50 protein-coding genes and 1 pseudogene (2 of these 51 running past the window's edge) are annotated in these 57,671 nt (G+C 43.9%); 38 read left to right on the forward strand and 13 right to left on the reverse strand.

Features of this window, described 5'->3' with window-relative positions:
* Positions 1-530: the 5' end (the start) of a flagellar assembly protein T N-terminal domain-containing protein gene (locus tag NEJAP_RS02885; protein WP_201349213.1), read on the reverse strand. 688 nt of this gene lie to the left of the window's left edge; the window shows 530 of its 1,218 coding nt (coding positions 1-530); the start codon lies at positions 528-530; the stop codon falls past the left edge of the window.
* Positions 531-661: 131 nt separating this feature from the next.
* Between NEJAP_RS02885 and NEJAP_RS02890 the strand changes: the two genes are divergently transcribed.
* Both NEJAP_RS02890 and NEJAP_RS02895 read left to right on the forward strand, forming a co-directional pair.
* A complete protein-coding gene (locus NEJAP_RS02890; protein ID WP_201349214.1) occupies positions 662-1,354 on the forward strand; it encodes a FlgO family outer membrane protein in 693 nt (230 codons plus the stop codon).
* Positions 1,351-1,800 (forward strand): LPP20 family lipoprotein, encoded by a 450-nt coding sequence (locus tag NEJAP_RS02895; RefSeq protein ID WP_201349215.1) that lies wholly within the window; start codon positions 1,351-1,353, stop codon positions 1,798-1,800. The genes NEJAP_RS02890 and NEJAP_RS02895 overlap by 4 nt, the downstream gene beginning before the upstream one ends.
* A gap of 22 nt (positions 1,801-1,822) precedes the next feature.
* On the opposite strand, the gene NEJAP_RS02900 is transcribed toward NEJAP_RS02895, so the two are convergent.
* From NEJAP_RS02900 to map, 3 genes are read right to left on the reverse strand one after another with little or no spacing between them, the layout of a single operon-like run.
* Positions 1,823-2,119 carry a DUF1244 domain-containing protein gene (locus tag NEJAP_RS02900; protein ID WP_201349216.1) on the reverse strand — a complete coding sequence of 99 codons (297 nt, stop codon included), beginning with the start codon at positions 2,117-2,119 and terminating at the stop codon, positions 1,823-1,825.
* 20 nt (positions 2,120-2,139) lie between these two features.
* Positions 2,140-4,836, reverse strand: coding sequence for a [protein-PII] uridylyltransferase (locus NEJAP_RS02905; protein WP_201349217.1), 2,697 nt, complete (start codon positions 4,834-4,836; stop codon positions 2,140-2,142).
* A gap of 18 nt (positions 4,837-4,854) precedes the next feature.
* On the reverse strand, positions 4,855-5,625 hold the full coding sequence (gene map / locus NEJAP_RS02910; protein WP_201349218.1) for a type I methionyl aminopeptidase: 771 nt from the start codon (positions 5,623-5,625) through the stop codon (positions 4,855-4,857).
* A gap of 270 nt (positions 5,626-5,895) precedes the next feature.
* On the opposite strand from map, the gene rpsB reads away from it, so the two are divergent.
* The 26 genes and pseudogenes from rpsB to rpoS all read left to right on the forward strand — a co-directional run bounded on the left by rpsB (position 5,896) and on the right by rpoS (position 33,483).
* The gene (rpsB, locus tag NEJAP_RS02915; RefSeq protein ID WP_201349219.1) at positions 5,896-6,627 is read left to right on the forward strand and encodes a 30S ribosomal protein S2; all 732 of its coding nucleotides are present in this window, start codon (positions 5,896-5,898) and stop codon (positions 6,625-6,627) included.
* Positions 6,628-6,733: 106 nt separating this feature from the next.
* The gene (gene tsf, locus NEJAP_RS02920) at positions 6,734-7,597 is read left to right on the forward strand and encodes a translation elongation factor Ts (protein WP_201349220.1); all 864 of its coding nucleotides are present in this window, start codon (positions 6,734-6,736) and stop codon (positions 7,595-7,597) included.
* Positions 7,598-7,693: 96 nt separating this feature from the next.
* A complete protein-coding gene (gene pyrH / locus NEJAP_RS02925; RefSeq protein WP_201349221.1) occupies positions 7,694-8,452 on the forward strand; it encodes a UMP kinase in 759 nt (252 codons plus the stop codon).
* Complete coding sequence (frr, locus tag NEJAP_RS02930; protein WP_201349222.1) at positions 8,442-8,999, forward strand: ribosome recycling factor; 558 nt, start codon at positions 8,442-8,444, stop codon at positions 8,997-8,999. Before pyrH ends, frr begins: the two co-directional genes overlap by 11 nt.
* A gap of 45 nt (positions 9,000-9,044) precedes the next feature.
* The gene (gene uppS / locus NEJAP_RS02935; RefSeq protein WP_201349223.1) at positions 9,045-9,809 is read left to right on the forward strand and encodes a polyprenyl diphosphate synthase; all 765 of its coding nucleotides are present in this window, start codon (positions 9,045-9,047) and stop codon (positions 9,807-9,809) included.
* Complete coding sequence (locus tag NEJAP_RS02940; protein ID WP_201349224.1) at positions 9,802-10,614, forward strand: phosphatidate cytidylyltransferase; 813 nt, start codon at positions 9,802-9,804, stop codon at positions 10,612-10,614. The genes uppS and NEJAP_RS02940 overlap by 8 nt, the downstream gene beginning before the upstream one ends.
* A 6-nt stretch (positions 10,615-10,620) precedes the next feature.
* Positions 10,621-11,976 carry an RIP metalloprotease RseP gene (rseP, locus tag NEJAP_RS02945; protein WP_201349225.1) on the forward strand — a complete coding sequence of 452 codons (1,356 nt, stop codon included), beginning with the start codon at positions 10,621-10,623 and terminating at the stop codon, positions 11,974-11,976.
* A 31-nt stretch (positions 11,977-12,007) separates the two neighbouring features.
* Positions 12,008-14,332 (forward strand): outer membrane protein assembly factor BamA, encoded by a 2,325-nt coding sequence (gene bamA, locus NEJAP_RS02950; protein WP_201349226.1) that lies wholly within the window; start codon positions 12,008-12,010, stop codon positions 14,330-14,332.
* Positions 14,333-14,362: 30 nt separating this feature from the next.
* The gene (locus NEJAP_RS02955; protein ID WP_201349227.1) at positions 14,363-14,857 is read left to right on the forward strand and encodes an OmpH family outer membrane protein; all 495 of its coding nucleotides are present in this window, start codon (positions 14,363-14,365) and stop codon (positions 14,855-14,857) included.
* Complete coding sequence (lpxD, locus tag NEJAP_RS02960; protein WP_201349228.1) at positions 14,858-15,907, forward strand: UDP-3-O-(3-hydroxymyristoyl)glucosamine N-acyltransferase; 1,050 nt, start codon at positions 14,858-14,860, stop codon at positions 15,905-15,907.
* Between the two features lie 8 nt (positions 15,908-15,915).
* Positions 15,916-16,350, forward strand: coding sequence for a 3-hydroxyacyl-ACP dehydratase FabZ (gene fabZ, locus NEJAP_RS02965; protein WP_028468107.1), 435 nt, complete (start codon positions 15,916-15,918; stop codon positions 16,348-16,350).
* Positions 16,351-16,354: 4 nt separating this feature from the next.
* The gene (gene lpxA, locus NEJAP_RS02970) at positions 16,355-17,125 is read left to right on the forward strand and encodes an acyl-ACP--UDP-N-acetylglucosamine O-acyltransferase (RefSeq protein WP_201349229.1); all 771 of its coding nucleotides are present in this window, start codon (positions 16,355-16,357) and stop codon (positions 17,123-17,125) included.
* Between the two features lie 29 nt (positions 17,126-17,154).
* Positions 17,155-18,299, forward strand: a pseudogene (lpxB, locus tag NEJAP_RS02975) (lipid-A-disaccharide synthase).
* On the forward strand, positions 18,287-18,892 hold the full coding sequence (rnhB, locus tag NEJAP_RS02980) for a ribonuclease HII (protein ID WP_201349230.1): 606 nt from the start codon (positions 18,287-18,289) through the stop codon (positions 18,890-18,892). Before lpxB ends, rnhB begins: the two are co-directional and overlap by 13 nt.
* A 10-nt stretch (positions 18,893-18,902) precedes the next feature.
* On the forward strand, positions 18,903-22,397 hold the full coding sequence (gene dnaE / locus NEJAP_RS02985) for a DNA polymerase III subunit alpha (protein WP_201349231.1): 3,495 nt from the start codon (positions 18,903-18,905) through the stop codon (positions 22,395-22,397).
* A gap of 86 nt (positions 22,398-22,483) precedes the next feature.
* Positions 22,484-23,440 carry an acetyl-CoA carboxylase carboxyl transferase subunit alpha gene (gene accA, locus NEJAP_RS02990; protein ID WP_201349232.1) on the forward strand — a complete coding sequence of 319 codons (957 nt, stop codon included), beginning with the start codon at positions 22,484-22,486 and terminating at the stop codon, positions 23,438-23,440.
* 10 nt (positions 23,441-23,450) lie between these two features.
* The gene (gene tilS, locus NEJAP_RS02995; RefSeq protein WP_201349233.1) at positions 23,451-24,746 is read left to right on the forward strand and encodes a tRNA lysidine(34) synthetase TilS; all 1,296 of its coding nucleotides are present in this window, start codon (positions 23,451-23,453) and stop codon (positions 24,744-24,746) included.
* Between the two features lie 85 nt (positions 24,747-24,831).
* Positions 24,832-26,460, forward strand: a complete 1,629-nt coding sequence (locus NEJAP_RS03000; protein ID WP_201349234.1) for a CTP synthase — start codon at positions 24,832-24,834, stop codon at positions 26,458-26,460.
* A 52-nt stretch (positions 26,461-26,512) separates the two neighbouring features.
* The gene (gene eno, locus NEJAP_RS03005; RefSeq protein WP_201349235.1) at positions 26,513-27,808 is read left to right on the forward strand and encodes a phosphopyruvate hydratase; all 1,296 of its coding nucleotides are present in this window, start codon (positions 26,513-26,515) and stop codon (positions 27,806-27,808) included.
* Positions 27,809-27,865: 57 nt separating this feature from the next.
* The gene (ftsB, locus tag NEJAP_RS03010; RefSeq protein WP_201349236.1) at positions 27,866-28,162 is read left to right on the forward strand and encodes a cell division protein FtsB; all 297 of its coding nucleotides are present in this window, start codon (positions 27,866-27,868) and stop codon (positions 28,160-28,162) included.
* 2 nt (positions 28,163-28,164) lie between these two features.
* Positions 28,165-29,205, forward strand: coding sequence for a tRNA pseudouridine(13) synthase TruD (truD, locus tag NEJAP_RS03015; protein ID WP_201349237.1), 1,041 nt, complete (start codon positions 28,165-28,167; stop codon positions 29,203-29,205).
* 2 nt (positions 29,206-29,207) lie between these two features.
* Positions 29,208-29,960: a 5'/3'-nucleotidase SurE gene (gene surE / locus NEJAP_RS03020; RefSeq protein WP_201349238.1), complete on the forward strand. Its 753-nt coding sequence runs from the start codon at positions 29,208-29,210 to the stop codon at positions 29,958-29,960.
* Positions 29,939-30,622, forward strand: a complete 684-nt coding sequence (locus NEJAP_RS03025) for a protein-L-isoaspartate(D-aspartate) O-methyltransferase (protein WP_236591040.1) — start codon at positions 29,939-29,941, stop codon at positions 30,620-30,622. Before surE ends, NEJAP_RS03025 begins: the two co-directional genes overlap by 22 nt.
* A 13-nt stretch (positions 30,623-30,635) precedes the next feature.
* Complete coding sequence (locus NEJAP_RS03030) at positions 30,636-31,574, forward strand: DUF368 domain-containing protein (RefSeq protein WP_236591041.1); 939 nt, start codon at positions 30,636-30,638, stop codon at positions 31,572-31,574.
* Positions 31,575-31,676: 102 nt separating this feature from the next.
* Positions 31,677-32,459 carry a peptidoglycan DD-metalloendopeptidase family protein gene (locus NEJAP_RS03035; protein WP_201349239.1) on the forward strand — a complete coding sequence of 261 codons (783 nt, stop codon included), beginning with the start codon at positions 31,677-31,679 and terminating at the stop codon, positions 32,457-32,459.
* 40 nt (positions 32,460-32,499) lie between these two features.
* Positions 32,500-33,483: an RNA polymerase sigma factor RpoS gene (gene rpoS, locus NEJAP_RS03040; RefSeq protein WP_201350443.1), complete on the forward strand. Its 984-nt coding sequence runs from the start codon at positions 32,500-32,502 to the stop codon at positions 33,481-33,483.
* Between the two features lie 9 nt (positions 33,484-33,492).
* Here the strand turns inward: rpoS and fdxA are convergent, their stop codons facing one another.
* Both fdxA and mutS read right to left on the reverse strand, forming a co-directional pair.
* Entirely contained in the window at positions 33,493-33,816 is a 324-nt protein-coding gene (gene fdxA / locus NEJAP_RS03045) for a ferredoxin FdxA (RefSeq protein WP_201349240.1), read from the reverse strand.
* A gap of 25 nt (positions 33,817-33,841) precedes the next feature.
* Positions 33,842-36,427: a DNA mismatch repair protein MutS gene (gene mutS / locus NEJAP_RS03050; protein ID WP_201349241.1), complete on the reverse strand. Its 2,586-nt coding sequence runs from the start codon at positions 36,425-36,427 to the stop codon at positions 33,842-33,844.
* 461 nt (positions 36,428-36,888) lie between these two features.
* Here mutS and glyA point away from each other — a divergent pair, with 461 nt between their 5' ends.
* The 6 genes from glyA to purU all read left to right on the forward strand — a co-directional run bounded on the left by glyA (position 36,889) and on the right by purU (position 44,481).
* Positions 36,889-38,151, forward strand: coding sequence for a serine hydroxymethyltransferase (gene glyA / locus NEJAP_RS03055; RefSeq protein WP_201349242.1), 1,263 nt, complete (start codon positions 36,889-36,891; stop codon positions 38,149-38,151).
* 92 nt (positions 38,152-38,243) lie between these two features.
* Entirely contained in the window at positions 38,244-39,497 is a 1,254-nt protein-coding gene (locus tag NEJAP_RS03060; protein ID WP_201349243.1) for a sarcosine oxidase subunit beta family protein, read from the forward strand.
* A gap of 15 nt (positions 39,498-39,512) precedes the next feature.
* Positions 39,513-39,797 carry a sarcosine oxidase subunit delta gene (locus NEJAP_RS03065; RefSeq protein ID WP_201349244.1) on the forward strand — a complete coding sequence of 95 codons (285 nt, stop codon included), beginning with the start codon at positions 39,513-39,515 and terminating at the stop codon, positions 39,795-39,797.
* A gap of 13 nt (positions 39,798-39,810) precedes the next feature.
* Positions 39,811-42,828 carry a sarcosine oxidase subunit alpha gene (locus tag NEJAP_RS03070; RefSeq protein ID WP_201349245.1) on the forward strand — a complete coding sequence of 1,006 codons (3,018 nt, stop codon included), beginning with the start codon at positions 39,811-39,813 and terminating at the stop codon, positions 42,826-42,828.
* Positions 42,821-43,492 (forward strand): sarcosine oxidase subunit gamma, encoded by a 672-nt coding sequence (locus NEJAP_RS03075; RefSeq protein ID WP_201349246.1) that lies wholly within the window; start codon positions 42,821-42,823, stop codon positions 43,490-43,492. The genes NEJAP_RS03070 and NEJAP_RS03075 overlap by 8 nt, the downstream gene beginning before the upstream one ends.
* Before the next feature lie 146 nt (positions 43,493-43,638).
* The gene (purU, locus tag NEJAP_RS03080) at positions 43,639-44,481 is read left to right on the forward strand and encodes a formyltetrahydrofolate deformylase (RefSeq protein WP_201350444.1); all 843 of its coding nucleotides are present in this window, start codon (positions 43,639-43,641) and stop codon (positions 44,479-44,481) included.
* An 84-nt stretch (positions 44,482-44,565) separates the two neighbouring features.
* Here the strand turns inward: purU and NEJAP_RS03085 are convergent, their stop codons facing one another.
* Positions 44,566-45,606 carry a GlxA family transcriptional regulator gene (locus NEJAP_RS03085; protein ID WP_201349247.1) on the reverse strand — a complete coding sequence of 347 codons (1,041 nt, stop codon included), beginning with the start codon at positions 45,604-45,606 and terminating at the stop codon, positions 44,566-44,568.
* A 480-nt stretch (positions 45,607-46,086) separates the two neighbouring features.
* On the opposite strand from NEJAP_RS03085, the gene nhaC reads away from it, so the two are divergent.
* Entirely contained in the window at positions 46,087-47,571 is a 1,485-nt protein-coding gene (gene nhaC / locus NEJAP_RS03090) for a Na+/H+ antiporter NhaC (RefSeq protein WP_236591043.1), read from the forward strand.
* A 132-nt stretch (positions 47,572-47,703) separates the two neighbouring features.
* On the opposite strand, the gene NEJAP_RS03095 is transcribed toward nhaC, so the two are convergent.
* Genes NEJAP_RS03095 through NEJAP_RS03105 form a run of 3 tightly spaced genes read right to left on the reverse strand, consistent with a single transcriptional unit; the run spans position 47,704 to position 51,571 of the window.
* Positions 47,704-50,025, reverse strand: coding sequence for an ATP-binding protein (locus NEJAP_RS03095; RefSeq protein WP_236591044.1), 2,322 nt, complete (start codon positions 50,023-50,025; stop codon positions 47,704-47,706).
* The gene (locus NEJAP_RS03100) at positions 50,025-50,846 is read right to left on the reverse strand and encodes a substrate-binding periplasmic protein (protein ID WP_201349248.1); all 822 of its coding nucleotides are present in this window, start codon (positions 50,844-50,846) and stop codon (positions 50,025-50,027) included. Before NEJAP_RS03100 ends, NEJAP_RS03095 begins: the two co-directional genes overlap by 1 nt.
* Complete coding sequence (locus NEJAP_RS03105) at positions 50,843-51,571, reverse strand: response regulator (RefSeq protein WP_201349249.1); 729 nt, start codon at positions 51,569-51,571, stop codon at positions 50,843-50,845. Before NEJAP_RS03105 ends, NEJAP_RS03100 begins: the two co-directional genes overlap by 4 nt.
* Positions 51,572-52,514: 943 nt before the next feature.
* Here NEJAP_RS03105 and NEJAP_RS03110 point away from each other — a divergent pair.
* Both NEJAP_RS03110 and NEJAP_RS03115 read left to right on the forward strand, forming a co-directional pair.
* Positions 52,515-53,543, forward strand: coding sequence for an acyltransferase family protein (locus tag NEJAP_RS03110; protein WP_268927847.1), 1,029 nt, complete (start codon positions 52,515-52,517; stop codon positions 53,541-53,543).
* Between the two features lie 272 nt (positions 53,544-53,815).
* Positions 53,816-55,195 carry an L-serine ammonia-lyase gene (locus tag NEJAP_RS03115; protein ID WP_201349251.1) on the forward strand — a complete coding sequence of 460 codons (1,380 nt, stop codon included), beginning with the start codon at positions 53,816-53,818 and terminating at the stop codon, positions 55,193-55,195.
* Between the two features lie 69 nt (positions 55,196-55,264).
* On the opposite strand, the gene NEJAP_RS03120 is transcribed toward NEJAP_RS03115, so the two are convergent.
* Entirely contained in the window at positions 55,265-55,912 is a 648-nt protein-coding gene (locus NEJAP_RS03120) for a 3-oxoacid CoA-transferase subunit B (protein ID WP_201349252.1), read from the reverse strand.
* Complete coding sequence (locus NEJAP_RS03125) at positions 55,909-56,568, reverse strand: CoA transferase subunit A (RefSeq protein WP_236591045.1); 660 nt, start codon at positions 56,566-56,568, stop codon at positions 55,909-55,911. The genes NEJAP_RS03120 and NEJAP_RS03125 overlap by 4 nt, the downstream gene beginning before the upstream one ends.
* Positions 56,569-56,787: 219 nt before the next feature.
* Here NEJAP_RS03125 and trmH point away from each other — a divergent pair, with 219 nt between their 5' ends.
* A complete protein-coding gene (trmH, locus tag NEJAP_RS03130) occupies positions 56,788-57,486 on the forward strand; it encodes a tRNA (guanosine(18)-2'-O)-methyltransferase TrmH (protein WP_201349253.1) in 699 nt (232 codons plus the stop codon).
* 3 nt (positions 57,487-57,489) lie between these two features.
* Here trmH and NEJAP_RS03135 read toward each other — a convergent pair whose 3' ends face one another.
* Positions 57,490-57,671 carry the 3' end of a LysR family transcriptional regulator gene (locus tag NEJAP_RS03135; RefSeq protein WP_201349254.1) on the reverse strand. 742 nt of this gene lie beyond the right edge of the window, so the window shows 182 of its 924 coding nt (coding positions 743-924); its start codon lies off the right edge, out of view; it ends in the stop codon at positions 57,490-57,492.

The raw sequence follows: 57,671 nt of genomic DNA on the forward strand, positions 1-57,671 counted from the left end.
AGTAGTAAGTTTCCTGCATTAAGTGCTGAAATGCCTTGGGTTGTATTTAAGCGAGAAACAAGTTGCGTAGCGAGGTTAGACTCAGCACTTCTCAGGTAGCCTAGGCTTGCTTGTAAGGGGTGCTCGAGAGGGAATGCAGTAATGGCAACGGTTTTGCGAAAGCTGTTACCTGTATTTCCATTTTCACAAGTGGTTTTGGTATCAATATCAGCGCTAATACGCACATGAAGCTTCTTACCGAAAAGCTTTTCATCAATAATTTTAATGTTTGATAATTGACTCATAGTGGAGATGCGCATGTTGTCAATTTCAAGAATGCCATCCTCTACTTGTTGAGTGCTGCTAATGTAAGCGGCGGCCTGTAAAGATGCTTGTTGTTTGGCGTCAGCAATGGCTTGCTCTCGGGCTTGGCTTATATTGTTGTTATGTATTAGTGCTTGTCCTGTTGCTTCAACAGTAGTCGCTGAAGCGTAAGTACTGCATAGTAAAATAATGATAGAGAAGAAATAATCTTGAAAATGTCTCAACATGAGAGCAACCTGACCGATATATGATTAATAGAAGAAAAGGTATGCAATTTGCGCGCTACATGCAAACCATGTGTCTTTTAATTCTAAAAAATTATCTGCATTATGTAGCGAATGGATATAAACAGGCAGTTATGATTAGAAATATCGGTTCAATTCTTTTGTTTAGCATACTCTGTGGCGGATGCTCATATCAGCAACCAGTGCCTGTCACTATTGAAAAGCTGAGTCCTCAAGTTAGTCAGGCATTAGTGAGTTCTGCGCGTAATACGGTTACCTCTCAGCCTGCTACGACAGTTGCTGTATCGGGTGGTGATTTAGAGATAGACCCGGTGAGCGAGGCTGTTGAGCAGATGGCTGATCAGTTGGTGAGTGGGCTGAGCCAGAATAGAGTGAAACGTTTTCCTATTGCTGTTTTGCCGTTTGCCTCATTGCGCCATAGTGTGCCTGACTCATTGTTTGGGGATCGATTGTCAGAAAGCTTTATCTTTCCTTTGCAGCAGCGTGGTTATAATTTAGTAGATTATCGTGCGGTAAGCTTAGCAACCACAGTAAAGGCTCCTGTATCAAGGCAGAATATTTCCGCCCTTCGTCAGCGTTATAAAATTTATTTTGTACTGACCGGAACATATGCGCACCACCCTGACGGTATTGTGATTAACGCTAGAGTGCTTGATACGACGACTCGACAAGTGTTAGCTGCCGCCCAGACTCATATACCTAATAAGCGACTCGAAGGCGCGCTTCCCGGTTTTGACCCTGTCAAGGCGCTAAATAATGGTTATATTATCGAAAACGGTACGAGTTCCGCGAGGGGATTGAAATGAGGTTGCTGTTCGTTGTTATAGTTGCTGCTCTGTTAAGTGGGTGCGAAACAGCTTGGGTAACAGCTAATGAGGTCGTAGATAAGCTCCCTGCGCCTACAGTAGAGAACGATACTTCAAAAAGTAGCTCCGCTGAGTGGGTGCAAGCAACAGGATATGCCCCCATCAGTTTGCAGCCAGGAGCTACCCGTCAGCAAAAAGTCGTGATGGCTATGCGAGCATCTAAACTTAGGGCTTATCAAGAGTTGGTTGGGGTTGTGCATGGGCAGTATATATTCGGCACCACAACGGTTCAGGATATGGTGATGCAACGTGACTCTTTCAAAGCTGCTGTTGCGGGTTTTGTTCGCGGGGCAAGGGTGGTTAAAACCTACCCTATACAAGATGATACCTACGCAACGATTCTTGAGGTTGATATGAGTCAGCTTCAGCGTGCTTGGATTAATTAGCTTCTGAAGCTGGGGGCGGAGGCTATTTGTTGGCTTCAGACTTAGCGAAAGCGGCTAGTTGTTTCGCTGTTGCTTCTTTTTGGTGCTTGGTTTTCCAATCAGAGTAAGGTTCGCCATAGATTATTTCTCTGGCTTGTTCGTAATCTATCTCTTCACCGCGCTCTGCAGCTGCTGCTTTGTACCACTTCGATAAGCAGTTGCGGCAAAAGCCTGCTAGATTCATAAGATCAATATTTTGCGCGTCTTTACGTTTGTCTAGATGCGCGACTAGTTGGCGAAACGCAGCGGCTTCAATTTCAGTTCTCGTTTGTTGATCCATTATTATTCTCTATTAGTTATTTATTCATCACGAATATGTTCATCGAGTTCTCTGCAGACGCGTGTTTGCAATTCTTGGCAGAGTGCTGGGTCGCTGATAGGTAGACCGTCGTTATCTGTCAGGAAAAAGAAATCTTCTACACGTTCGCCAACACTCGCAATTTTTGCTTTACGCACAGAAATATCAAGCTCAGAGAATATTTGGCCGATACGCGCTAGAAGACCAGGGCGGTCAGGGCTTCTCACTTCCATTACCGTCAACTGTAAATTAGGGTCATTGCTCAGGCTGACTGTGGTTGGCATGGCAAAAAGTTTCATTTGCCGAGGAACACGCCGATGAATGATATCTGGATAATCGTCCGGGTCGTCGAGTTCTTCGATTAGACGTTCCTGAATACTGTTTAAATAGCTCGGGTTCTCTGATAACGCTTCATCATCATCTGTTAACACCGTGTAGGTATTCAGTGTTCTTCCATCGTCAGTCAAGATAACGCGTGCATCTTGAATATTCAGGTGTAGTTGGTCCAGGGTGGCAACGGTTGCTGAGAACAGGTTGGGAATGTCTTCGCTGTAAATAAAGATTTCGGTTGCCCCTTCGAAAACGCGGTAAGAGGTCTGCTGAATTAAAATCAAGGGAAGTTCATTTGAGCCGTGTTCAAGAATAGACTGTGTGTGCCATGCAATATTTCTGGCTTCTTCTCGTAGGAAGTAGTCTTCGCCCAGCATGCTCCAAAACTCTTTGATTTCTTCTTCTGGTTGTCCTGAGTGAGCTAAAATGAGCATGGCATCGTGTTGAACCTGCTCAATTCGGTCTTCTTTGTTAATGGGGTTTTCCAGCCCGCGTCTTAATGCGCGTTTGGTCTCCATATATAGCTGTCTTAACAAAGTGGCTCGCCAGTTATTCCATAGAGTGTGGTTGGTAGCGTTGATGTCGGCTACTGTTAGTACGTAGAGGTAATCCAAATGGACAGTGTCGCGTACATGCATAGCAAAGTTGTGGATGACATCGGGGTCGGTGATATCTTTGCGTTGCGCTGTCATCGACATTAGTAAATGGCTGCGTACAAGCCAGGCCGTTAAATGACTATCCCACTTTCCTAAATGATGGCGTTCGCAAAACTCCATAACATCCACAGAGCCTAGCTCTGAGTGATCCCCACCACGCCCTTTAGCAATGTCGTGATAAAGGCCCGCTATGTATAGAAGCTCGATTTTGGGTAGATTGTTGACAACTCTATGTGCGATGGGAAACTGTTCGCGGTGGTCGGTATGACGGAATTGGCGCATTTTCTGAATGACTTTCATGGTATGTGCATCGACCGTATAAATATGGAAAAGGTCGTGCTGCATTTGGCCTACAATTTTTCCGAATTCCGGTAGGTAGCGGCCAAGAATGTCATAGCGATTCATGCGTTTGAGTTCGGTGGATACGCCATTAGGTGAGCGCAATAGTTCCATGAATAAGCTGGTGTTACGTAGATCGCTACGAAAATCATCGTCTATCAAGTGTCGATGGTCACGAATCAATCTGATTGTTGACGCTCTTACACCTAGTATTTCATCGTTCTGTGCCAGTAATACGAAGGCTTCTAGTAGGGCGAAGGGGTGGTATTCAAAAACTTTATCGTAGGTGACTTCTAAATAGTCATTGTGAATTTGAAAGCGCTTGTTGATTGAGGTGATTGTTTGCTTGTCATCAATTTTTAGAATAGCTTCGCTGAAATATTGCAAAAGCATGTCATTAAATTCACCCATAGCCATAGCAACACGATAATATTTGCTCATGAACTGTTCAACAGCAAGTGCGCCATGTTGGTCTTTGTAGCCAAAAAAGTCAGCCAGTGTACGCTGGTGATCAAATAGCAGCCGGTCTTCGCGGCGCCTGCAGTGCATGTGCAGGGCGTAGCGAACAGTCCAAAGGTAAAGTTCGCCCCGATTAAGTGTTTCAAGCTCAGACTCTGTAACAAAGCCGTGATCAACTAAGTCTCGAATATAGGTCGTGCCAAAGTGGCGTTTAGCAACCCAGCCGATAGTCTGTAGGTCGCGAAGCCCGCCGGGCGACGTTTTTAGATTAGGCTCAAGATTGTATTCGGTGTTGTTGGTTTTTTCGTGTCGTGCTTTTTGCTCTTTTAGCTTGGCAATGAAAAACTCTTTGTCGGTCCAGGCGCCTTCTGAAGTCACTCGGTCATACATGCGCTGATGCAGTCGAGGGTCGCCTGTTAGTGGGCGTGACTCAATGAGATTTGTGGCGATAGTAATGTCATCGCGTGATTTGTCATAGCAGTCTTCTATGCTGCGCACGCTGGAGCCAATTTCTAAGGCAATGTCCCATAAAAGCGTGAGGAATTGGCTGATACTTTCTTCATAAGCGGCAGGGTCAATGTCATCAACAAGGATCATAAGGTCGACATCAGAGTGGGGGTGTAACTCGCCTCGTCCGTAACCCCCAACGGCAATCAGCGATATCTGTGTGTCGTCTGGCCAAGTAAATAAATTCCAAGCAGAAGTTAATATGGTGTCAATGACCCCTGCACGACCATAGATTAACTTGCGAATATCTTCGCCAGACTTAAAGCGGGCGTCCATTTCAGCCTGGGCTTTATTGATTGTGCTTTTGAACACCTTGATGGGTGATTCTCCGCTGGCTAAGCGAGCTTCAAAAGCATGAATGTCAATAAAAGCATCAGTCTCTGCAAGTTGCTGCAAGGTCGTGTTCATTATTTAATCTCAGTATGATTAAAAAGTTTCTTCAGATCGGCGGGTTAATACTTCAAATCCAGTCTCTGTTACTAGGATTGTGTGTTCCCATTGTGCGGACAAGCGGCGATCTTTTGTTTCTACTGTCCAGCCATCCTTTTTGGAAAGTTTGACGTCACGCTTTCCAGCATTAATCATGGGCTCGATAGTGAAAATCATACCTTCTTCAAGTTTAATACCAGTGCCTGGGCGGCCGTAGTGTAAAACTTGTGGGTCTTCGTGAAATTCTATGCCAATGCCGTGTCCGCAATATTCGCGTACTACTGTGTAATGGTTAGATTCAGCATGTTTTTGAATGATATGACCAATGTCGCCTAAAAAGGCGCCTGGTTTGACTAGCTCGATGCCTTTGTAGAGGCACTCTAAGGTGACTTCTGCTAGCCGTTTGGCATGGGGGATTTCTTTACCAACAAAAAACATCTTACTAGTGTCGCCATGGTAGCCATCTTTAATAACGGTGATGTCTACATTGATCATGTCGCCATCTTTTAACGGTTTGTCGTTGGGAATTCCGTGACAAACTACTTGATTGACTGAGGTGCAGATAGACTTAGGGAAACCGTGGTAATTCAGTGGTGCAGGGATCGCTTGCTGTTCATTAGTAATGTAGTCGTGACAAATTTTATCTAGCTGGTTTGTCGTCACCCCTACGGCAATATGAGACTCGATCATTTCGAGAACCTCGGCAGCTAGCCGCCCAGCAATGCGCATTTTTTCGATTTCTTCTTGGGTCTTAATAATAACGGACATAACTTTCCTTAAAATAGTGAATGCCAGACTTTGATGCGGGTAAGTCTGAGCATTAAACATAGATTAAACCGATTGTACCGAATTATCCCTCCTGAGCGAAGTCGACCTTCAAATTGATCGCATCTTGTGGTATAAAACGCGCTCCCGAAATGCAGACTGCATTGCGAGGAATATCTCACACACATATCGTCACAGTTTTCGGGTGCCGTTTACGGTTGGATGCTGGGATATGTGGAGGTTGAACCCAATTTAAAACAGGAAATGCTAAACATGGCACAAGTTACTATGCGTGAGCTGCTGAAAGCAGGCGTTCACTTTGGTCACCAGACTCGTTACTGGAACCCAAAAATGTCTCAATACATTTTTGGTGCTCGTAATAAAATTCATATCATCAACCTAGAGCACACTCTTCCTGCACTAAATGGTGCATTAGATGTTGTTCAGGGCTTGGCTCAGAACAAAAACAAAGTTTTGTTTGTGGGTACTAAGCGTGCTGCAAGCAAGATCATTAGAGAAGAAGCGCTACGAGTAGGTATGCCGTTTGTTAATCACCGTTGGTTAGGTGGTATGTTGACAAACTACAAAACTATTCGTCAGTCGATTCGTCGTTTGCGTGAGCTTGAAAGTGCTTCAAGCGATGGGACTTTCTCTCAGCTAACCAAAAAAGAAGCGTTGATGCGTCAGCGTGAAATGGAAAAGCTGGATCGTTCTATTGGTGGTATCAAGGATATGGGTGGCCTTCCTGATGCTCTATTTGTAGTCGATGTTGATCACGAGCGCATCGCTGTAAATGAAGCAAATAAGCTAGGTATTCCAGTTATCGGTATTGTTGATACTAATAGCAACCCAGATGGCATTGATTATGTTATCCCGGGTAATGATGATGCTCTTCGTGCAATTCAGATCTATGTTAAGTCTGTAGCTGATGCGTGTGGCGAAGGTGTTGAAGTTGCTGGTGGCGAGAAAAGCGAATTTGTTGAAGTAGATGCTGCTGCAGAATAAATTCTGTAGTTGCGAAGTCTATCTTCTGCAGCGTTGAGTACCAGGGGGGGAGCTTTGCTCCCCTTTTTTAGATTTTGATTGAATGCGTAATCAAGGGGTAATTGGAATGGCAAGTGTATCTGCTAAGTTAGTTAAAGAACTGCGCGATCGTACAGGCTTGGGTATGATGGAGTGCAAAAAAGCGCTCGTAGAAGCTGACGGTAATGTTGAAGCTGCAATTGATGAAATGCGTAAGTCATCAGGCATGAAGGCTGCTAAGAAAGCTGGTCGTACGGCTGCTGACGGTGTAGTTGCTGTCCGTGTTGCTGATGATAATTCTTACGGTATCATTGTTGAAGTTAACTCTGAAACTGATTTTGCTGCACGTGATGAAGGTTTTCTTGGTTTTGTTGGGAAAGTTGCTGATGCAGCGTTTGCAGCCAAGTCTGATGATGTAGCTGCTCTGATGGCGGGTGAATTGGAAGCAGCGCGTGAAGCACTGGTTCAGAAAATTGGTGAAAACATCGGTCTTCGTCGTATCTCTATCGTAGAAGGCGAGTTGGTTGGTGCTTATGTTCATAGCAATAGCCGTATCGCTACACTAGTGTCTTTGAAAGGTGCTAGTGTTGAAGTTGCTAAAGATGTTGCGATGCATGTAGCAGCGGTAAATCCGCAAGTGGTTTCACAGAGCGATATGCCTGAAGCTGTAATCGCTAAAGAAAAAGAAATCATTTTGGCTCAGCCAGATATGGCTAGCAAGCCAGCTGCAATTGCAGAGAAGATGGTTGTTGGTCGTATTAATAAATTCCTTGCTGAAAACAGCCTTGTTGAGCAAGCATTTGTTAAAAACCCAGAGCTGACTGTTGGTGCAATGGTTAAAGCGGCTGGCGGTGAAGTTGCCTCTTTCTCTCGTTTGGAAGTAGGTGATGGTATCGAAGTTGAGCAGTTGGATTTTGCAGCTGAAGTAGCGGCACAGTTAAATAATAAATAACTCTGCGCGCTAGAAAGGTGTGTGTGCTGTGTTACAGTACGCACACTGTTTTTATAAGTCTCTATCCTTCTAACTTCGTTCTGCGGAGATCCTGTAATGCCTGCCGTAAATTCTAAACATGCCAAATATAAACGTATTCTTCTAAAGTTAAGCGGTGAAGCTTTAATGGGAGAAGAAAATTTTGGTATCGACCCTAAAGTTCTTAACCGTATGGCGCTAGAAATAGGCCAGTTAGTTGGTATCGGTGTGCAGGTCGGTATTGTCATTGGTGGCGGTAATTTGTTTCGCGGTGCAACCTTAAGTGCTGCGGGTTTAGACCGAGTGACAGGCGACCATATGGGTATGCTTGCCACTGTAATGAATTCACTTGCGCTACGAGATGCGCTAGAGCGTTCTAATATTGCAACACGAGTGATGTCTGCTATTCCAATGAGTGGTGTTGTAGATCATTATGACCGACGTAATGCCATGCGTTATTTAAGCCAAGGCGATGTTGTTATTTTTTCAGCAGGTACAGGGAATCCTTTCTTTACAACGGATTCTGCTGCTTGTTTGAGAGGCATTGAAATAGATGCCGATGTTGTTTTGAAAGCAACAAAAGTTGATGGGGTGTACACGGCAGACCCAATGAAGGACCCTACTGCTAAACGCTACTTGCAGTTGTCATATGATGAAGTATTGGAAAAGCAGCTGGCAGTAATGGATTTGACGGCGATTTGTTTAACCCGTGACCACGATATGCCTGTCCGGGTGTTTAATATGAATCGTCCTGGTGCGCTTGTTAATCTGCTGGGAGGCGGAGATGAGGGTACATTAATAGGTGGTGAAGTAACTGGAGATCAATATGCTGAATGAGATAGCTAGTGATGCTGACACGCGGATGAAAAAAAGCGTTGAGTCAGTTGTAGAGCAGTTTAAAAAGATTAGAACAGGACGTGCTCATCCAAGCATTTTAGACTCCGTTCAGGTTTTGTACTATGGTGCGCCAGTGCCTCTTCAGCAGGTTGCCAATATCACTGTTGAAGATGCTAGAACGCTGATGATCTCTCCTTGGGAGCAGCAAACTGTTCCTGATATTGAAAAAGCGATATATAAATCTGATTTAGGTTTGAATCCTTCGTCAAATGGCGGTGTTATTCGTGTTCCGATGCCTGCTTTGACAGAAGAGACACGTAAAGTTTATATCCGACAAGCGCGCAGTGAGGCTGAATCAGCGAGAGTGTCGGTTCGAAATATTCGCCGTGATGCTAATAGCGACCTAAAAGACCTTCTGAAAGAAAAAGATATTTCGGAAGATGAAGAGCGTCGTGGTCAGGATGGTATTCAAAAACTGACTGACAAATACGTCGCAGAAATTGATGGTTTGCTTGAGAAGAAAGAAGCAGACTTGATGGAAATCTAAAAGCAGAAGGAGGGCTGGTGAGAACTGGCCTATCTGACCCTCTATATGTCAGTACATTCAAAATTAAATATCCCAGCTGATAAAGTATTGCCTAAGCATATTGCAATTATTATGGACGGTAATAATCGTTGGGCAAAAGCAAATCGCTTGCCGAGTCTTGCAGGGCATAAGGCCGGTGTCGATAGTGTACGCAGTGTCATTGAAGGCTGTGTAGAGTATGGCGTCGAGTCATTAACACTGTTTGCGTTTAGCAGTGAGAACTGGAAGCGCCCAGAGCTTGAAGTGAAAGGGCTGATGGAGTTGTTTTTCTTGGCTCTTAATAGAGAAGCCAAAAAACTAAATAAAAACAACATTCGCCTTAATGTTATCGGTGATAAATCTCGTTTTAGCGAAGCTTTACAGAGTAAAATCGCTAAGGTTGAGGAGTTAACCGCTGGTAATACTCTGCTGACCTTGAATGTCGCAGCAAATTACGGTGGGCATTGGGATATTGTGCAGGCAGCTAAACGTTTAGCAAAAGAGTGTGCAGAGGGCGTTATCTCTGCGGATGATATAAACGAAGTTGTATTTGATGAGTATGTGATGCTGCATGATCAACCCAAGCCTGATCTTTGTATCAGAACCGGGGGCGAAAGTAGAATCAGTAACTTTCTTGTTTGGCAAATGGCATATACCGAATATTACTTTGTTGATGACTTTTGGCCTGATTTTGATAAAAAATCCTTAGGTTTGGCTATTCGCGATTTTTGTACACGTGAGCGGCGTTTTGGCAAAACCAGTGAGCAGTTAGGGGTTAAAACGAGTGCTTAAACAAAGAATTATAACGGCATCGATATTGGCTCCTCTTGTGTTGTGTGGTGTCTTTTTGTTACCTGTTAAAGGTTTTGCTGTTTTCTTTGCTGGCGTAACATTGATTGGAGCTTGGGAATGGGCTTTACTGTCTGATATTAAGGCAGCGATTAAGCGCATAGCCTTTTCTGTTGTTGTGCTCATGTCTATTCTTCTGGGATGGCAGCTGCACTTGGAAGAGGTGCAGGATTTTGTACTTATACCTGCGTTAGCTCTTTGGTGTTTAGCGTTTTTTTGGACTATTCGTTACCCGTCTGAAGGCTTATGGAAGTACTCTTCGGTTAGAGCTTTGTGTGGGATTTTAATGTTAGCAGCAGCTTGGTTGAGTATGCTTGGATTAAAGTCTTTAGAGTCAGGGAATGCTTGGTTGCTATTGATTTTGCTCATTGTGTGGGCTGCTGATATTGGTGCTTATTTTTCAGGCAAGCGCTGGGGTAAAGTTAAACTTGCTCCTCAAGTTAGTCCTGGGAAGACCAGAGAAGGCATGTACGGTGGGTTAGTTGCGGTAGCATTAACGACGATAGTTTTTGCTTGGTGGAACGGCTTAGGTATTGCTTCAAGTGCTTTTTTATTAGTGCTGGGATTGGTTGTTGGCTTGGTTTCAGTGATGGGCGATCTTTTTGAAAGCTTGCTTAAAAGACATTCTAAAGTTAAAGATAGTGGGGCAATTCTGCCTGGTCATGGTGGTATTCTTGATCGTATAGATAGTGTACTTGCTGCCGCGCCTTTTTATTTTTTGGGCTTAACTTTTCTGCCTATCTTGTGAGTGCTGATGGAAATTATTCAAACGCTTTTAGCGACGGTTGTCACGCTCGGTATCTTGGTTACTATTCATGAGTGGGGTCATTACTGGGTCGCTCGTCGTTGTGGTGTAAAAGTACTCAAGTTTTCTGTTGGTTTTGGGAAGTCTCTGTGGTCGCGTATTGGTAAAGATGGCACTGAATATTCTGTGTCTGCAATACCTCTTGGCGGCTATGTCAAAATGCTCGACGAGCGTGAAGGTAATGTTCCTGAGCATTTGAGCTCTCAAGCATTTAATAATAAGCCTGTGTTACAACGAATAGCCATTGTAGCTGCAGGTCCTCTTGTTAATTTGATTTTTGCGGTGTTTGCTTATTGGCTCATGTTTGTCGTGGGTGTTAGCGCATTTGTTCCTATTGTAGGTTCTGTGGAGCAAGGCTCTGTGATGGATCGCGCCGGTGTGCCAGCAGGTGTTGAAGTTGTGCAGGTTGACGGTTATCCCGTGCGTTCTTGGGATGAAGTTAATTTACGTTTTGCATCTCGGATTGGTGAGTCAGGCCTGCTGTCGATTGCTGTGCTTAACTCTGCCTCAGCTGTTCCTAAAGTTTATAATGTTGCATTAAAAGATTGGAATGTTGATATTGAAAATGAGTCACCTTTGTCAGCGATGGGGATTCAACCATATCGACCTGAAGTTGAACCGATTTTAGACCATATCGTACCGGGTGGTGCCGCCGAGTTTTCTGGGTTGCAAGTGGGTGATGTCGTTGTAGATGTTGATGGGGTTTCTATTGTTAATTGGATGGCTTTGGTTGAAACCATTCAGTCCTCTGCGGGTCAAGCCTTAGCGTTTTCAGTTCGCCGTGCTGGTGAGCTACGCGTGTTGAAAGTGACACCTAAGAATCGCGTTTTAGAAGATGGCAGTGTGCAGGGAGTTATAGGTGCTGGCGTTAAGCCGCCAGTGTGGCCTGAAGGTATGTTGCGCACCATTCAGTACGGACCGCTTGATGCGATTGGTGTTGCGTATGATAAAACACTTCATATGGTCGGTTTAACATTAGATTCGATTTGGAAAATGATAGAAGGTGCCATCTCTGTAAAAAACTTGAGTGGTCCAATAACCATTGCTAAAGTGGCGGGCGCTTCGGCAGCTTCAGGTTTTGAGCCTTTTATCAGTTTTCTTGCTTACCTGAGTATTAGCTTGGGAGTATTAAATTTGCTTCCTATTCCCGTTCTTGATGGTGGTCACTTGCTTTACTATGGAATCGAATTAATAACAGGTAAGCCGGTAAGCGAAAAGATACAAGAAATTGGATTTAAGTTGGGTATGGCTTTGCTTTTGTCGCTTATGACACTGGCCATCGTTAATGATGTTATGCGCCTTTAAAAAGCAGTAGCTTATACTAGGAAGAGGTTTCATGAAGAATAAATTTGGTCTGGTACTTGGTTTGGTTTTGTGGGCAGGTAATGTGCATGCTGCCTTTACTCCTTTTCAGGTCCATGACATTCGGTTAGAAGGTATACAGCGAGTTGAACCGGGTGTTGTGTTTAGGAATTTTCCTATTGCCTCAGGAGACACCGTTAGTGAAACCAGTCTTATAGAAGCTACTAAACAGCTTTTTAAATCGGGATATTTTGAAGATATTGATATCGCGAAAGATGAAAATTATTTGATTCTTACGGTTAAAGAAAGACCATCGGTGAGCTTGATTAGGCTTGATGGTAATAAGGTTATTAAAGATGAAGACTTGCTTAAAGGCCTTAAGCAATCGGGGTTGAGTGAAGGCGATGTATTTAAGCGTTCTGCACTCGATCAGATCCGATTAGATTTATTGCGTCTTTATGTTGGCCAGGGGCGTTATGGTGCTGCAATTGACACCGAAGTAGAACCGCTATCAGGTAATCGTGTAGCACTTAATATTGATATAAAAGAAGGCAGTGTTGCTTCTATTCAACACATCAATATTATTGGTAATAGTGTTTTTTCAGATGAGGAGTTGAAAAAGTTATTTGCACTAAAATTGCCAAGCTTCTGGTCGTTCTATACTAAGGATGATCGTTATGCTCGTGAGAAGCTCTCTGGTGATCTGGAAAGATTGCGTTCGCATTATATGGATCGTGGCTATGTGAATTTCACCATAGACTCAACTCAAGTCTCTATAACACCTGATAAGAAAAATGTCTTTATCACAGTAAATATCCATGAAGGTGAGCAATATACGATACGTGATGTAGATGTTTCAGGAAACCTTGTTGTTTCTGAAGAAGACCTGAAGGCAAAAGTAGCGCTTGAGCAAGGACAGATATTTTCACGCAAAGCGATGACCAATGCGCAAGAATCTATGACAAGGCTGTTGGGTGATAGCGGTTATATGTTTGCTAATATTAGTCCAGTACCTAGCGTTCACGAAGAAGATAAATCTGTTTCATTAAAGTTCTTTGTAGATCCTGGTAAGCAGACTTATGTCAGGCGTATTAACATCCGCGGTAATAGCCGTACTGCTGATGATGTGGTTCGTCGCGAAGTTCAGCAAATGGAAGCGGCAATTGTTTCTACTGAAAGTATTCAAAGAACAAAAGCTAAATTAGAACGTACAGGGTATTTCAAGTCGGTAAACCTGGAAACAGTACCGGTTGCCGGTACTAATGACCAAGTCGATCTAAACTATACTGTTGAGGAACAGCAATCAGGGCAGTTTACAGCGAGCGTTGGTTTTTCTCAAAGCGATGGCCTTATCTTAGATTTAGGTATTCAACAGGATAATTTCTTCGGTTCCGGGAAAAAAGTAGGGTTTAATATTGCTAATAGTTCAACACGAAAAGAGGCAAGCTTTAACTACCTTGATCCTTATTATACAGTCGATGGCGTTAGCCGGGGATTTGATCTTTTCTATCGGAAAAGCGATTTTGAAGAAGATGATGTCAGTAGCTACTCTTTGAATGAGTATGGCGGCGGCGTGACTTTTGGCTATCCTATTGATGATTACCAACGCCTCAGCTTTTCTTTAGGTATTGAGAGTATCGAAGTAAACCCTAATAAGTTTAAGCCGGTTGATGAAATTCAGTCATTTGTTGATGAGGAAGGCGGCGATTATCTCAACATTAAGACTACGTTTGCTTGGAGTAATAACCACCTGAATCGCTCAATTTTTCCTACGAGTGGTTATTCTCATCGCGCTAGCCTAGAAGTGTCAGTGCCAGGGAGTGATTTGAGCTATTACAAGGCTTTATATCGAACTAAATGGTATCGCCCATTGTTTGAAGATTCAGGGTGGATATTGGGACTTAAGGGGCGTTTAGGCTATGCTCAGAGTTATGGTGATAATACTTATCCGTTCTTTAAACACTTTTTTGCAGGTGGACTCAAAACGGTTAGAGGCTATAAAAATAACTCCCTAGGCCCAAGGGATTCAAATGACGACCCGTTTGGCGGTAATGTTATGGCTGTTGGTGGTGTGGAATTGATTTTTCCGTTTCCATTTATTGAAGATAAAAGTAGTTGGCGTTCGCTATTGTTTATTGATGGAGGGAATGTTTTCACTACGAAATGCCTAGCCTCAACATCAGCTTCTTCTAGCTGCGAAGAGGGTGTTTTATTTGATGAAATAAGGTACTCAGCGGGTATAGGGCTTAGCTGGTTGTCACCATTGGGGCCTTTGTCCTTTTCGGTAGGTAAAGCTATCAATGAAAAGTCTAGTGACGATACTGAGATATTCCAATTCTCACTAGGTCAAAGTTTTTAAATTTACGACTTCTTAAATAAGGAATTAATGATGAAGTTATTAAAGATTATTGCTGTATCTGTTTCAATTGCATTTGCTCCTGTTGTATTTGCCGATAAGTTAGCTGTTCTAGGCGTTCAAGAAGCTTTACTGAAATCTAACGCCGCAGCTTCTTTTAAGAAAAGTTTACAAAACGAGCTTAAGGGTGATGAAAGCCGTTTGTTGGAACTCGAAAAACAAGCCAAAATGATGCGTGAAAAAATTCAGAAAAACAGCTCTTCAATGAGTGACAATGAGTTGAAACAGGCAAGACTGCAGTTTCAGAAAGTCTTCCAAGAGTATCAGCGCAATGGACAAGAGCTACAGCAGAAGCGCGCTGAGCGTGAGCAAGGCTTTATTAAAGATATGAAGCCAAAGCTTGATGACATTATTCGTAAAATCATTAAAGACAACAAGTATGACGTTATTCTTGCAAAACAGGCCACTGTATATTATGGCAAAGGGTTTGATATAACGCCTACTGTTGTGAAGCTTCTTAACAAGTAAATGGCACGTACTTTACCTAGTTTTTTACTGTCTGAGATAGCCTCTCTTGTTAAGGGGAGGTTAGTCGGTGATAGTGAGTTGGTTATTAATTCACTACACACTTTAGAATCTGCTAAGCCTGGCCAATTGAGTTTTTTGGCTAATGCTAAGTATGTGACTAGCCTAAGTCTAACTAAGGCTAGTGCTGTGTTAGTAGCCGAAAATAATCTTGTAAACGTACCCTGTGCAGCCGTTGTCGTTGATGATCCCTATTTAGCTTTTGCACAGTTAAGTAAGTTCTTTGATTGGCGAGTTAAAGCAAGCTTTGGTATTGCGTCTTCGGCTCATATTAGCACTTCTGCTCAAGTTCATGAGCAAGCAAGCATTGCTCCAGGGGTGGTTCTGGGGGACGAAACGATAGTCGAAGCGGGTGTTTATATTGGCCCAAATGCAGTTGTTGGCAATCGTTGTATAGTGGCTAAAGATGCTCGTATAGAAGCGGGTGCTATATTATATGACGATGTGCACATTGGGCAGAGAAGCTTGATTCACTCTGGCGCAGTGCTAGGGGCAGACGGGTTCGGATTTGCTCCTACAAAAAGTGCTTGGGTAAAAATTTTTCAGTTAGGTGGCGTGCGTGTTGGACAGGATGTTGAGATTGGTGCTGGTACAACTGTTGATCGTGGCGCATTAGATCACACTTACATAAAAGACGGTGTGAAGCTCGATAACCAAATTCAAGTTGCTCATAATGTTGTCATAGGTGAACAAACTGCGATAGCAGGCTGTACGGCGATAGCGGGAAGCACTAAAATTGGGCGCCGCTGTACTATTGCGGGACTGAGTGGAATAGTAGGGCATCTGACTATTGCTGATAATACCCATGTTACAGCTATGAGTTTAATTAGTAAGTCGGTAAGCCAGCCCGGACAGGTTTTATCTTCAGGTACGGGGCAAGAGTTGCACCGAAGCTGGAAGAAAAATGTCATACGCTTTAAAAAATTAGATAGTATGGCTAAACGTATTACAGCGTTAGAAAACAAAGTTGATAATTTCTCTAGTGAAGGTTAGTACACATAATGGATGTTAATGAAATTAGGGAATACCTCCCTCATCGCTACCCCTTTTTATTGGTTGATCGGGTTCTTGAAATCACACCTGGAGAGTCCATCGTAGCCCTTAAAAACGTGACGGTGAATGAACCATTTTTCAATGGTCATTTCCCAGAACATCCTGTTATGCCGGGTGTGTTGATTGTTGAAGCAATGGCGCAGGCTGCTGGTATCCTTGGTTTTAAAACCATGGATAAAAAACCTCAGGACGGGTCTATCTACTATTTTGTTGGATCCGATAAATTACGCTTCAAACGCCCCGTTGTTCCGGGTGATCAGCTTAAGCTTGAAGCAAGCATCCTTTCAGAAAAGAGAGGAATCTGGAAGTTTGCGGTGAAAGCAACGGTTGATGGTGATATGGTTAGTTCAGCTACAATTCTATGTGCTGATCGAAAGGTGTAAATAAGTGATTGATCCACGAGCCATTATTGACCCTGGAGCTAAGCTGGCAGATAACGTCAGCGTTGGTCCTTGGTCTTATGTTGGCCCTGATGTAGAAATTGGGGAAGGTACGACTATTGCTTCGCATGTTGTGGTTAAAGGTGCGACTAAGATAGGTGCTAATAACCAGATCTTTCAGTTTTCGTCTATTGGTGAAGACTGCCAGGATAAAAAGTATGCTGGTGAGAAAACGTATCTTGAAGTGGGGGAGTCCAATGTGTTTCGCGAAGGTTGTACTATTCATCGAGGAACCGTGCAGGATCAAGCACTGACAAAAATTGGTAACCATAATTTGTTTATGGCTTATGCACATGTAGCGCATGATTGTGTTGTTGGTGATCACGTGATTCTTGCAAATAATGCAGCAATTGCGGGGCATGTTCACGTGGGCAATAATACGATCTTAGGCGGGTTTACTGCCGTTCATCAATTTTGCCATATCGGTTCTCATGTAATGTGCGGTGCCGGCACGGTGGTCCTTAAAGATATTCCTGATTATGTGATGGCTACTGGAAATCCAGCAAAACCACATGGCATAAATGCGGAAGGGTTGAAGCGTAGGGGCTACAGTTCAGAAGTAGTGCGGAAGATAAAACAAGCCTATAAGGTTATTTATCGCCAAAAACTGACCTCTGAGCAAGCACTAGAGCACCTCAGGGAGATGGCTGTAAATACTGCGGAAATACTTCCTCTTATTCATTCTCTACAAGCCTCATCTCGAGGAGTTATTCGCTAGGAGGCTATGTGACCAAACTGCGCATTGCAATGGTCGCTGGAGAAGCCTCAGGCGATATTCTCGGAGCTGGCCTGATTCAAGCAATTAAAAAACGTTATCCCGATGCCGTATTTTATGGTATCGGTGGGGATTTGATGTGCGCCCAAGGTTTTGACTCAGTCGTTCCCATGGATAAGTTATCAGTGATGGGGCTCGTTGAGGTCTTGGGTCGCTTGCCTGAGTTATTGTCAATCCGAAAGAAACTAAGCAATAGTTTGATCGAGAATCCACCCGACATGTTCGTTGGTATTGATGCCCCTGACTTTAATTTAAAATTAGAATATCAACTGAAAGCCGTTGGTATTGCTACGGTTCATTATGTTAGTCCGTCTGTTTGGGCATGGAAGAAAAAGCGCATATATAAGATTAAAGAATCTACAGATCTTGTATTAGCCTTGTTTCCTTTTGAGGCTCAGCACTATAAACCGACAAAGCAAAATGTTGTTTTTGTTGGGCATCCTTTAGCTGATCTCATTGCGAATGACTCGCGCTTGCTAGAAGCGCGAACGCAGTTTGAAATAGCGAATACAACAAAAGTAATTGCTCTTTTGCCAGGTAGTCGTGGTGGCGAGTTAAAGTACTTGGCTGAGCCTTTTTTGCAGGCAGCAGAACTCTTACAAAAAAATACCCCGATATATTATTTCTTCTTCCAGCGGCCAATATTAAGCGGCAGGAGTCACTTCAAAAACTGCTTGATGATAAATTTTCAGGGCTTAATGTGCGTTTGTTTTTGAATCAATCTAGAGAAGCAATGGCAGCGGCGGATGCCATATTGATTGCTTCAGGAACCGCGACTCTAGAAGCAACATTGTTGAAGAAACCGATGGTGGTTGCTTATAAAATGGCATCCTTAACGTATGCTATTTATTCGCGCATGATAAAAACGCCGTTTATATCTTTACCCAATATTTTGGCAGATGAGAAGTTAGTCCCTGAAGTGCTTCAAAATGATGTAGTGCCAGCGCGATTGGCAGAAGAGCTCGAGAAAGCACTCCAAGATAAGGCTTATCAAGCTTTGCTTGATAAGCGCTTTACAGAAATTAATCAACAATTAAAGTTGGATGCAGATGAGAGAGCCGCAGACGCCGTTATTTCGCTTTTGCAGCAGCGAGGTATTTTAACATGCAATCAATAGCTCTTGATTTCTCCCATTATGGAAAGGTAGCGGGTGTCGATGAAGTGGGTCGTGGTCCCTTAGTTGGTAATGTTGTTGCCGCGGCTGTTATTTTAGATCCTAATTATAAAATTCATGGATTGGCTGACTCAAAAAAACTAACAGAAAAGAAGCGTGACGCTTTATATATAGAAATAGTTGAAAACGCATTGGCTTGGCATGTCGCTTATGCGTCGCCTGATGAGATTGATCAAATAAATATCCTCCACGCGAGTATGCTCGCTATGCAGCGAGCAGTTGAGGGTTTGAATATTCCACCTGACTATGTGGTGATAGATGGCAATCGATGCCCACAACTTTTATACCCTTGTGAGGCGGTTGTCAAAGGAGACTCTAAAGTCGAAGCGATAAGTGCTGCTTCTATTCTGGCAAAAGTGGTGCGCGATAAAGAGATGTATGAACTACATGAGCTACATCCAGAGTACGGTTTTAATAAGCATAAAGGTTACCCGACCGCCGCACATATGAGTGCCTTAAAAATGTATGGTCCTCTTCCTGAGTATAGGAAATCGTTTCGTCCAGTTGCACAGCTTCTAGAAGCCTCAGCTAAATAATAGGAAGAGTATGTCTTCAACCTCATTTATACACTTGCGTGTACATACCGAATTTTCACTAATTGATGGGTTAGTGCGTGTTAAAGGCTTAGTTGCGGCGGCAAAAGAGGCAGGTATGCCCGCAGTAGCGATGACGGACCAGGTTAATTTATTTGCCTTGGTAAAGTTTTTTAAGGCGTCATCGGGCGCTGGAATTAAGCCCATATGTGGGGCTGACATACTGGTACTTAATGAAAATGACCATGAGGCTGAACCTTATCGCGTTACTTTGTTGGTACAAAATGCACTAGGTTATCGACATTTGATGGAGTTAATTTCTAGAGCTTATGCCGAAGGGCAGCGTTTTATTTTAGATAAAGCTCTGGTTAAAAAGTCGTGGCTAATAGAAAAATCAGAAGGGCTTATAGCATTATCCGGTGCACGTGAAGGCGAAGTTGGACGAGCCATGATTTCTGGTAATGGAATGGCTGAGGCTATTCTAGATGAATGGATGCAAATGTTTCCTAACCGTTTCTATTTAGAGGTTCAAAGAACAGGACGCCCAAGAGAGGATATCATTGTTTCTGAGAGCGTTCGTTTGGGCTTAGCTAAACAGTGCCCACTAGTTGCGACGAATGAAGTTATGTTCCTCAAAGAATCAGATTTTGACGCGCACGAAGCACGAGTATGTATTAACCAAAGTCGCACGTTAGAAGACCCTAGGCGGACCCGTAATTACTCAGCACAACAGTATTTTCGTACTGCGGAAGAGATGGTTGAGCTTTTCTCCGACATTCCAAGTGCAATAGAAAATACTGTTGAGATAGCTAAACGTTGCAATATTGAACTAGATTTAGGCACCTATTATCTCCCCAAGTACCCTGTTCCTGAAGGGATGATGATGGATGAGTTTTTCTGTAAGGTCTCAGAAGACGGTCTTGAACAGCGCTTGGAAGTTCTGTTAGATAAAAATGATCCCGAGTATGAAGTAAAGCGCAAAGCATATGACGATCGCCTGACTTTTGAGTTAGAAATCATTACTCAAATGGGTTTTCCCGGTTACTTTTTGATCGTTATGGACTTCATACAATGGGCGAAAGATAATGATATTCCAGTCGGGCCGGGCCGTGGTTCTGGTGCCGGTTCATTAGTTGCCTATGCACAAAAAATTACTGATTTAGACCCATTAGAATACGACCTTCTGTTTGAACGATTTCTTAACCCAGAACGTGTTTCAATGCCCGATTTTGATATCGATTTCTGCATGGATAATCGTGATCAGGTTATTGATTATGTGGCACGAACTTATGGGCGTGATGCAGTTTCACAGATTATTACCTTTGGTACGATGGCTGCCAAAGCTGTGGTTCGAGATGTGGCGCGTGTGCAGGGTAAGCCATTTGGTTTAGCTGATAAGCTGTCTAAGTTGATTCCTTTTGAAGTAGGAATAACGCTGAATAAAGCAATGGAGCAGGAGCCTGCTTTGAGCGATTTTGTCTCAGGCAGTGAAGAAGCTCAAGAAATTATGGAGATGGCTTACAAGCTGGAGGGGGTGACCAGAAACGTTGGTAAGCATGCGGGCGGTGTGGTTATCGCCCCAACGAAGCTCACTGATTTTTCAGCAACCTATTGTGATGAAGAAGGTCATGGATTAGTTACACAGTTCGATAAAAATGATGTTGAAGAAGCGGGCCTCGTTAAGTTTGACTTCCTAGGTTTGCGCACACTTACCATCATTGATTGGGCGATGAAAACAATTAATGGTATTCGTGCTAAAGAGGATAAAGAGCCTCTCGATATTTCATTAATACCTTTGGAAGATAAAACGGTTTTTGACCTACTGCAGTCAGCAAACACAACGGCTGTGTTTCAGCTAGAGTCTAGTGGTATGAAAGACTTGGTTCGACGTCTCTTACCTTCTCGTTTTGAAGATATTGTCGCTCTGGTAGCCTTGTTCCGTCCCGGACCTTTGCAGTCAGGCATGGTAGATGACTTTATCAATCGTAAGCATGGGCGAGCTGAAATGGCTTGGCCGCACGCTGATTATCAGTTAGATAGCTTGCAGCCAGTGCTAGAACCTACCTATGGAATTATTCTTTACCAAGAGCAGGTAATGCAAATTGCTCAGGTTATGGCAGGCTACTCGCTCGGTGGTGCCGATATGCTACGTCGTGCTATGGGTAAGAAAAAACCGGAAGAGATGGCGAAGCAGCGTGAAGGCTTTTTGGTTGGGTGCGAAGAAAACAATATAGATCGAGACCTTGCCGGAAATATTTTTGATCTGGTTGAAAAATTTGCTGGCTATGGTTTTAACAAATCACATTCAGCCGCTTATGCTTTAGTTTCTTACCAGACCGCTTGGCTAAAAACGCACTACCCAGCTCCTTTTATGGCCGCAGTAATGTCTGCCGATATGCAGAATACTGAAAAAGTCGTTATCTTTATTGAAGATTGCCGAGCAATGGGGTTGCCGCCTGAATTACCAGATGTGTGCTCTGGCGAGTATATGTTTACGGTGAATGAGGAGGGTAAAATTGTTTATGGGCTTGGGGCCATTAAGGGTGTTGGAGAAGGCCCCATAGAGTCTATTATTAAAGCGCGCAATGATGGCGCTGGTGAATTTAAAGATTTTTTTGATTTCTGTAAAAGAGTCGGTGCTAAGAAGCTTAACAAGCGTGTATTAGAAGCGCTTGTTAGGTCCGGCGCATTAGATAAATTGGGAGCCGATCGGGCTGTTCTTTGGGCTGCGATTAGTGATGGTTTACGTACAGCAGGCCAGAATGAGCGCAATCAAAGTGCTGGTATCTTTGATATGTTTGGAGAGGTGGAGGCTGAGCAGCCTCGTGATCCTTACGAAGATTATAAAGGGGTACGCACTTGGTCTGATAAAGAGCGGCTTAAAGGTGAAAGAGATACGCTTGGTTTATATCTAACTGGCCACCCTATTGATGAGTACGACAAGGAGCTTAGCCGCTTTGTCTCTAAAAAGATTGTAGATCTGCAACCGGCGCGCGGTAGGCAGCAAAAGATAGCGGGTTTAATTGTTGATCAGCGAGTGAAGAAAACTAAACGTGGTGATTCTCTTTGCTTTTTGACATTGGATGACCGCTCTGCACGTATCGATATTACACTTTACGGTGAAATATATGAGCAAACTCGTGATTGGGCGGTCAAGGACACGATTGTCATTATGGAGGGTGAGGTTAACCAAGATGATTATTCAGGCGGTCTCAAGGTTCGTTGTAATAAATTATCAAGCATTTCACAGGCAAGAACGCAGTATGCTTCGTTGTTTAAAGTAAAATCCGCCCACAAGATGCTCTCTGGTCGGTATTTAAAGCAGTTCGAGAATATTTTACAGACGTATAGTTCTGCGGAGGGTTTGCCGGTTGCCGTAGAATATCAAAGAGATGATGCCGCTGGAGCTGTTAGACTTGGAGATAACTGGAGAGTTGATCCTTCAGATGAGCTGATTTTGGCGTTGAAAGAGCATTTTGGTGACGAAAGCATCATGCTAGAGTACTGAATAGGGTGGTTATCCTGCTAGGGTAACTGTAAAATCTGCACTCTAAATTTGTCATATTTATTTAATGATTAAGCGGAAAGAATCGAATGAATCCGAATTATCTGGATTTTGAGCAGCCTATAGCAGAGCTCGAAGCCAAAATTGAAGAGTTAAGACTGGTTGGTGATGGCACAGAGATCAACATTACTGATGAGCTAACTAAGCTGTTAGGAAAAAGCCGCAGTTTAACGGAATCTATTTTTACAAATCTTTCCGCTTGGCAGATTTCTCAATTATCACGTCACCCTCAACGTCCGTATACGTTAGATTATTTGTCGCTGATGTTCGATGACTTTGAAGAGATTCATGGGGATCGCCATTTTTCCGATGATGCTGCTATTGTTGGCGGTGTAGCTCGATTAGATGGCCGTCCAGTGATGGTTATCGGTCATCAGAAAGGTCGTGAAGTCAAAGAAAAGGTGCGTCGTAACTTTGGTATGCCACGCCCTGAAGGATATCGTAAAGCGTTACGTCTGATGGAGATGGCTGAGCGTTTCCAGATGCCTGTATTAACTTTCATCGATACGCCAGGTGCTTATCCTGGTATTGATGCTGAAGAGCGCGGGCAGAGTGAAGCGATTGCTTACAACCTTGCTAAAATGTCGCAATTGAAAACGCCTATTATTTCAACGGTAGTTGGCGAAGGCGGTTCCGGTGGCGCATTAGCAATTGGCGTCTGTGATGAACTAATGATGCTGCAATACTCTACTTATTCAGTGATTTCGCCTGAAGGTTGTGCATCTATTCTGTGGAAGAGTGCAGAAAAAGCTTCCGATGCAGCTAAAGCCATGGGTATTACTTCTGCTAGCCTTCATGAGCTGGGTTTGGTTGATAAGGTGGTACCTGAGCCTCTTGGAGGTGCACACCGTAATCCTGAAGCATTGTGCGTAGATTTGAAGCAGTCATTGATCGACTCCTTGTCAAATCTAGAGGGCTTGTCTGTTGATGAGTTACTTGAACGTCGTTATAACCGTTTAATGTCCTACGGATTAACGTCTGCGTAAGTGTTAAAAGATGAGTCGCCTACCATTGATTGCTGATTTCTTAGAGTCAATTAATCAATATCCTGCTAAGCGATGGGTTATTGCTTTAAGTGGTGGGCTCGATTCGATTGTGATGCTACATCTAGCAGCATCGAATCTTCCTTCTAGTATGCTTCACGTGCTTCATATTAATCATCATTTACAGAGTAGTGCGGATGAATGGTCCACTTTCTGTAAAAGCCAATCTGAAGACCTTTCCTTGCCATTTAGCCAAATTGACGTGTTCCCTGAGAACAATGGCGAAGCGGCAGCACGTGATGCACGCTATCTTGCCTTTAAAGATTTTTTGCAGGATGGTGATGGGCTGTTGTTGGCGCATCATGCTGATGACCAAGCAGAAACGATATTGTTTCGTTTATTAAGAGGTAGTGGCTTGCGTGGGCTTGCAGGCATTCCTACAAGCAGAAAGTTGGGTGCTAATGATATTGTACGTCCCTTACTGTCTGTATCACGCGCTGATATTGAGAGTTATGCGCATATGCATCAATTGGATTGGGTGGAAGACCCGACCAACCAACAAGATACCTATGATAGAAACTTTCTACGATTAAATGTTCTCCCTGTTTTGAAACAGCGCTGGCCAAATGTGGTGGAGCGATTTTCATCGACTAGCCGGCTGTTGTATCAGGACAGGGAGCTGCTTGATAAATATCTTGATGAAGAGATTGCAGGCTTGATGCTCAGTGAACGTGTCCTTAATGGCTTGATGCTTGCGTCTTTGACTGTAGGTAAGCGAAAGGCGCTGATTCGTCGGTGGATTTATACACAGCAAGGTGAGCCTTTAAATGAAGTTCAACTTTTACAGCTAGAGCAGAACTTTTTTCAATCGGGGTTGGATAAAAACCCAGAACTTATTTTAAAGACTGGGGTTCTACGCCGCTACCGTAAAGACTTATATCTATGCGCTAATCTTGTATCTGAGAAAGAGCCAAACGTTCAATCTTTGAGTGAAGGGCAGCACAAGAGAAAGGCGGGTATTCTTACGGTGGAAAGTGAGATTTCAGGTAGCAGTTGCTTGAAAACATTAGATAAGCTTATTTGTGTTCAAAGAAAGGATGGAATGCACTGTAAGCCTGTTGGTCGAGGCACCAAGTCGCTTAAAAAGCTTTTTCAAGAAGCTTCAATTCCTCCTTGGCAAAGAGAAAATTGGCCTGTTTGCATGATCGAAAATGAGATCGTTGCCATCCCGGGCATATGTGTCTGTGAAGGGTGGAGTGTTTCACCTTCTGAATTGCCAGGGTTCTCTCTAAGATGGGAGCCTTTCTGATTGTCGAAAGCCCCATTCTTTGCTACCCTGTAGCCCCATCTTTGGTTAGTTTTTTTTCCTCACTTTCAGCTAAAACAGGTTCCACATGACGCGTTACATTTTCGTCACAGGTGGTGTCGTGTCCTCATTGGGCAAAGGCATCGCATCCGCTTCGCTTGCAGCTATTTTGGAAGCACGCGGCTTAAAAGTCACTATGTTGAAACTCGATCCATACATTAATGTCGATCCTGGTACGATGAGCCCTTTCCAGCATGGTGAAGTGTTCGTTACGGAAGATGGAGCTGAGACGGATCTTGATCTTGGGCATTATGAGCGCTTTATTCGTACCACTATGAATAAACGTAATAACTTTACGACGGGACGTGTTTATCAGCACGTACTGAATAAAGAACGCCGGGGAGACTACCTGGGGGGAACTGTTCAGGTAATCCCGCACATCACTGATGAGATAAAGCGCCGTGTTGTTGAGGGTGCAGGTGATGTAGATGTTGCGTTAGTAGAAATTGGCGGTACGGTTGGTGATATTGAATCACAGCCGTTCTTGGAAGCGGTGCGCCAGTTGAAAGCTGAAGTCGGTTTTTCTCGTGCTATGTTTATGCACCTGACATTGGTTCCATACATTGCTACAGCCGGTGAAATTAAAACAAAACCTTCTCAGCACTCTGTAAAAGAGTTGCGTTCAATTGGTATTCAGCCTGATATTTTAGTCTGTCGTTCTGAGAAAGCTATACCTGATTCAGCACGTCGTAAACTGTCACTCTTCACTAACGTTGAAGAGCGTGCTGTTATTTCTATGCCAGATGCGGAGACTATCTACGACATCCCTGAAATGCTTTGTGACCAAGGCCTGGATGATATTGTTGTTGAGCGTTTTAACTTGGATGCTCCCGCTGCAGATCTTGGTGAATGGAAAGCGGTTGCTGATGCTCATCTCCACCCTGAAGGCGAAGTTAAAATCGCTATGGTTGGTAAGTACATGGAATTACTGGATGCCTATAAGTCGCTTATAGAAGCGATTTCACATGCCGGTATTCAGTTACGCAAAAAAGTACGTATTGAATATATTGATTCTGAGCGCGTTGAGCGTGAAGGCGTAGAAATTTTAAAAGATGCGGCTGCTATTTTGGTGCCTGGCGGATTTGGCGAGCGTGGTGTAGAAGGTAAAATATCTGCAGTACAATATGCGCGCGAGAATAAAGTCCCTTATCTGGGTATCTGTCTTGGAATGCAAGTCGCTGTTATTGAGTTTGCACGTAATGTAGCCAAACTAGATGGTGCTACATCTACCGAGTTTGATAAAAATGCTGAGCATCCAGTGATCGGTTTAATTACTGAATGGATCACGGAAGAAGGTGATGTTGAAGTGCGTAACGCAGAAGTTGATTTAGGTGGGACAATGCGACTTGGTGCGCAAAAGTGTCATTTGAAAGAAGGCTCTACCGCCGCACTTTCTTACGGTAGTACTGACATTGTTGAGCGTCATCGTCATCGCTATGAAGTCAATAATAACTACGTGTCGGCTTTAGAAGATGCTGGGTTAAGCATCTCGGGCCGCTCTGTAGATGGTGAGCTGGTTGAGGTTGTTGAGGTGTCTGATCATCCTTGGTTTGTGGCATGCCAATTTCATCCAGAATTTACCTCTTCGCCACGTGATGGGCATGGGCTCTTTACTGGATTTATCGAAGCAGCAATAACTGAACAGGCACGCCGTTAAGTAATTTAGCGTACTGAGATTTACATCGTTTTAGGAATAATGGAGAGAAAGAATGGCTCAGATTACCGATATCAAAGCACGTGAAGTGCTGGATTCTCGTGGTAACCCAACAGTTGAAGCAGACGTTATTTTAGCATCTGGTGTTGTTGGCTCTGCGTGTGCGCCGTCTGGAGCATCGACTGGCTCGCGTGAAGCATTGGAATTGCGTGATGGTGATAAATCTCGTTACCTCGGTAAAGGTGTCTTGAAAGCAGTGGCCGCTGTTAATGGCGTTATTCGTGATGCATTAGTGGGTATGGATGTTACCGAGCAACGTGCATTGGATAATGCAATGCTGGCCTTGGACGGAACCGAGAATAAAGAAAATTTAGGTGCGAATGCTATTTTGGCGGTTTCTTTAGCGGCAGCCAAAGCGGCAGCAGTAGAAAAGAACATTCCTTTATATGCTCATATTGCTGAGATCAATGGAACAGCAGGTCAGTTCTCATTGCCAGTACCGATGATGAATATCATTAACGGTGGAGAGCATGCTGATAACAACGTTGATATCCAGGAATTTATGGTTCAACCAGTTAACTTCACTAAGTTTTCTGACGGTTTACGTTGCGGTGCTGAAATTTTCCATTCATTGAAAGCTGTACTTAAAGCGAAAGGTTTAAGTACATCGGTAGGTGATGAAGGTGGTTTTGCACCGGATCTAGCATCAAACGAAGAAGCGTTGGTTGTTATCAAAGAAGCTATTTCAAATGCAGGCTATGAGTTAGGTAAAGATGTAACGCTAGCACTTGATTGCGCTGCTTCTGAGTTCTATAAAGATGGCAAGTATGACCTTTCTGGTGAAGGTAAGGTGTTTGATGCTGAAGGTTTCAGCGACTATCTGGCTGAGCTGACGGAAAACTATCCGATTGTTTCTATCGAAGATGGTTTGGACGAGTCTGATTGGGATGGTTGGGCATATCTGACTAAAAAAATCGGCGATAAAGTTCAGCTAGTCGGTGATGACCTTTTTGTTACTAACACTAAGATTTTAAGCCGTGGTATTGAGCAAAGCATCGGTAACTCTATCCTAATCAAATTCAACCAGATTGGTTCATTGTCTGAAACACTAGACGCTATCAAAATGGCTAAAGATGCTGGTTTTACTGTTGTTATTTCACATCGTTCAGGTGAGACAGAAGATACCACTATTGCTGATTTAGCAGTGGGTACTGCAGCCGGACAGATTAAAACGGGCTCATTATGTCGTTCGGATCGTGTTGCTAAGTACAATCGTTTGTTGCGTATTGAAGAAGAGCTAGGTGAGAAGGCTGTGTATAACGGTCTTGCAGAAATCAAGGGTCAAGCATAACGCTTGAATACCTTTAGAAGGGGGCTTAGGCCCCCTTTTTAGACTCTGAGGTAAGCTGTGTTCCGTTGGTTTATTGCATTACTGCTTTTAATTCTTTTAGGCCTTCAGTATCGACTCTGGTTCGGTGATGCTAATATTTTTCATATATTAGATTTGCAGGAAAAGATCGCTGTTCAAGTTGATGAGAATGAGCGTTTGCAAATGAGGAATAGGCAGCTTGAAGCGGAAGTGACCGATTTGAAAAAAGGTCTTTCTGCTATAGAAGAGCGCGCCCGCAGTGATCAGGGAATGGTGCGTGAGGGGGAAACCTTTTATCAGCTTGTTGAACCATCTGTTGAAGCTATTGAGAACTAAGAATGGATTTGCCTACCCAGTACCGCTATCTGTACAACCCACCTACTAGCCAAGCCACTATTCGTCAGTTACCTGAAGATTTTCATGTTGTTGAAATTCCTTCATTTAGTGCGGAAGGTGAGGGGGAGCATGAGTTTCTGCTTATTCGTAAAACTGGAGAGAATACAGATTGGGTAGCAAAGCTGTTAGCTAAGTTCTGCCAAATCCCTATTAAAGATGTCGGCTATGCCGGTAAAAAAGATCGTCACGCCGTTACAGAGCAGTGGTTTAGCGTACGCTTGCCGGTTACACGTAAAATAAATTGGGCTCTTTTTGGTGGTGAGTCGATTCATGTACTTGAATCTGTAAGGCATCAAAGAAAACTTAGGCTAGGTGCTTTACTAGGTAACCGCTTCTCTATTCGCTTGAGAAACCTGACAAATGAAGACGACTTTGTTGGGCGGCTTGAAAAAATAAAAGCGGGCGTACCTAATTATTTTGGTGAGCAACGCTTTGGGCATGGCGGTGGTAACTTGACCAAAGGTTTAGCGCTGATTAATGGTGAGTTTAAAGAGCGCCAAAGGCATAAAAAAGGTTTATATATTTCAGCTGTTCGCTCTTGGTTGTTTAATCATATAGTTTCGCAGCGCATTACCCAAAATTTATGGGATAGTGTATTACCGGGCGATATGATGATGTTAAGTGGTTCACGTAGTCATTTTCTTGCCGAAACAGCTGATGAGAGTTTGCTCTCAAGGCTGAAAGAGCATGATATACATTTAAGTGGTCCTTTGTGGGGGCGAGGTTCAACGCTTGTGCAGGGAGAAGCCGCTGAGTGGGAAGGAGAGGTTGTCCGTCCATGGGAGAGCGTCACCGAGCGTCTTGAGCATTTAGGTTTGCAACAAGAGCGTCGCGCGTTACGATTGATACCGGAAGGATTAAGAGCAGTTAAAGAATCAGATGGGCAGTGGTTGCTGAGCTTTTCACTTCCTGCAGGGGCTTTTGCCACAAGCGTGCTCAGAGAATTGTGTGAACCTTTGACGGCTGGAATAGAAGATAAATAGCGATGAAGATTCTTATATCAAATGATGATGGTGTATTTTCTCCAGGTCTTGAAGCACTTGCGTTAGCATTGTCTGAGGTGGCCGAGATACAAGTTGTTGCTCCAGATAGGAATCGAAGTGGTGCAAGTAATGCGTTAACACTTACTCGCCCTGTCGATGCTCATCGCCATGAGAATAATGGTTTTGTTAGCTTGAATGGTACCCCAACTGATTGTGTCCATATGGGTGTTTCCGGTTTATTCGGTATGGAACCTGACATTGTTGTTTCTGGTATTAACTCTGGTGCAAACTTAGGTGATGATGTTATCTATTCAGGTACGGTAGCCGCTGCGATGGAAGGGAGAGCTCTCTCGTTACCGCCGGTTGCCATATCACTGGCTAGTCATAATCCGCAGCACTTTTCTACAGCCGCTGAAATTGCTAAAAGCATAGTGCAAAGGATTAGTCAGCTAGCTTTACCTGCACGAACTGTTTTAAATATAAATGTTCCTGACTTACCTCTTTCTGAAATTAAAGGTGTCCATATTACTCGCCTCGGGCATAGGGCGGCGGCAGGAAAACCAGAGGCTGTTGCTGATCCAAGAGGGAAAATACGCTATTGGGTTGCAGGTGCCGGTGATGCTGTTGATAAAGAGCCAGGAACTGACTTTTATGCTATTGAGCATGGATTTGTGTCGATTACTCCCTTACACATTGATATGACGTTATATTCAGGCATGGATGATTTGGGAGAATGGTTGGAGGGCTTGTTGTGAATGATATTAACCTTCAAGGCATTGGCATGACGTCTCGTCGCACTCGTGACCGTCTAATCAGCCGGCTTAAAGGGCAAGGCATCAGTGATGAAGGGGTGTTAAATACTTTACGTGAAACCCCTCGGCATATTTTCATTGATGAAGCGTTATCGCATCGTGCGTATGAAGATACTGCACTACCCATCGGTTTTAATCAAACAATCTCACAACCCTATATTGTGGCTAAGATGACAGAGGTACTTGTGTCTACAGGTCCTTTGAAGCGGGTTCTTGAGGTAGGTACAGGCTCAGGCTATCAAACGTCAGTATTAGCGCAGCTAGTTGATCAGGTGTTTTCAGTCGAGCGAATTAAGCCGTTACAAGATAAGGCGAAAGAGCGCTTACGTCAGATGGGCTTGAAAAATGTACATTTGCAGCACTCTGATGGTGGTATGGGGTGGCCTTCTAAGGCTCCCTTCGATGCTATTATGGTAACCGCAGCGCCAGAACAAGTGCCTGAAGAATTATTACTACAGCTTGCTATTGGTGGGTCTTTAGTCATTCCGGTAGGGCAAGAGCAACAACAGTTAAAGCTGATCACTCGTCAAAGTGATCTTGAATATAAAACCCGTATTATCGAAAATGTAAATTTCGTTCCTCTGCTGGCTGGAACAATACGATAAGGAGATAGATATTGTGGGCCAGTCTCGCCGACTAAAAGATTATGTGGTATTAACCTGTAAGGGTATTTTGATGGGGGCAGCGGATGCTGTGCCAGGAGTATCTGGAGGCACTATTGCTTTTATCACAGGCATTTATGAAGAGTTAATAGGGAGCATCAGGCGGTTTGATCTAGAAGCGCTTAAGTTGTTGTTTTCGCAAGGGCCTCAAGCAACGTGGCGGCATGTTAATGGAAGTTTCCTGTTAGCCCTATTACTTGGTATAGGGCTTAGCCTGGCGACATTAGCGCATATAGTGCTTTTCATGCTGGCAACATATCCCGTTATGCTGTGGTCGTTCTTTTTTGGGCTGATTTTAGCATCTACATGGGTGATTTCCCGTCATGTGACGCACTGGGATTCTAGCTTTTCGCTGTTGTTTTTATCGGGCGCTGCTATAGCCTATCTAATAACAAGCTTAACCCCAACCGAAATTGAAGTGTCTATGCTAACGGTATTTTTATCAGGCAGCGTTGCTATTTGTGCAATGATTCTACCTGGGATTTCCGGGTCATTTATATTGCTGCTCTTAGGGATGTATAGTCCTATCTTGCAAGCTGTCAAAGATCTTGACCTGAGCATCATCGGACTGTTTGCGACAGGGTGCGCCGCTGGATTACTTAGCTTCTCAAGATTGCTTAACTGGCTATTTACCGCTTATAAAATGCAAACGTTAGCGGTGATGTCTGGCTTTTTATTAGGCTCTCTTAATAAAGTTTGGCCATGGAAGTATACAACCGCTTATACATTGAATAGTCATGGTAAGCAGGTACCTTTAGCTCAAGATAATGTTTCACCTTTTAACTATGAAGCACTCAGCGGACAAGACTCTTTTTTGATGGTATCAATTATATTATTGGTGCTGGGGATGGTAATTGTATTGTGGATGGAACGAGGCCAATCAACTAATCGATAAGTTGTGTATATCAAACAGAGTAAAATAATAAATAATATACATGCACTGTTTCTAGCCGGCTTGCTGCTGATGCTGGAGGGCTGCTCATCGGGATATGCTCCGGTGAGTGAGCGCTCTGTCGCGCATAACAATAAAGTAGAAGTTGTAAAATCATCCAGACGTCAGAAAGCACCAGCGAGTTATCGTGTTAAAAGTGGCGATACTCTATATTCAATTGCTTGGCGCTATGGTTTGGATTATCGACAATTAGCCCGTATTAATGGTATTGGTCGTGATTACCGTATTAATTCAGGTCAAAAATTACGTTTAAAAACGACAAGCACTAGTATGAAAGTTGCTAGCAACTCTCGTGCTAGTTCAAAAACATCAACTGCTGATAAAAAGCCCTTAAGTAATAAAGTTGTGGTTGCAAAAGCTTCCCCGTCTCAAACTTCTTCCTCTAAAGCTGTAAAAGTGAAACCGCCACCTTCTAAAGCTCCAGTAAGAAGTGTTGCGTTATCTAACAAATCACACAAGGTAAGGTGGCGCTGGCCGACAAGGGGTAAGGTGATTAGTGGTTATTCTGCTAAAGGGAATGTGAATAAAGGTATTAACTTGGCTGGCTCACGAGGCGAGCCTGTATATGCTGCAGCCACAGGCAAAGTGGTATATGCAGGGAGTGGTTTATTAGGCTATGGCAACCTGATAATCATTAATCATAACCAAGAATACCTAAGTGCATATGCCCATAACAGCTTAATTTTAGTAAAAGAGAACGAAAATGTTAATGTTGGAGCGAAAGTTGCCGAAATAGGTAATAGTGGCGCCACACGAACCATGCTGCATTTTGAAATTCGCAAGGATGGAAAACCAGTAAACCCGCTACGGTATCTACCAAAAAGGTAGGCGATAATAATTTGATAGTGATGGATAGGTGATGACAGTGATGACGAGTCTCGATAAAAATGAGCTGGAAAGTGAAGAGCTGTTACTCGAATCGAAAGACAGCAATGAGCTTACAACTGAAGCTGAAGAGCCTGAGTTCCTGAATAGCGGGCGGGGGCGAGGTAGTATGGCACATAAAGACTTAATCAATGCTAAGTCTTTAGATGCTACACAGTTGTATCTTAATGAAATAGGCTTTTCACCGTTACTCAGCGCTGAAGAAGAAGTGTATTTTTCTAGATTAGCGCTTAAAGGCGACATTAAAGCACGCAAACGAATGATTGAGAGTAACCTTCGTCTAGTGGTGAAAATCTCACGTCGTTATATCAACCGTGGTTTGACGCTGCTTGACTTGATCGAAGAAGGTAACCTTGGATTGATTCGTGCGGTAGAAAAATTTGATCCTGAGCGTGGTTTTAGATTTTCAACGTATGCAACCTGGTGGATCCGTCAAACGATTGAGCGCGCCATCATGAATCAGACGCGGACTATTCGATTACCAATTCATGTGGTTAAAGAGCTTAATGTTTACCTGCGTGCAGCCCGAGAGCTTTCTCAAAAGCTTGATCATGAGCCGACCGCAGAAGAAATAGCTGAGTTAGTTAGCAAGCCAGTTGATAAAGTACAGAAAGTTTTGAAGTTGAATGAACGAGTAGCCTCTATTGATATTCCAATGGGCGACTCAGATAAATCAGCTATTGAGACCATTGCAGATACAGAGACTTCCGACCCTGAAGTCTTGCTTCAGAACACCAATATCAGTGGTAACCTCGATAAATGGTTAGATATGCTTCCTGACAAGCATGCCGAAGTGCTATCAAGGCGTTTTGGCTTGCGTAATTATGAAATGAGCACGTTGGAAGAGGTGGGTACTGAAATAGGTTTGACACGTGAGCGTGTTAGACAGATTCAGGTAGAAGCATTACGTAAATTACGTGAGATCGTTGAGAAAAACGGCCTTACCAGCGAAGACTTGCTGGCATAGGCTTCGTTATTACTTGATCAGAAGGGCAAGTTTGTTTGGCTTGTCTTTCCATTCCTCAGCATCTTCTAGTGGCTCAATACGTTCCGTAATATTGGGCCACTTTTCTGATAGTTGTGCATTGATTTCTATAAAGATCTGCTGATCTTCAGTGACGTCATCATCTAAAAAAATAGCTTCTGCTGGACATTCAGGTTCGCATAAACCGCAGTCAATACACTCATCCGGATGGATGACCAAGAAGTTTTCTCCCTCGTAAAAACAGTCTACCGGGCAAACTTCAACACAGTCCGTGTATTTGCAACGTATACAGTTTTGCGTTACCACGTAGGTCATCTTATACCTCCACGCTCAGTTGCCATTAGAGTTTGTTTTTTAATGAATATAGCAGCTCTTGTGCTTGGCGTGGAGACAGATCATCTAGATCGACAGTTTTTAACTGTTCAACAACAGGATGAGTTGTTGAATTAAACATATCATCTTGTACGGGTGGTGGCGGTGCTATGCGGCTATTAGATACAACGCTATCTGTTTCTAGTTGAAACAGCTTTTGTTTAGCTTGATCGATAACATGTGACGGAACGCCGGCAAGTTGTGCCACTTGTAAGCCATAGCTTTGGCTTGCTGGTCCGTCCTGGACTTCATGCATAAAGACAATGGTGTCTTGATGCTCAAGAGCGGTTAGATGGACATTGAACACGCCTTCTTGCTGGTCAGGCAGAGCGGTTAGTTCAAAGTAATGTGTAGCAAACAAGGTGAACGCTTTAATATGTTGTGCAAGAAACTCAGCCGCTGACCATGCTAGCGACAAGCCATCAAATGTACTCGTGCCTCTACCCACTTCATCCATTAACACGAGACTGCTTTGCGTTGCGTTGTGCAAAATATTGGCAGTTTCTGTCATTTCTACCATGAAGGTAGAGCGCCCGCCTGCTAAGTCATCGGAAGAGCCCATTCGCGTAAAAATGCGATCCATAATACCTATATCAACATGTTCTGCTGGCACGTAACTGCCGATGTGGGCCAACAAGCTAATGAGTGCTGCTTGGCGCATAAAGGTAGATTTACCACCCATGTTTGGACCGGTAATAATCAGCATGCGACGCTCGGGATCAAGTGATAACTGATTGGCGACAAAAGGAGAGTCCAGTACTGATTCAACGACAGGATGGCGCCCTGCGACAATATTGAGCTGCGGCGTATCATGAAGGTGTGGAGCACTAAAGTTAAGCGTGTCGGCACGCTCTGTAAGGTTATTGAGGGTGTCTAGTTCTGCTAATGCTTGAGCACAGTCTTGCAGGGCTGGGAGTTGCTCCGCAAGAGTCATTACCAGTGCTTCATAGAGCGCTTTTTCTCGCGCTAAGGCTCGGCTTTTGGCACTAAGGGCTTTGTCTTCAAAGCCTTTTAGTTCTGGCGTGATAAAACGCTCTGCATTTTTTAATGTCTGTCGACGTATATAATCGGCAGGGGCCCCATCTGATTGGCCTTTGCTGATTTCAATAAAGTAGCCATGTACGCGGTTATAGCCCACTTTGAGAGTAGCGATACCTGTACGTTCACGCTCTTGTTGCTCAAGCTTTATCAGATAGTCGCCAGCATTTTCACTGATATTACGTAGCTCATCCAGTTCATCATCATAACCTTCGGCAATAACGCCGCCGTCACGAATAACAACAGGGGGATTATCTAAGATCGCTTTTTGTAACAGGTCAGCTTGTTTGGGAAACTCACTGATAGCAGTTGCTAAATTATTGATATGCTCAGCTCGGTTTTCATCAGCGATAAAACTTTGCAGCTCAGGAAGTCTTTGTAACGCATCCCTTAAGCGCTCCAGATCTCTGGGGCGGGCAGAACCTAGGCCTACACGGGATAAAATACGTTCTATATCCCCAATACCTTTAAGTGTTTCAGCTAAAGGTTCGTAACGATAATCCTGTTGTAGCCATTGGATTGAATGTTGACGCTCTAGTAGTACGTTTTTATCCCGTAGAGGTTGGTTTAACCAGCGACGTAACAAGCGACTACCCATAGGCGTAGCAGTATTATCCAAGACGCTTAGCAGTGTGTTTTCACGTCCACCTGCTAGGTTTTGATCAATTTCTAGGTTGCGGCGAGTGGCTGCATCTAAAATAACCGTGTCTGAGCGTTGCTCTATCTGTAAGCGGCGAATATGCGGTAACGATGAGCGCTGTGTATCTTTAGCATATTGTAAGAGACAGCCCGCGGCACCGATAGCAATGTGCATTTCAGCACAGCCAAAACCTTCAAGGTCTTGGGTGTTAAATTGCTGACATAATAAGCGTTGTGATGTTTCTGGCTCAAAGTTCCAGGGTGCTTGAGGGCGAATACCCTTTCGTCCTTTAAGGAGTAGATCAAGATTGCTGTCGTCGTTAAATAGCACTTCTGCAGGTTTTAGCCGTTCTAGTTCGGCCAATAATGATTCGCCATCATCAAGCTCCATCAAGCTAAAGCGGCCAGTACTGATATCGACTAAAGAAACACCATAGCGAGACTGTGAAGAGTAAATAGCCAGTAAGATATTATCGCGGGATTCATCTAAGAAGGCTTCATCACTTAAGGTGCCTGGAGTGACAATACGGGCAACCTTTCGCTCCATTGGACCTTTGCTCGCTGCTGGGTCGCCAAATTGTTCACAAATAACGACAGATTCGCCAGCCCTAACAATTTTGGCAATATAGCCTTCAGCTGCATGATAAGGCAGACCCGCCATCGGAATAGGATTGCCACCAGACTTTCCACGTGCGGTCAGAGATATATTGAGCAAAGCGGCAGCACGCTTAGCATCATCATAAAATAGTTCGTAAAAATCGCCCATACGGTAAAAAACAAGCTCGTCAGGATGCTCTGCCTTGATCTTAAAATACTGCTGCATCATGGGTGTATGTTCAGGCTTGGCTGCTTTTGGGGTCTTAGTTTTTTTACTCATTATAATTCTGTATTAGTGATGTTCAATTTGGCAATAAACTGCTCTTTTGAAGCAGCAGCTAGGTTGCACATAAAATTCATTAGATCAGACGTGCTTAGGTGGTTAATTACACGCTTCAAACCAGTCGTGCAGGTTACCAAATCAACTTGGAAATCGCTATCGGTATGAGGAGCCCTGTGTTGTTCATAGTGTATCTTTAAGTACAGGTCACTGTCGTAAATTGACACCCTCAAGGCGCATCTAAGCATAGTAGTTCAGATGTTTCCCGATACCATTGCTGGCATGGGAGTTGTGTGACATCTATTAAGTGTACTTAGCTATGTCACTTCAGTGTGATGCGAGGTAGCAGTTCCCACCTACGCTGTTTGTTTTGCTTTGATAATAGATAAGCACTTGAAAGCAGGAAAAATAATTAGAAATTGATCGAATACTCGCCTTGCTGGCTGGGTGTGGAGGCATGAATGTTTAGCAAAAATGACCAGGTTCAGGGATACGATGAGGTATTGTGGGCTGCTGTAGGTAAAGAAGAAGTGCGTCAAGAAGAGCATATCGAACTAATAGCGTCTGAGAACTATACAAGCCCTCGTGTAATGCAGATGCAAGGCTCTGTACTTACTAACAAATATGCAGAAGGTTACCCTGAAAAGCGTTACTACGGCGGCTGTGAATATGTTGACGTTGTAGAGCAACTGGCTTTGGATCGTGCTAAAGAGTTGTTCGGTGCAACGTATGCTAATGTTCAGCCGCATTCTGGTTCGCAGGCAAACGCAGCCGTTTATATGGCTCTTTGTGCACCAGGTGACACTATCTTGGGTATGAGTCTGGCACATGGTGGCCACCTGACTCACGGTTCTCACGTGAATTTCTCGGGCAAGATTTACAACGCTGTTCAGTACGGTCTGAACGAAGCGACGGGCGAGATCGATTACGAAGAAGTAGAGCGCTTGGCAGTAGAGCATAAACCAAAAATGATTGTTGCTGGTTTCTCTGCTTATTCACGCATTGTTGATTGGGCGCGCTTCCGTGAGATCGCTGATAAAGTGGGCGCTTACCTGTTTGTTGATATGGCACACGTTGCCGGTTTAGTTGCTGCGGGTTTATATCCAAACCCAGTACCTTTCGCTGATGTAGCAACAACCACTACGCATAAAACGCTTCGTGGCCCTCGTGGTGGTTTGATCCTCTCTCGTGATAACGAATTAGAGAAGAAACTGAACTCTGCAGTATTCCCTGGCGGCCAAGGCGGCCCGCTCATGCACGTTATTGCGGCTAAAGCGGTAGCGTTTAAAGAAGCATTGGAGCCGGAGTTTAAAGAGTATCAGGCGCAAGTCATTAAGAACGCCAATGCGATGGCAGAAGTGCTAATTGAGCGTGGTTTCGAAATTGTTTCTGGTGGTACTGAAAACCATCTATTCCTACTAAGCCTTATTAAGCAGGGCCTAACCGGAAAAGCAGCTGATGCAGCGCTAGGTCTTGCCAATATCACTGTTAACAAAAATGCAGTACCAGGAGATCCTCAGTCTCCGTTCGTAACATCAGGCCTGCGTATTGGTTCTCCTGTCGTCACAACGCGTGGCTTTAAAGAAGCGCAGTGTCGTACGCTAGCGGGTTGGATTGCTGATCTATTGGATGTACTGAATGAGCCTGAAGCACTTGATGCCAAAATTGCTGAAGTAAAAGAGCAGGTTAAAGCGCTATGTGCGGACTACCCAGTTTATAAGTAAGCCGTTTTATATATCGCTAATTTTTACTGAATATACAGGCAGCCGGCCTTTAAAAATGTACCGGTTGCCGCTTAACAACAGGAGCTGATGATATGCAGCGTTATTCAGGTTTTGGACTGCTCAAGCACAGTCTCACGCACCATGAGAATTGGCAGCGTACTTGGCGTAATCCTACGCCAAAGAAAGAATATGATGTTGTCATTATTGGTGGCGGTGGTCACGGTTTAGCAACGGCTTATTATCTAGCTAAAGAGCACGGTATTACGAATGTTGCTGTGATCGAAAAAGGTTATTTGGGCGGTGGTAATACGGCACGTAACACCACGATTGTACGTTCTAACTACCTCTGGGATGAATCGGCTCACCTATATGAACACGCCATGAAATTGTGGGAAGGTCTATCTCAAGACCTTAACTACAACGTAATGTTCTCTCAACGCGGTGTGTTAAACCTAGGGCATACATTACAAGATATGCGCGATATCGAGCGACGGGTTAATGCTAACCGCTTGAACGGTATTGACGGTGAAGTACTTGATCCACAGCAGATCAAAGAGATCGTTCCGCACATGGACTGCTCTGAAAATACGCGCTATCCAATTATGGGTGCTTCTTGGCAGCCACGCGGTGGTGTTGCACGTCATGACGCGGTTGCTTGGGGCTTTGCCCGTGGCGCAGATTCCTTCGGTGTTGATTTGATTCAAGAAACTGAAGTGACTGATCTGATTATTGAAGATGGCACGATTACCGGTGTTAAAACAAACCGTTACGGTGACATTAAAGCGGGCCGTGTGGGTTGTGTTGTTGCAGGTAACTCCAGTGTTCTAGCGAAGAAAGCCGGTTTTGAACTGCCACTAGAGTCTCATCCTCTACAGGCGCTAGTCTCTGAGCCAATCAAACCGATTCTAGATACGGTTGTAATGTCCAATCACGTACATGGTTATGTGAGCCAATCAGACAAAGGTGACCTTGTCATCGGTGCGGGTATTGATGGCTACACAGGGTATGGTCAACGTGGTTCTTACCCAACAATCGAACATACCGTGCAGGCTATTGTGGAGCTATTCCCAATTTTCAGCCGCGTACGTATGAACCGTCAGTGGGGAGGTATTGTTGATACTTGTCCAGATGCGTGCCCTATTATCAGTAAAACACCGGTTAAGAATTTGTTCTTCAACTGCGGTTGGGGTACGGGTGGTTTTAAAGCAACACCAGGCGCGGGTAACGTTTTTGCTGCATCGTTGGCAACAGGTGAAATGCATCCGTTGGCTGAACCATTCTCTATGTTCCGATTCCATGACGGCGCGCTGATCGATGAGCACGGCGCTGCGGGCGTAGCACACTAACAGGGGCTGATTAACATGTTTCATATCTATTGCCCGCATTGTGCGGAATATCGTGAAGAAGAAGAATTTCACGCAGCAGGTCAGGCACATATCGCTAGACCACTGGACCCAGAAGCTTGCTCTGATAAAGAGTGGGGCGAGTATATGTTTTTCCGTAAAAACCCACGTGGTATTCATCATGAATTGTGGGTTCATGCCGCCGGTTGTCGCAAATTTTTCAATATAACGCGTGATACCCAGAGCTACGAAATTAAAGAAGTCTACAAGATTGGCGAACAGCCATCTGTAGTCGCTGAGTAACAGGAGCGGAATTATGACACAGCAAAACCGCCTCCAGAGTGGGGGTCGCATAGACCGCTCTAAGCCATTAACCTTTACTTACAACGGTAAGCAGTACAAAGGTTTTCAGGGCGACACTCTGGCATCTGCTATGTTGGCCAACGGTGTTAATGTCGTTAGCCGTAGTTTTAAATACAGCCGTCCACGCGGTATTGTGGCCGCTGGTGCTGAAGAGCCAAATGCAATCTTACAGCTGGGTGCTACTGAAGCGACTCAAGTACCTAACGTACGTGCTACACAGCAAGAGTTGTTCAATGGACTGGTAAGCCAATCGACGAACGGCTGGCCAAACGTTGATACGGATGTAATGTCGGTCTTAGGTAAAGTTGGCGGCAAAATGATGCCTCCAGGTTTTTACTACAAGACGTTTATGTTCCCAGAATCTTTGTGGAATACCTATGAGTCTTTGATTCGAAAAGCGGCAGGTATGGGGCGCTCACCTCTTGAGAATGACCCAGACTTTTACGACCACATTAATCAACACTGTGACGTAATGATTGTTGGTGCTGGCCCTGCTGGTTTAGCAGCGGCATTAGCGGCTGCTCGCAGTGGCGCACGTGTTATTTTGGCGGACGAACAAAATGAATTTGGTGGAAGCTTACTCAGCACTACAGAGAAGCTAGATGGCAAGCCTGCTTCTGAGTGGGTAAGTGCAGTGACTGAAGAGCTACGTAGCTATGATGACGTCATGTTACTACCGCGCTCTACAGTCAACGGCTACCACGACCATAACTTTGTGACGATCCATGAGCGTTGCACTGACCATCTGAGCGATATTGCACCGGTAAATCAGGCTCGTCAACGCCTACATAAAGTACGCGCTAAATGGGTTGTACTGGCGACGGGTGCGCATGAGCGCCCATTAGTTTATTCGAACAACGATGTGCCGGGTTGTATGGTAAGCGGTGCTGTTTCTACGTATATCAATCGTTATGGCGTTGTTCCTGGTAATGAGCTGGTGGTCACGACGACTAACGATTATGGCTATCAGTCAGCGTTGGACTGGCATGATGCTGGGCGTAAGGTAGTTGCAGTCGTTGATACACGTGCTAACCCTGAAGGTGAGCGTATTGATGCAGCTCGTCAACGCGGTATCAATGTCATAACAGGTTCTGCCGTAATTGATGTGCAAGGTGCAAAGCGTGTTTCAGGTGTTTCTGTCGCACCTATCAGTGCTGATGGTAATAAAGTCAGTGGCTCTGTGACTAAACTAGGTACCGATACCGTTGCAACGTCGGGTGGTTGGAGCCCGGTTATCCACTTGTCTAGCCATACGGGTAGTCGTCCTATTTGGAATGATAAGATTGTTGGTTTCGTTCCAGGACCAACAGTTCAGAAGCAGCTAACTGCGGGTGGTATTAACGGTAGCTACAATACAAACTCAGTATTGTCTGAAGGTTTGGATGCAGGTCTGAAAGCCATTGCTGAAGTAGGTCTTAACGCTGCTGAAGTGATGTTACCTCAAGCAGAGGACGTGAAAGAGGGAGCTCCAATGACTCTTTTCCATATTCCACACATAAAACCTACTTCCCAGGCGCCGAAGCAGTTTGTCGATTATCAGACCGATGTAACCGCAGCAGGAATTGAATTGGCATGTCGTGAAGGCTTCGAGTCTATCGAGCATGTTAAGCGTTATACCGCGATGGGCTTTGGTACTGACCAAGGTAAGTTGGGTAATATCAACGGTATGGCGGTCGCGGCGAAAGCGTTAAATAAGACGATCCCTGAAACGGGAACGACTATTTTCCGTCCTAACTATACGCCGATTACGTTTGGTGCTATCGCAGGCCGTAATTGCGGTGCGCTATTTGACCCTAAACGTTACTCAGCGATGCAGATGTGGCACGTAGAACGTGGTGCTAAGTTTGAGGATGTTGGCCAATGGAAACGACCATGGTACTTCCCTCAAACAGGCGAAAGCATGCAGCAGTCTCTTGATCGTGAGTGTCTGGCGGTACGTGACAGTGTAGGTATTCTGGATGCCTCTACGTTGGGTAAGATCGATATTCAAGGAAAAGATGCCCGTGAATTCCTCGGTCGAATCTACAGTAACGCTTGGGCTAAATTAGCAGTAGGTAAGTGTCGTTACGGCCTGATGTGCGGTGAAGACGGTATGGTTTTCGATGATGGTGTTTCGGCTTGTTTAGGCGATAACCATTTTTTGATGACCACAACGACTGGCGGTGCGGCACGAGTTCTGGAATGGCTTGAGCTGTATCATCAGACTGAATGGCCTGAGTTGGAAGTCTATTTTAATACCGTGACAGATCATTGGTCGACACTGACTATTTCTGGCCCTAACAGCCGTAAGTTGTTAGCAGAGCTGACCGATTATGATCTGAGTAACGATAACTTCGCATTCATGGATTGGAAGCAGATTAAAGTAGCAGGCGTGCCTGCACGTGTCTTCCGTATCTCGTTTACCGGTGAGCTAACGTTTGAGATTAACGTTCAGGCTAACTACGGTATGCATGTATGGGAGAAATTGTTCGAAGCGGGTGCTAAGTACAATTTGACGCCGTACGGAACAGAAACCATGCATATTTTACGTGCTGAAAAAGGTTTCATTATTGCAGGCCAAGACACCGATGGGTCAGTTCATCCGTTCGATTTAGGCATGGGTTGGTGTGTGGCTAATAAAAAACCATTTAGTTATGTGGGCAAACGCGGCATGAACCGAGAGGATTGTGTACGTGAGAACCGTAAACAGATGGTGGGTCTGAAAACTAAAGATCCAAAAATGGTCATTCCTGAAGGCGCACAAGCAGTACTGGATCCTAATGAACCTATTCCTATGACAATGGTAGGTCATGTTACCTCTAGCTATTGGAGTGCTAATTTAGGCCACTCTATCGCGATGGGCTTCATAAAAGGCGGTTTAGATAAGATGGGTGAGACTGTGTATTACCCACTCGTTGACGGTACTGTGATTGAAGCTGAAATCTGTAGCCCAATCTTCCTGGATCCGAAAGGGGAACGTCAAAATGTCTGATTTGAATGTGATGACAGCAGCAGAAATGGCAGCGACTAAAGCTGCTGTAATGGACCAGATTCCTGGATCTGAAATACAGGGACAGTCTCCGTTGCATCATGCGGATTTAGATTCGCTGGCAAAAGTAGGCCCAAAACAAGGCGGTATCCACCTGCGTGAACATAAGCTTTTGGGACACCTTACTCTGCGTCTTAACCCAGAGAATGATGAACAACTAGCCGCTGCAGAGCGTGTGTTGGGTGTAGCTTTGCCACTGCAGCCACTGACTTCAGTCGAGAATGCTAGCTACTCTGTACGTTGGATGTCTCCAGATGAATGGTTGATCTTGGTACCGGGGCTTGAAGCGTTTGATGTTGAGTCAAAGTTTAGAGATGAGATGGGTGGCCACTATTCATTGGTTAACAGCAGTGGCGGTTCTACTGTGTTGGAACTGTCTGGGCCTGATGTTGTTGAGCTTTTGAAAAGATGTACATCGATTGATCTGCATCCTAAATTGTTTCCAGTGGGTAAAGTTGTCTCAACGGTGTTTGCTAAGAGCTCGGCTATCATTCGTCGTACAGGAGAGCAGAGCTTTGAACTCGTTATTCGACGTAGTTTCTCAGACTACATCTGGCTTTGGCTTCAAGAAACTAGCCGTGAATTTGGTCTTGTAGTAAAAGCCTGAATTTTCAGTCTGGAGCATTAGCCCTGAGCTATTAGTCCTAAACTCTTAATAATGTGACCTCACGACGAATGATTCGTCGTGAGGCAGTATTTCTATGCGAAATATTGCTGACATGAGGTTTTTATGAACAAAAAAACAAGCCTTGGATTTTTACAGCGAACTGCCCAAGTTTATTAGGCACGGTGGATGTAGTAACACGTTTTATGGCGGAGTCTGGAAACTATATTGACGAGATTCATTCTTTTGATGACCGAGAATCCAATCGGTTTTTTATTCGAATTGAGTTTCAGCCTAACACTGACAATTTTAACGAAGTCCAGTTTAACGAAGAGTTCTCTGTTAGAGCGGCTGAGTTTGAGATGCAGTGGGAGTTGACTGAACCTGAGCACCGCCCACGGGTAGCGATCTTGGTGTCTAAATATGATCATTGCTTAAATGATCTGCTTTATCGCCATCGCACTGGCCAGTTGAACATTGAAATACCGGTGATTATCTCTAATCATCCAGATCTTGAACATTTAGCAAAATGGCATGACATTCCTTATTACCACTTGCCAATTAGCAAAGAAACGAAGCCTCAGCAAGAAGCTGAGATTATGAAACTGCTAAAAGAGTACGATACAGAATTAGTTGTGCTTGCTCGCTATATGCAAGTGTTATCTCCTGATCTATGTACGCATTTGGATGGCTGGGCGATCAATATTCATCACTCTTTGTTACCCGGTTTTAAAGGCGCGCGTCCTTATCATCAGGCGTGGGAGAAAGGTGTTAAAATGGTAGGGGCGACTGCTCACTATGTGAATAATGATTTGGATGAAGGGCCTATTATTGCTCAAGGTATTCAGTCAGTCGATCATGCGTATTATCCTGAAGATTTAATATCTAAAGGCCAAGATGTAGAGCGCATAACCCTGTTTAATGCCGTGCGTTATCACATTGAAAAACGTGTTTTCCTAAGCGGTAGCCGTACTGTTGTCTTTGGTAACTAGTATTACTAGCGACTGCAGTTAACACTAGGCTAGAACGAGTAGCGTTTTGCTATGTTCTAGCCTGGCTTGCTAGGCCTGTGCTGTTTAGCGGCTTTCTCGGGCAAGCTTTGGAGAGACGCCAAAATAGTCTTTGTAGCAATTACTAAAATGGCTGCTACTAACAAAACCACTGGCTAACGCTATATTAGTAATTGAATCATTCGTTTGTAGCAGTAAACGGCGAGCATGAGTAATTCTTAGCTCTAAATAATAGCGGCTAGGAGATGTCTCTAAATGATGCTGAAATAAGCGTTCCGTCTGGCGCCTGGATATACCCACAAATTCACTGAGCTCTTCGGCGCTAATGGGTTCTTCAATATTGGCCGCCATTAATGCCATTAAGTCACGCAGTTTTTCAGGTAGGCAGGGATCATCAATAATTTGATTGAGGCGTATATCGCTGCTTTCTGATATCTGATCGCAGCTGAGAATCTCTTTTATGGCTCTAACAATCGTTTTTCCATGTGTTTCTCCAATCAGGTAAAGCATCATATCTAAAGCACTAACTGGACCTGCACAACTGAGGCGGTTATTGTCGCTAACAAATACTTGGTTTGATGTAGTCACTTGAGGAAAGCGCTCTCGCATAAATGCGTGGTTATCTGGATGAACGGCACAGCTTTGTTTGTCTAATAGCCCAGCATGTGCCAACGCAATAGCTCCATTCCATATACCTCCCATGATAACGCCTTGTGTGGCTGCTGTTTTAAGTAGCATGCTAAGGGGGGGGTGTGCCTCGGTTGAGCAGCGAAAGCCTCCACAAATAATGAGTATTTTAGGGATGTTTGGCTGTAAGGGCGAAGCTTCATTAATGATAGAGTCGGCAGAAATCTCTATGCCTAGATCACTCATAATAGGGGAGTTCTCTATAGCAAGTGTCTCATAGGTAAACAGTGGGCTAGTATTGACAAGGTTTGCTGTGACTATCGCGTCAACCGCCGCTGTGAAGGCCATCATTGAGAAATGTTTTTGCAGAATGAAACCGACGTGCGTTGGTTCAGCTTGAGTACCTTCTGAGGGCAAAAAAGCACTGTTAGCATCTTTCATTTTTGCACTAAAGCTGCGTTTCTCTTTGCTGCCGGTCATAAGCTATACCTACGTCTACACTTTTTTCTTATACAGGCGGCTACTGATTAATCGACTGTGGGTAATGTTTATAACAGATTTTCCATAATTTTAGAATTTAGAAATTATATAGAAAGATCGTGGTGTAAAAAAATGTAAATAGATGTAATTGTTCATTAATGTTTTTCTAAAAATTGTTTCCTCTTATTTACTTGGTGTTTTTGATTTTTATTGATAGTTATTAATTCTACAGTGATGTTTTTTCTGAATGTAATGTTTCATTTACATATGCCCTCATAAATAAAAATTTCTACAATATTTTCGGTTTTTTCCTGTGTTTTAAGTTGGTTTTTTTATCTGTATAAAAGTAGCAGGAGATTATTAATGATGTATCTAAATTATTATCTATTAAATTAAATAATTGATAGGAAAAATATATTTATACAGTTTTCGTTCAAACCAATTACAAAAATAAACAAGGTAACCGGATAGGAAAAACACATGACTAATAAAAAAAACTTACAGCCAAGTTTTGGCATGGCAATATTGCCTATTGTGCTCACCCTTGCGGTGCTCGGGATACAACTTTTTTACTTTGATGACTTCACTCCTCACGTACCTTTGGCGATAGGTCTTGCGATTACCGCAGTACTCGCTTGGATGCGTGGTTATACATGGGATGACATTGAAGGTGGAGTGATGCAAGTGGTGCGCGTTGGTCTGCCATCGATTGCTATCTTAATGACTGTTGGGATGATTGTGGGTGTCTGGATTGCCAGCGGCACGGTTCCAGTCATGATTTACTACGGTTTAAAAGTGCTTTCACCAGAGTATTTTCTCGGTGCGGCGATGCTGTTGTGTTCAGTTGTATCCGTTTCGCTAGGTACATCTTGGGGTACGGTAGGTACTGTTGGTTTAGCACTAATGGGTATCGGTGCTGGTTTTGATATCCCAGTATATTGGACCGCTGGTGCAGTCGTTTCTGGTGCGTTCTTTGGTGATAAAATATCACCTCTTTCTGATACAACTAATTTAGCACCAGCAGTAACAGGTGTTAATCTGTTTGATCATATTCGTAATATGATGCCTACAACTGTTCCAGCAATGTTAATTGCCTTAGCGATATACTTGTTTGTTGGCTTTAATATGATTGGCACGGGTAGCGTAGACTTTTCTAAAATTAATGCGATCACTAACGGATTAGATCAGAACTTCACATTATCGTGGACGTTATTACTGCCTCCTTTGCTTGTTATTATATTAGCCTTGAAAAAGATGCCTGCATTGCCGTCTCTTTTTGCTGGGGTACTGATCGGTACACTAATGGCGATGTTTGTCCAAGGTGCTTCTTTGCATGAAGTATTTGGTTTTATGCAATCGGGTTACAAAATTGATACAGGCGTTAGCGAAATTGACAGCCTTCTTAACCGTGGTGGTATTCAGTCTATGACATGGGTAATTACTCTTGTCATGATCGCTTTGGGATTTGGTGGGGCGTTAGAACGCACTGGCTGTCTGGGTGCTATTATTGATGCAATTGTACGTCGAGTGAATGGCTTTTTTGGCTTACAAGCCGCTGCAACGGGTTCAGCAGTAGCAACGAATTTAATCGCAGGCGACCCGTACCTCTCTATTGCACTTCCTGGCCGTATGTTTGCACCTGCCTACGTTAAACAAGGCTACTCTAAACTCAACTTATCAAGAGCTGTTGAAGAAGGTGGTACTTTGATTTCGCCATTGATTCCTTGGAATGCCGGTGGCGCTTTTGTTATCACAGCACTTGGTTTAGGTATTAGTGATGGCAACATGGAAAACCTACTTTACATCCCATTGGCTTTTGCCTGCTGGTTATCCCCTGTCATCGGTTTGTTTTATGCCGCTACAGGCTTGTTCTCTCCTAAAATATCAGAGGAAGAGGCTGAAGCTGCGAAGGCTGAAAGCGAAATAATGCATACAGATGAAGCTGTTGCCGGTAGCACAGCATAATAGAGCTGAGTTTACATAGTTAATCTTTGGATTAGCGCTACATAATTAAAGCCCTATAAGAGGTAACTTTTATAGGGCTTTTTGTGCTTAAGAGAAGGTGAATGAGGCGGAGTATGGGGCTTAATAAGTAAATCACTTCCATTCTTGTGCAAGTGTCAGTGTGCTTTTAATGATACCTTGTAGTTCGTGTATAAATTCAGAGCTGATTTCCTCTCCTTGATCTGCAGTTTCTTCTAACGATCTTAGAAGCTGGCTAGCCCGGCTAAAGCCCATGGTATCGCATGCGCCTGCTAGTTTATGGGCTTGCTGGCTACACTCGTAATGATCTTGTGCAAAAATACTTTGCTGCAATGCTGGCCACGTTTCATTAAGGACTTTGCAAAAACCTTTCATGAGTGTTGCCAGTTTATCCGCACCAAGCATTTGTTGGTGAACACTTACTACTGCGCTGTCCAGTATTGGTTTGTCGGTATCGTTACTGTTTGAGCTAATAGTGTGGTATTCATCACTGGGCTGGTAGCCTGTAATGGCTTGTAAAAGTTGTTCTTTATCAACAGGTTTGGCTATCACGCTACAGATACCTGCTTCAAGGTAACTGTGGATATCTTCGGGTCTAACACTGGCTGTGAGTGCAATAATCCGTGTTTTATAATTGATGCAGTCAGGGTCATGATTTAAGCGTCTACTGACTTCCAAACCGCTAAGCCCCGGTAAGTGCATGTCCATAAGAATGAGGTCAAATGCTTGCTCTCTACCCATGGTTAAGGCTTTAACCCCGTCGTCGGCAATAGTGACATTGTGCTCAGCGAGTAACCCTAAAACAACCTGTTGGTTAATTTCAACATCTTCGACAAGAAGGATTTTCTGAGCCCTAGAGGGGCGAATAACACCGTTATCATTGTTTGTTTTCAGCTCTTTTGCATGTGTGCATTGCAGAGTGAGTTCTAACCAAAAAGTACTGCCCTGGCCTGGTTTGCTTTCAAGCCCAACGTAACCCCCTAAGTGTTCTGCTAGTTCTTTACAGATGGCGAGCCCTAGCCCTGTACCTCCAAAGCGCCGAGTAATTGTTTCGTCCGCTTGTGTAAATCGGTCAAATATATGCTCCTGCAAATTGGGGGCTATACCTATTCCGGAGTCCGATATGCTAAAGCGTAGTGTTTGAGATTCTGGGGTACACTGCAAGCATGAAACGCGCAGTTCTACACTGCCCTGATCGGTGAATTTAATAGCGTTGGCGAGTAGGTTTGTTAAAATTTGGCGCAAGCTACTTTCTTCTGATAGAAAATAATCACCTATATTTTCAGCGACGTCTAAGTGTAGAGTTAGTTGTTTACGGTTCGCTTCTGGGCTTAGTAATGCCGTTAAGTTGTGAAGTAAGTTGTGTAATGAAAAGCGTGTAGGGCTAACACTATAGGCACCTTCAATAAGACGACCATATTCTAAAACGTTGTTAAAGGTTTCCAAAAGGGCGTTGGTCGCATCATGTAAAACACTGATATGACTGTGTTGTTCCTTATTGAGTTCACTGCTTTTGAGAAGCTGTATCATCCCCATCATGCCGTTCATCGGTGTACGAATTTCATGGCTCATGGTAGATAAAAATCGAGACTTGGCATGGCTTGCTTCTTCAGCCGCCTCTTTGGCTTTTTGTAAACTTTCGGTGCGCCGTTCTACCATCCCTTGGAGTTGGTCTCTGTTGTAACGTAGTTCCTCCTGCTCTTGTTCTCTGCGGCTAATCTCTTTGCGGATAGACAAGCGCATCTCATTTAAAGCGTTAACAAGTTGGTCTAGCTCATCGCTGTTTTTGGGAGGGGTGCGATTTAGCTGCAGGCTATTTTCTAATTGCCCTGAGCCAATTTCACGACTGTAATTGGCCATCGCCTCTAAGTGTCGTGTTATTTGCCGCTGGAAAATTACTATGATTACTAAAACAATTAACAGAACGAGAAGTGTTTGGTTTAAGAGAATACCAAAGCCTCTTTTCCAAATACGCGCATACACGGCTTTTAAATCAAAACTTACTGCTAAAGTGCCTAGTGATCGTTGTTGTTTATTATGCAAATATACGAGCTCAAATTGATGGCTTAGTATCTGTTGGATATTCTTATTGGTATTTTTGGTAGGTAAATGAATATTATCGCTGTCGATATTATCTAGTGAGATAAAGGCAACATCTGGCAGGTTTTCAATCCCTTTTAACTGTAATTCAATTTGAGCTTGATCAATATCCCATAAGCTTTTGGCTAGGCTGGCAAGGTAACTACTACGAATGAGTTCAACTTGTTGATCAATCGCTTTAAATTCACGGCGGTAATCCAGTGTTAGCTGTAGTGCTGTAGAAAGTAGAATAAACAGAAAGCTACAGCTACATACATAGAGCATCACCTTGTAGCCCAAAGGGTGTTCTTTTGAGTACCGACTGAGGTTGGGGAGCAAATCTTTGAAGGGCTTCATTATTTGCTAGCCTTATGTGTCAGGGATCTTGGTGAAAGAGGGGCTGTTGGATGAATGTATTGCTGGCTGTAAACCTGTGTAAGTTGGTTTATTGTTCCGTCTTGTGTGAGTTCTTTAAGCCTGCGGTTGAGGTAAGGAAGGTGTTTTTCTAGTGCGCTACTTTTCCTCACAGCTAGAAAATAATATTCAGTACTGATTCTGTAATCTAATGCTATGACTTGATCATCAAAACCCAATTTTTTACTTTGTAACTCGCCGCTTAATATACCAATTGGCATATAGTCGATTCGCTTAAGGGCGAGTTTTGCAAAGTTTTGGCTATTACGAGAGACATACTCTATATCATTGCTGTTTTGCAGAAAGTGGTCGAATTTCTCACCGAAGCTATCACCTAATAACAATCCGACTCTTTTGCCCTTAAGGTCACTCATCTGTTGTACTTTGATGGGAGTTTGTCGGTTGATAAATAGAGCGATAGGGTCGGCGATTAAAGGAGATTCGGTGAAATTTAAGAAGGTCTTTCTGCTTGGGATTTTGTAAGCGGCAACCACAATATCTGCATTACCCAGCTGTACTTCTAAAAGGCAGCGCTTCCAGTTGTAATCCGTTATAAGTTGAATGTTATAACCAAGCTCAGTAAATATTTTTTTTGTAATGGCTGGAGCGAGCCCGGTTAGTTGCCCATTGCCTATCCAAGATACCGGAGGGTAGAACGGATGCCCGCAGGCTTTGAGTGTTTGTGCAGAAACTGTTGGAGTGGTAAAGAGTATAAGAATGCATAAAACCGGAGGGATTAATCGTCGTCCAACGTTAAATTTCATGGTAAATCGGCGGGTTTAGGAGTAAATAAGTACCCGGCGCCATGAACGGTTAAGATTGTTTTTGGGTTAGCGGGGTCATCATAGAGCTTACGCCGTAAGCGGCCAATGAGAACATCGACGGTTCGATCTGAAGGTACCCACTCGCGATTGCGGATCTGGTCTAGAATAAGCTCTCTACTCATTACTTTTCCAGAGTTCAGCATCAACACATTCAATAACTGGAACTCACCTTCGGTTAGTTGTATCTCTATCTGATTCTCATCAATTAATTGACGTCTATCGAGGTTTAGTTTCCAACGTTCGAAGGTTTTAAACGTGTGTGGTAGGGCGTCTGTAGGCTTATGGCTATGGCAATGTCGTACACGGCGAACGAGGTTTTTAGTGCGCGCTAAAATCTCACGAGGGTTAAACGGTTTAGTGACATATTCGTCGGCACCGCACTCTAGACCAATTAAACGATCAACTTCATCTTGTCGCCCGGTTACTAAAATAATGCCTACCTCAGAATGCACTCGAAGCTCTCGTGTTAGTGTTAAGCCATCTTTACCGGGTAAGCGTATGTCTAGGAGAACTACATCAATGGATCTACTGCTGAGTACCGCTTCTGCTTGTTCGGCTGTCTCTGCACTAAATACGTTATAACCTTCTTCCTTGAAGTAGCTTACAAGGCATTCTCGAGTCACTGCTTCATCATCAACTACAAGGATGCGGATATCAGTATTCATACTATTTTAGATCCTAATAGGCGAAGCCATTTTATTGTTTTTATTATCTTTAGGTTGCTAAGTTACAAGCAGCCCACCCATTAATCTAGTTCATTGACTGCTACTACAGCAAGAGATGTTTACATTGTATTTACAATATTTTACAGCATTAAACATCGTGCTCTTAGCTATTTAAGAAACAGGGCAGGATGAATTAGCTATCCGTTGCAGAGGTCAGGTTTTATGAATTTTTATAGAGTATATTTCCATGTTCTCAGATTACGTGCGTGTTTTGTTACTAATGGCTTTTCTTTTGTGTACGGTTTGTTCTGGTATCTTGATAGAAAGTCTTGCATTATCAAATAGGTAAGGAAAATCGCAGGTAAGATGCCGTGCCAGTTTAAACGATCAAAACGCGCATAGGCAGTCTGAAATATTAGGTATCCAAGAGATAAAGTGCTATCAAAAGTAGCATTCATATCCGTTTTACTTGGAATAATTGCTTTTGTTTGCATAGTCGCTGCGTTATTAGCCTTCCCAAACCATGATGGTTTAAATTTTTCTTTAGCGAGCAAGTTAGTTCTTCATGTAGAATTAATTAATGACTCTCCACCGCAGAAAGTTTTTCAAACTGAAGGCTTCGAGTTTGGGGAGGGGGGCTATATGTTTAGTACTATCTCTAGCTATTTGAGCTTCTTTTATTGGCTTATTCTTATGTTGCCTCGCCGCTAAAGGCAACCGATTTTCAAAGCTCCAAAGCGTTAGTTTTTTGCTTTGTGTAGCTTCCTTGGTTTTGGCGTATTGCAATTTTGGCTTTTTACTTACAAATGTCTAAAAATCGCCCTACAGGCTCAGGCTGTCTTTACGCTCAGACCCTTTATATTGGTCACTATCTTGTTGGGCTTGTAACTTAAATAGGAATAATTTTGAAAGAGTTTTTTTTAAGAAAAATAACTTCGATTTCATACGGTTGCTAGCCGCATTTCAGGTTGCAATCGTTCATGGGTATGAGCACTTTGGTGTCGAGCATGGTGAGTCCTTCATAGCCGTTCTATCAATGTTTCCGGGAGTTACAATATTTTTCGTAATTAGCGGTTTTTTGATTTCTGCTTCATGGGAAAGAAGCTCCTCGTTGCTTTCCTATTTTGAAAATAGGTTTCTAAGGATATACCCTGCGTTATGGGGTTGTTTTATTTTTTCTCTGTTGAGCTTGTTTATAGTGTACTCCCCTCAATTTAGCGCTATTGAAATGGGTAAGTGGGGATTAGCACAGCTTACAATTGGTCAGTTTTATAACCCAGAATTTATGCGAGAGTATGGTGTAGGTGTCCTTAATGGCAGTTTATGGACAATTCCTGTTGAAATACAGTTTTACCTCATATTGCCTGTACTGTACGTACTGATAAGAAGTTCGAGCTGGAGTAAGCTATTATTGCCCATATTAATATTCTTACTTGTAATAGTTAATCAGTCGTATTTCGCTTTCCGCTCTGCGGATGGAGGGGTGTTGATTAAGCTGTTCGGAGTAACTGTATTGCCATATTTATATATTTTTCTATTAGGTGTATTACTACAAAGAAACTTACCATTTGTAGAGAAATATTTGGCCCATAAAGCCCCGATATTATTGATATTATACTTAGCATCGGTCTGTGTATCTTGGGTGTTAGGTCTTAGTTATCAAGGAAATAGTTTAAATCCTATTTCTACAGTGATTCTATCACTCCTTATAATCTCTATGGCGTATAGTAATGTAGGTAAATTTGGGGCTATTCTAAAAGGTCATGATGTTTCTTATGGCATTTATATATATCACATGATTTTTGTTAATATTCTTATCCATTTATCGGTTTTTTCACCCCCCATAAATATGCTCATAATGCTAATGTTAACTACTATTGTTGCACTTCTATCATGGAACGTTATAGAAAAACCGTCACTATCTATGAAGCGATATTCTGTTCGAGATCAAAAAAATAACAAAGCAATATAGCGGACGCAGTAAGCGCTGTGAGTACTAATGTCTGCTAGAGGTCGAAAGTGGCCATCAAAAAACTTATATAAATATCACATCACCTTCGTGTCTTCGCTTACTGTCGAATCTTTACCATTTGATCAGTAGAGATATGTAAAAAATCTTGTTTTATGAGCCTTTTAACGCTTTAAGAAACGTACAGGTCGCAAATTGGCATACGCCATTCTTGAGTGAGCACATAATCTCTTGTCTATCAGAATAATAATTTACGTACTTAGTGCGGAGGCATCATGTCTATTAGCGTTTTCGATCTCTTTAAAGTAGGCGTAGGCCCATCCAGTTCACATACCGTAGGCCCGATGTTGGCGGCCGCTAAGTTTGCAGATTATCTTGAGCAGAAAAGCTTAGCGTCTGATGTGACGCGCATACAGGTTGATCTGTTTGGCTCATTAAGTGCGACTGGCATAGGGCATGGTACTGATAACTCGGTCATTATAGGTTTGTTAGGCGAGCGCCCAGATACCGTTAACCCTGATATTATTTTGCAAGAAGTGGCCTCTGTAAAGGATAGCGATACGCTGCGCTTACTCAATAAATTTCCAATAGAGTTTATTTGGAAACGGGATATGCTGCTTCTTGAAGAAAACCTCCCTTACCATCCTAATGCGATGCGAGTCTCAGCGTTTGGAGCGCAAGGCCAAACGTTTTATAGCAACACCTACTATTCGATTGGTGGGGGCTTTGTTATTGATGAAAGCGAAGCAACCGCCGATGCGCATGTCGTGCCGCAGGTCGCGTTGCCGTATGAGTTTCATAACGGGGTTGAGTTGCTGGAGCTATGTAAAGCAAACAACCTATCGATTAGTCAGTTGATGATGGAAAACGAGAAAGTCTGGCGCACTGAACAGGAGATTCGTGATGGCCTAATGGATATCTGGGCTGTGATGAAAGAGTGCATTGCTAACGGCCTGCATAAAGAGGGGGTCTTGCCGGGCGGGCTAAATGTTAAGCGCCGCGCAATGAGCTTACATAAATCTTTGATTCGTTCGACCAAGCCTAATGTTATCAGTACAACAATGGGAGCAATGGACTGGATTAACCTTTACGCGTTAGCAGTCAATGAAGAAAACGCGGCGGGTGGGCGCATGGTAACAGCGCCTACGAATGGTGCAGCAGGCATTATCCCGGCAGTATTGATGTATTACACGGAGTTTACGGATAAGCCTACTGAGAAGTGTATTGTTGACTTTATGCTAGCGGCTGCGGCGATTGGTGCGTTGTGCAAGAAAAATGCGTCTATCTCGGGTGCTGAAGTTGGCTGCCAAGGTGAAGTGGGTTCTGCTTGTGCGATGGCTGCAGCGGGTTTGTGTGAAGTACTCGGTGGCACACCTGAACAGGTAGAGAATGCGGCTGAAATAGGTTTGGAGCATAATTTAGGTTTGACCTGTGACCCTGTGGGTGGCTTGGTTCAAGTTCCTTGTATCGAACGCAACGCTATTGGTGCAATGAAGTCTATTAACGCAACGCAGATGGCGCTTCGCGGTGATGGTGAGCACTTTATCTCTTTGGATAAAGTGATCAAAACCATGTGGGATACCGGCATGGATATGCAAGATAAATACAAGGAAACCTCTCGTGGAGGCTTGGCGGTTAACGCTATTGAATGCTAGGCAGTATCTGCCACTAAAGCACTCATGCATGAGATGAATAAAAAAGGGAGCCTTGTTGGCTCCCTTTTTTTAGATTTGCATATAGGGTAGATCATCAGGAATGATCAATGTGGCATCGGTTAGGCTGAGCACCTCATCGAGTGTGCATCCTGGGCCTAGTTCTTTAAGTAGTAATCCCTCTTCAGTAGGCTCAATTACGGCTTTTTCCGTGACGATTAGATCGACTCTGCGCTCTGCTGTTATTGGAAATGCTAATGATTTAACAAGCTTTGCGTTGCCTTTGGCGGTATGTGTCATGGCGACAATCACGCGCTTAGCACCAGCTACCAAGTCCATTGCGCCACCCATACCCGGGACCATTTTTCCTGGAATAATCCAGTTGGCTAAGTGGCCTTGCTCATCTACTTGAAGCCCGCCAAGAATGGTCATGTCGAGGTGCCCGCCACGAATCAAACCAAACGAGAAGGCGCTATCAAATGCTGCAGCGCCCGGTAATACGCCAATGAAACTGCCGCCAGCATCCGTTAAAGAGGGATTTTCCATCCCTTCAGGAAAGCCGCCTACACCAATGACGCCGTTCTCCGATTGAAAGAATACATAGTTATCTTTATCAACATATTGGGCGACCATTGTTGGCAGGCCAATCCCTAAATTAACCAGCGACCCCGGTGCCACTTCTTGGGCAATACGGCGGGCTATAATCTCTTTAGCATTCATGCTTTGGCCTCGCTTTTCACAATCATATCAACCAGCACACCCGGTGTGTGCACATCATCTGGCGGAATGCAGCCAACAGGCAGCATCTCTTCTACTTCGACGATGACATGCTTAGCAGCCATGGCCATTAATGGATTAAAGTTTTGTGCCGTCAGGCGATATTTTAGATTGCCGTAGTAGTCCGACTGTTGGGCTTTAATCAGTGCGAAGTCTGCTTTTAGTGGGCGCTCCAGCAGAAACTTTTCTCCATCAACTTCGACCAGTTGCTTCCCTTCACCGGCCAGTGTGTTTACGCCGGTGGGTGTCAGTATGCCACCTAATCCGTAGCCGCCAGCGCGCACTCTTTCTGCTAATGTGCCTTGAGGTGATAGTTCTACCTCAAGCTCTTTGGCGATCATCTGTCGTTGTGTTTCTGGGTTAGTCCCTATGTGAGACACAATCACTTTTTTCACAGAGTGGGCATCAATTAACAGACCAATGGCGGCGCCTTCTTGTGCGGTATCATTCGCAATCACGCAGAGCGATTTTTTACCTTGGCGGACCAGTTCTTTGATCAAGCTCAGTGGGGAACCCACGCCCATAAAGCCACCAATCATTATAGTGGAACCATCGGGTATCAGGGCGATGGCTTCAGTCACGGAAAGAGGATGTTTCAATGTAAACCTTCCTTTAGCAGCGGTATGAAAATTGATTTATCTACGCATAATAGAGCCTAGCAAGCGCTGTTAATATGCTCTGTATCAGTAATCTTGAAAGGTTAATGATAGGTAGAGTGAATAAATATAGGACTAAGTGCGGTTTTCAGGTGATGCAATGCAGTTTAGTCTGTTGGTTTTCGCTAAAATAGCGCATCGAATAAGACTCAGAGCTTAACAATGACACCGCAACGTAAACAAAAATTGATATCGACCCTTGAGCGCCGTCAACCCGACCTGCAACTGATTACTGATCAGGTGCATAAATCCAGAAACTTAGCGGCGCTGATCCGTACTTGTGATGCGGTAGGGGTTCCCTATGTGCACAGCGTTGCACCCAAAACAGGTTATGGGTATAGCGGTACGGCAAAAGGTAGCGATCGTTGGGTAAAAACGATTCATCACGAGACCTGCGAAGAGGCAATTCAACAAGCCCGATCTAAAGGAATGAAAGTGTATGCGGCGCACTTTTCTGAGCGCGCTGTAGATTATCGTGACGTTGATTACGCCATTCCTTGTGCCATTTTGATGGGCTCAGAGAAAGAGGGCGTCAGCCAAGAAGCGGCTGATATGGCCGATCAACATATTCTTATTCCTATGATGGGTATGGTGGGTTCGCTTAATGTATCAACCGCTGCCGGTATTATTATGGTTGAGGCGCAGAATCAGCGTTTAAAAGCGGGTTTGTATAATGAGTCTCGGCTTGACCCTCAGGAGTTTAAAGATACGATTTTTGAGTGGAGTTGCCCGGATATTGCTGATTTTTGCCGCAAAAAAGGTTTGGAGTATCCACCGTTAGATGATGATTTGGTCATGGCTGATTCGGCGGCGTGGTACCAAGCGTATAGAGATGGCACAGCAACTAAGCGTGAATGGTAGCCGTTAGGCCACTTGTGGTGCCTTAAAAAGGTGTATCTGTTCTTTCAGCCATTTCAGTGCGGGGTCATTATTAAATAGCGGGTGATGAACAGTCGTCATTGTTATGCCGGGTATTGTGCTGGGAGGCGTGACCATACGCACGGGTAGCATCTGGCAAAACAGTTCTGCCATCTGCGAGGGCAGCG

This window comes from Neptunomonas japonica JAMM 1380 (genome assembly GCF_016592555.1).
Lineage (GTDB): Bacteria > Pseudomonadota > Gammaproteobacteria > Pseudomonadales > Balneatricaceae > Neptunomonas > Neptunomonas japonica_A.

Bases quoted from the DNA above. Each gene is read 5' to 3' on its own strand.
- NEJAP_RS03070 (WP_201349245.1), top strand. From the start codon at position 39,811: ATGACACAGCAAAACCGCCTCCAGAGTGGGGGTCGCATAGACCGCTCT.
- NEJAP_RS02955 (WP_201349227.1), top strand. From the start codon at position 14,363: ATGAAGTTATTAAAGATTATTGCTGTATCTGTTTCAATTGCATTTGCT.
- NEJAP_RS02900 (WP_201349216.1), bottom strand. From the start codon at position 2,119: ATGGATCAACAAACGAGAACTGAAATTGAAGCCGCTGCGTTTCGCCAA.
- NEJAP_RS03115 (WP_201349251.1), top strand. From the start codon at position 53,816: ATGTCTATTAGCGTTTTCGATCTCTTTAAAGTAGGCGTAGGCCCATCC.
- NEJAP_RS02890 (WP_201349214.1), top strand. From the start codon at position 662: ATGATTAGAAATATCGGTTCAATTCTTTTGTTTAGCATACTCTGTGGC.
- NEJAP_RS03095 (WP_236591044.1), bottom strand. From the start codon at position 50,025: ATGAAGCCCTTCAAAGATTTGCTCCCCAACCTCAGTCGGTACTCAAAA.
- NEJAP_RS03060 (WP_201349243.1), top strand. From the start codon at position 38,244: ATGCAGCGTTATTCAGGTTTTGGACTGCTCAAGCACAGTCTCACGCAC.
- bamA (WP_201349226.1), top strand. From the start codon at position 12,008: ATGAAGAATAAATTTGGTCTGGTACTTGGTTTGGTTTTGTGGGCAGGT.
- nhaC (WP_236591043.1), top strand. From the start codon at position 46,087: ATGACTAATAAAAAAAACTTACAGCCAAGTTTTGGCATGGCAATATTG.
- fabZ (WP_028468107.1), top strand. From the start codon at position 15,916: ATGGATGTTAATGAAATTAGGGAATACCTCCCTCATCGCTACCCCTTT.
- eno (WP_201349235.1), top strand. From the start codon at position 26,513: ATGGCTCAGATTACCGATATCAAAGCACGTGAAGTGCTGGATTCTCGT.
- tilS (WP_201349233.1), top strand. From the start codon at position 23,451: ATGAGTCGCCTACCATTGATTGCTGATTTCTTAGAGTCAATTAATCAA.
- NEJAP_RS03085 (WP_201349247.1), bottom strand. From the start codon at position 45,606: ATGACCGGCAGCAAAGAGAAACGCAGCTTTAGTGCAAAAATGAAAGAT.
- NEJAP_RS03065 (WP_201349244.1), top strand. From the start codon at position 39,513: ATGTTTCATATCTATTGCCCGCATTGTGCGGAATATCGTGAAGAAGAA.
- dnaE (WP_201349231.1), top strand. From the start codon at position 18,903: ATGTCTTCAACCTCATTTATACACTTGCGTGTACATACCGAATTTTCA.
- lpxD (WP_201349228.1), top strand. From the start codon at position 14,858: ATGGCACGTACTTTACCTAGTTTTTTACTGTCTGAGATAGCCTCTCTT.
- NEJAP_RS03105 (WP_201349249.1), bottom strand. From the start codon at position 51,571: ATGAATACTGATATCCGCATCCTTGTAGTTGATGATGAAGCAGTGACT.
- mutS (WP_201349241.1), bottom strand. From the start codon at position 36,427: ATGAGTAAAAAAACTAAGACCCCAAAAGCAGCCAAGCCTGAACATACA.
- NEJAP_RS03100 (WP_201349248.1), bottom strand. From the start codon at position 50,846: ATGAAATTTAACGTTGGACGACGATTAATCCCTCCGGTTTTATGCATT.
- rseP (WP_201349225.1), top strand. From the start codon at position 10,621: ATGGAAATTATTCAAACGCTTTTAGCGACGGTTGTCACGCTCGGTATC.
- NEJAP_RS03000 (WP_201349234.1), top strand. From the start codon at position 24,832: ATGACGCGTTACATTTTCGTCACAGGTGGTGTCGTGTCCTCATTGGGC.
- map (WP_201349218.1), bottom strand. From the start codon at position 5,625: ATGTCCGTTATTATTAAGACCCAAGAAGAAATCGAAAAAATGCGCATT.
- NEJAP_RS02895 (WP_201349215.1), top strand. From the start codon at position 1,351: ATGAGGTTGCTGTTCGTTGTTATAGTTGCTGCTCTGTTAAGTGGGTGC.
- frr (WP_201349222.1), top strand. From the start codon at position 8,442: ATGCTGAATGAGATAGCTAGTGATGCTGACACGCGGATGAAAAAAAGC.
- glyA (WP_201349242.1), top strand. From the start codon at position 36,889: ATGTTTAGCAAAAATGACCAGGTTCAGGGATACGATGAGGTATTGTGG.
- NEJAP_RS03120 (WP_201349252.1), bottom strand. From the start codon at position 55,912: ATGAATGCTAAAGAGATTATAGCCCGCCGTATTGCCCAAGAAGTGGCA.
- trmH (WP_201349253.1), top strand. From the start codon at position 56,788: ATGACACCGCAACGTAAACAAAAATTGATATCGACCCTTGAGCGCCGT.
- uppS (WP_201349223.1), top strand. From the start codon at position 9,045: ATGTCAGTACATTCAAAATTAAATATCCCAGCTGATAAAGTATTGCCT.
- NEJAP_RS03075 (WP_201349246.1), top strand. From the start codon at position 42,821: ATGTCTGATTTGAATGTGATGACAGCAGCAGAAATGGCAGCGACTAAA.
- pyrH (WP_201349221.1), top strand. From the start codon at position 7,694: ATGCCTGCCGTAAATTCTAAACATGCCAAATATAAACGTATTCTTCTA.
- rpoS (WP_201350443.1), top strand. From the start codon at position 32,500: ATGACGAGTCTCGATAAAAATGAGCTGGAAAGTGAAGAGCTGTTACTC.
- rpsB (WP_201349219.1), top strand. From the start codon at position 5,896: ATGGCACAAGTTACTATGCGTGAGCTGCTGAAAGCAGGCGTTCACTTT.
- rnhB (WP_201349230.1), top strand. From the start codon at position 18,287: ATGCAATCAATAGCTCTTGATTTCTCCCATTATGGAAAGGTAGCGGGT.
- tsf (WP_201349220.1), top strand. From the start codon at position 6,734: ATGGCAAGTGTATCTGCTAAGTTAGTTAAAGAACTGCGCGATCGTACA.
- surE (WP_201349238.1), top strand. From the start codon at position 29,208: ATGAAGATTCTTATATCAAATGATGATGGTGTATTTTCTCCAGGTCTT.
- NEJAP_RS02905 (WP_201349217.1), bottom strand. From the start codon at position 4,836: ATGAACACGACCTTGCAGCAACTTGCAGAGACTGATGCTTTTATTGAC.
- truD (WP_201349237.1), top strand. From the start codon at position 28,165: ATGGATTTGCCTACCCAGTACCGCTATCTGTACAACCCACCTACTAGC.
- fdxA (WP_201349240.1), bottom strand. From the start codon at position 33,816: ATGACCTACGTGGTAACGCAAAACTGTATACGTTGCAAATACACGGAC.
- NEJAP_RS03025 (WP_236591040.1), top strand. From the start codon at position 29,939: ATGGTTGGAGGGCTTGTTGTGAATGATATTAACCTTCAAGGCATTGGC.
- accA (WP_201349232.1), top strand. From the start codon at position 22,484: ATGAATCCGAATTATCTGGATTTTGAGCAGCCTATAGCAGAGCTCGAA.